The organism is Winogradskyella sp. (genome assembly GCF_028282165.1).
GTDB lineage: Bacteria > Bacteroidota > Bacteroidia > Flavobacteriales > Flavobacteriaceae > Winogradskyella.
The window spans coordinates 1-57,671 of record NZ_JANQIM010000047.1 but is presented as its reverse complement, the minus strand read 5'-3'; the positions used below and the strand labels follow the sequence as shown (position 1 = coordinate 57,671).

The 57,671-nt window shown below is 35.2% G+C and carries 55 protein-coding genes and 1 other RNA gene (1 of these 56 running past the window's edge); 26 read left to right on the top strand and 30 right to left on the bottom strand.

The genetic code is table 11. The features are described 5' to 3' along the window. The 6 genes from Q0972_RS17490 to Q0972_RS17465 all read left to right on the top strand — a co-directional run. Positions 1-1,436, top strand: partial view of an FG-GAP-like repeat-containing protein gene (locus Q0972_RS17490; RefSeq protein WP_299368546.1) — the 3' portion only. It extends 277 nt beyond the left edge of the window; 1,436 of the gene's 1,713 nt are visible here — the last part of the coding sequence; its start codon lies beyond the left edge, outside the window; the stop codon is at positions 1,434-1,436. A gap of 60 nt (positions 1,437-1,496) precedes the next feature. After that, a complete protein-coding gene (locus tag Q0972_RS17485) occupies positions 1,497-2,498 on the top strand; it encodes a glycosyltransferase (protein ID WP_299368543.1) in 1,002 nt (333 codons plus the stop codon). Between the two features lie 6 nt (positions 2,499-2,504). Further along, on the top strand, positions 2,505-3,461 hold the full coding sequence (locus Q0972_RS17480; RefSeq protein ID WP_299368540.1) for a hypothetical protein: 957 nt from the start codon (positions 2,505-2,507) through the stop codon (positions 3,459-3,461). A gap of 2 nt (positions 3,462-3,463) precedes the next feature. Continuing rightward, positions 3,464-4,051: a dephospho-CoA kinase gene (coaE, locus tag Q0972_RS17475; protein ID WP_299368537.1), complete on the top strand. Its 588-nt coding sequence runs from the start codon at positions 3,464-3,466 to the stop codon at positions 4,049-4,051. A gap of 73 nt (positions 4,052-4,124) precedes the next feature. After that, positions 4,125-5,693: a HAMP domain-containing sensor histidine kinase gene (locus Q0972_RS17470; protein ID WP_299368534.1), complete on the top strand. Its 1,569-nt coding sequence runs from the start codon at positions 4,125-4,127 to the stop codon at positions 5,691-5,693. Positions 5,694-5,702: 9 nt separating this feature from the next. Then, on the top strand, positions 5,703-6,413 hold the full coding sequence (locus tag Q0972_RS17465) for a response regulator transcription factor (RefSeq protein WP_111682981.1): 711 nt from the start codon (positions 5,703-5,705) through the stop codon (positions 6,411-6,413). 34 nt (positions 6,414-6,447) lie between these two features. On the opposite strand, the gene miaA is transcribed toward Q0972_RS17465, so the two are convergent. The 8 genes from miaA to Q0972_RS17425 all read right to left on the bottom strand — a co-directional run bounded on the left by miaA (position 6,448) and on the right by Q0972_RS17425 (position 14,206). Next, complete coding sequence (miaA, locus tag Q0972_RS17460) at positions 6,448-7,350, bottom strand: tRNA (adenosine(37)-N6)-dimethylallyltransferase MiaA (protein WP_299368529.1); 903 nt, start codon at positions 7,348-7,350, stop codon at positions 6,448-6,450. Beyond that, positions 7,343-8,233 carry an ion transporter gene (locus tag Q0972_RS17455; RefSeq protein WP_299368526.1) on the bottom strand — a complete coding sequence of 297 codons (891 nt, stop codon included), beginning with the start codon at positions 8,231-8,233 and terminating at the stop codon, positions 7,343-7,345. Before Q0972_RS17455 ends, miaA begins: the two co-directional genes overlap by 8 nt. 23 nt (positions 8,234-8,256) lie before the next feature. Next, complete coding sequence (locus Q0972_RS17450) at positions 8,257-9,624, bottom strand: exonuclease domain-containing protein (protein WP_299368551.1); 1,368 nt, start codon at positions 9,622-9,624, stop codon at positions 8,257-8,259. A 39-nt stretch (positions 9,625-9,663) separates the two neighbouring features. Continuing rightward, positions 9,664-10,323, bottom strand: a complete 660-nt coding sequence (locus Q0972_RS17445; protein WP_299368523.1) for a YggS family pyridoxal phosphate-dependent enzyme — start codon at positions 10,321-10,323, stop codon at positions 9,664-9,666. 97 nt (positions 10,324-10,420) lie between these two features. After that, the gene (locus Q0972_RS17440; protein ID WP_299368520.1) at positions 10,421-11,659 is read right to left on the bottom strand and encodes a DUF1015 domain-containing protein; all 1,239 of its coding nucleotides are present in this window, start codon (positions 11,657-11,659) and stop codon (positions 10,421-10,423) included. Between the two features lies 1 nt (position 11,660). After that, positions 11,661-12,308 (bottom strand): M23 family metallopeptidase, encoded by a 648-nt coding sequence (locus Q0972_RS17435; RefSeq protein ID WP_299368517.1) that lies wholly within the window; start codon positions 12,306-12,308, stop codon positions 11,661-11,663. Positions 12,309-12,311: 3 nt separating this feature from the next. Beyond that, positions 12,312-13,199, bottom strand: a complete 888-nt coding sequence (locus Q0972_RS17430) for a 3-hydroxyacyl-CoA dehydrogenase family protein (RefSeq protein WP_299368514.1) — start codon at positions 13,197-13,199, stop codon at positions 12,312-12,314. Positions 13,200-13,246: 47 nt separating this feature from the next. After that, a complete protein-coding gene (locus Q0972_RS17425; protein WP_299368512.1) occupies positions 13,247-14,206 on the bottom strand; it encodes a Gfo/Idh/MocA family oxidoreductase in 960 nt (319 codons plus the stop codon). Between the two features lie 143 nt (positions 14,207-14,349). Here Q0972_RS17425 and Q0972_RS17420 point away from each other — a divergent pair, with 143 nt between their 5' ends. After that, positions 14,350-14,991, top strand: coding sequence for a protein-L-isoaspartate(D-aspartate) O-methyltransferase (locus Q0972_RS17420; RefSeq protein ID WP_299368509.1), 642 nt, complete (start codon positions 14,350-14,352; stop codon positions 14,989-14,991). Here the strand turns inward: Q0972_RS17420 and Q0972_RS17415 are convergent. Beyond that, the gene (locus tag Q0972_RS17415) at positions 14,988-16,823 is read right to left on the bottom strand and encodes a Xaa-Pro dipeptidyl-peptidase (RefSeq protein ID WP_299368506.1); all 1,836 of its coding nucleotides are present in this window, start codon (positions 16,821-16,823) and stop codon (positions 14,988-14,990) included. The genes Q0972_RS17420 and Q0972_RS17415 overlap by 4 nt on opposite strands. Positions 16,824-17,134: 311 nt before the next feature. Here Q0972_RS17415 and Q0972_RS17410 point away from each other — a divergent pair, with 311 nt between their 5' ends. Further along, a complete protein-coding gene (locus Q0972_RS17410) occupies positions 17,135-17,938 on the top strand; it encodes a hypothetical protein (RefSeq protein ID WP_299368503.1) in 804 nt (267 codons plus the stop codon). A gap of 85 nt (positions 17,939-18,023) precedes the next feature. Here the strand turns inward: Q0972_RS17410 and Q0972_RS17405 are convergent, their stop codons facing one another. The 7 genes from Q0972_RS17405 to smpB all read right to left on the bottom strand — a co-directional run bounded on the left by Q0972_RS17405 (position 18,024) and on the right by smpB (position 24,620). Next, complete coding sequence (locus Q0972_RS17405) at positions 18,024-18,731, bottom strand: DUF2927 domain-containing protein (RefSeq protein ID WP_299368499.1); 708 nt, start codon at positions 18,729-18,731, stop codon at positions 18,024-18,026. Between the two features lie 107 nt (positions 18,732-18,838). Next, complete coding sequence (locus Q0972_RS17400; RefSeq protein WP_299368496.1) at positions 18,839-19,180, bottom strand: helix-turn-helix domain-containing protein; 342 nt, start codon at positions 19,178-19,180, stop codon at positions 18,839-18,841. 212 nt (positions 19,181-19,392) lie between these two features. After that, positions 19,393-20,304, bottom strand: coding sequence for a haloalkane dehalogenase (locus tag Q0972_RS17395; protein WP_299368493.1), 912 nt, complete (start codon positions 20,302-20,304; stop codon positions 19,393-19,395). 64 nt (positions 20,305-20,368) lie between these two features. Next, positions 20,369-20,935: a Crp/Fnr family transcriptional regulator gene (locus Q0972_RS17390; RefSeq protein WP_299368490.1), complete on the bottom strand. Its 567-nt coding sequence runs from the start codon at positions 20,933-20,935 to the stop codon at positions 20,369-20,371. A 26-nt stretch (positions 20,936-20,961) separates the two neighbouring features. Then, positions 20,962-21,498 carry a hypothetical protein gene (locus tag Q0972_RS17385; RefSeq protein ID WP_299368487.1) on the bottom strand — a complete coding sequence of 179 codons (537 nt, stop codon included), beginning with the start codon at positions 21,496-21,498 and terminating at the stop codon, positions 20,962-20,964. A gap of 85 nt (positions 21,499-21,583) precedes the next feature. Then, positions 21,584-24,049: a DUF5686 and carboxypeptidase regulatory-like domain-containing protein gene (locus Q0972_RS17380; protein WP_299368484.1), complete on the bottom strand. Its 2,466-nt coding sequence runs from the start codon at positions 24,047-24,049 to the stop codon at positions 21,584-21,586. 112 nt (positions 24,050-24,161) lie between these two features. Beyond that, positions 24,162-24,620: an SsrA-binding protein SmpB gene (gene smpB, locus Q0972_RS17375; RefSeq protein WP_299368481.1), complete on the bottom strand. Its 459-nt coding sequence runs from the start codon at positions 24,618-24,620 to the stop codon at positions 24,162-24,164. 106 nt (positions 24,621-24,726) lie between these two features. On the opposite strand from smpB, the gene Q0972_RS17370 reads away from it, so the two are divergent. Then, positions 24,727-25,485 carry a DUF6503 family protein gene (locus Q0972_RS17370; protein ID WP_299368478.1) on the top strand — a complete coding sequence of 253 codons (759 nt, stop codon included), beginning with the start codon at positions 24,727-24,729 and terminating at the stop codon, positions 25,483-25,485. Here Q0972_RS17370 and Q0972_RS17365 read toward each other — a convergent pair. The 3 genes from Q0972_RS17365 to deoC all read right to left on the bottom strand — a co-directional run bounded on the left by Q0972_RS17365 (position 25,468) and on the right by deoC (position 27,823). After that, the gene (locus Q0972_RS17365; RefSeq protein ID WP_299368475.1) at positions 25,468-26,358 is read right to left on the bottom strand and encodes a histidine phosphatase family protein; all 891 of its coding nucleotides are present in this window, start codon (positions 26,356-26,358) and stop codon (positions 25,468-25,470) included. The genes Q0972_RS17370 and Q0972_RS17365 overlap by 18 nt on opposite strands. A 75-nt stretch (positions 26,359-26,433) precedes the next feature. Continuing rightward, a complete protein-coding gene (gene deoD, locus Q0972_RS17360; RefSeq protein WP_299368472.1) occupies positions 26,434-27,132 on the bottom strand; it encodes a purine-nucleoside phosphorylase in 699 nt (232 codons plus the stop codon). Positions 27,133-27,160: 28 nt separating this feature from the next. After that, positions 27,161-27,823 (bottom strand): deoxyribose-phosphate aldolase, encoded by a 663-nt coding sequence (gene deoC / locus Q0972_RS17355; RefSeq protein WP_299368469.1) that lies wholly within the window; start codon positions 27,821-27,823, stop codon positions 27,161-27,163. 342 nt (positions 27,824-28,165) lie between these two features. Between deoC and Q0972_RS17350 the strand changes: the two genes are divergently transcribed. Then, entirely contained in the window at positions 28,166-28,810 is a 645-nt protein-coding gene (locus tag Q0972_RS17350) for an OmpW family outer membrane protein (protein ID WP_299368466.1), read from the top strand. Between the two features lie 320 nt (positions 28,811-29,130). On the opposite strand, the gene clpB is transcribed toward Q0972_RS17350, so the two are convergent. Beyond that, positions 29,131-31,737, bottom strand: coding sequence for an ATP-dependent chaperone ClpB (clpB, locus tag Q0972_RS17345; protein WP_299368463.1), 2,607 nt, complete (start codon positions 31,735-31,737; stop codon positions 29,131-29,133). A gap of 221 nt (positions 31,738-31,958) precedes the next feature. On the opposite strand from clpB, the gene Q0972_RS17340 reads away from it, so the two are divergent. From Q0972_RS17340 to Q0972_RS17305, 8 genes are all read left to right on the top strand, one after another. Then, positions 31,959-32,432, top strand: coding sequence for an isoprenylcysteine carboxylmethyltransferase family protein (locus Q0972_RS17340; RefSeq protein ID WP_299368460.1), 474 nt, complete (start codon positions 31,959-31,961; stop codon positions 32,430-32,432). 137 nt (positions 32,433-32,569) lie between these two features. Beyond that, positions 32,570-32,959, top strand: a complete 390-nt coding sequence (gene ytxJ / locus Q0972_RS17335; protein WP_299368457.1) for a bacillithiol system redox-active protein YtxJ — start codon at positions 32,570-32,572, stop codon at positions 32,957-32,959. A gap of 10 nt (positions 32,960-32,969) precedes the next feature. Then, positions 32,970-33,536: a Crp/Fnr family transcriptional regulator gene (locus Q0972_RS17330; protein WP_299368454.1), complete on the top strand. Its 567-nt coding sequence runs from the start codon at positions 32,970-32,972 to the stop codon at positions 33,534-33,536. Positions 33,537-33,604: 68 nt separating this feature from the next. Continuing rightward, a complete protein-coding gene (locus tag Q0972_RS17325) occupies positions 33,605-33,865 on the top strand; it encodes a hypothetical protein (RefSeq protein WP_299368451.1) in 261 nt (86 codons plus the stop codon). After that, positions 33,855-34,682, top strand: a complete 828-nt coding sequence (locus Q0972_RS17320) for an ABC transporter six-transmembrane domain-containing protein (protein WP_299368449.1) — start codon at positions 33,855-33,857, stop codon at positions 34,680-34,682. The genes Q0972_RS17325 and Q0972_RS17320 overlap by 11 nt, the downstream gene beginning before the upstream one ends. Positions 34,683-34,744: 62 nt before the next feature. Then, positions 34,745-35,266, top strand: a complete 522-nt coding sequence (locus Q0972_RS17315; protein WP_299368446.1) for a DUF2147 domain-containing protein — start codon at positions 34,745-34,747, stop codon at positions 35,264-35,266. Continuing rightward, positions 35,263-35,985: a VOC family protein gene (locus Q0972_RS17310; protein WP_299368443.1), complete on the top strand. Its 723-nt coding sequence runs from the start codon at positions 35,263-35,265 to the stop codon at positions 35,983-35,985. The genes Q0972_RS17315 and Q0972_RS17310 overlap by 4 nt, the downstream gene beginning before the upstream one ends. A 412-nt stretch (positions 35,986-36,397) precedes the next feature. Next, positions 36,398-38,608, top strand: a complete 2,211-nt coding sequence (locus Q0972_RS17305; RefSeq protein WP_299368440.1) for a hypothetical protein — start codon at positions 36,398-36,400, stop codon at positions 38,606-38,608. A 135-nt stretch (positions 38,609-38,743) separates the two neighbouring features. On the opposite strand, the gene Q0972_RS17300 is transcribed toward Q0972_RS17305, so the two are convergent. The 3 genes from Q0972_RS17300 to fahA form a co-directional block, all read right to left on the bottom strand. Further along, positions 38,744-40,024, bottom strand: coding sequence for a DUF1566 domain-containing protein (locus Q0972_RS17300; protein WP_299368437.1), 1,281 nt, complete (start codon positions 40,022-40,024; stop codon positions 38,744-38,746). A 338-nt stretch (positions 40,025-40,362) separates the two neighbouring features. Continuing rightward, the gene (locus Q0972_RS17295) at positions 40,363-41,544 is read right to left on the bottom strand and encodes a hypothetical protein (protein ID WP_299368435.1); all 1,182 of its coding nucleotides are present in this window, start codon (positions 41,542-41,544) and stop codon (positions 40,363-40,365) included. A 242-nt stretch (positions 41,545-41,786) separates the two neighbouring features. Next, the gene (gene fahA / locus Q0972_RS17290) at positions 41,787-43,079 is read right to left on the bottom strand and encodes a fumarylacetoacetase (protein ID WP_299368433.1); all 1,293 of its coding nucleotides are present in this window, start codon (positions 43,077-43,079) and stop codon (positions 41,787-41,789) included. A 112-nt stretch (positions 43,080-43,191) separates the two neighbouring features. Between fahA and glyA the strand changes: the two genes are divergently transcribed. Then, entirely contained in the window at positions 43,192-44,466 is a 1,275-nt protein-coding gene (gene glyA, locus Q0972_RS17285) for a serine hydroxymethyltransferase (protein WP_299368430.1), read from the top strand. A gap of 76 nt (positions 44,467-44,542) precedes the next feature. Here glyA and Q0972_RS17280 read toward each other — a convergent pair whose 3' ends face one another. The 4 genes from Q0972_RS17280 to Q0972_RS17265 all read right to left on the bottom strand — a co-directional run bounded on the left by Q0972_RS17280 (position 44,543) and on the right by Q0972_RS17265 (position 48,651). Beyond that, positions 44,543-46,114: a right-handed parallel beta-helix repeat-containing protein gene (locus Q0972_RS17280; protein WP_299368427.1), complete on the bottom strand. Its 1,572-nt coding sequence runs from the start codon at positions 46,112-46,114 to the stop codon at positions 44,543-44,545. A 202-nt stretch (positions 46,115-46,316) separates the two neighbouring features. Beyond that, positions 46,317-47,081: a hypothetical protein gene (locus tag Q0972_RS17275; RefSeq protein WP_299368424.1), complete on the bottom strand. Its 765-nt coding sequence runs from the start codon at positions 47,079-47,081 to the stop codon at positions 46,317-46,319. Positions 47,082-47,226: 145 nt separating this feature from the next. After that, positions 47,227-47,616, bottom strand: coding sequence for a thioesterase family protein (locus Q0972_RS17270; RefSeq protein WP_299368421.1), 390 nt, complete (start codon positions 47,614-47,616; stop codon positions 47,227-47,229). A 6-nt stretch (positions 47,617-47,622) separates the two neighbouring features. Next, positions 47,623-48,651, bottom strand: a complete 1,029-nt coding sequence (locus tag Q0972_RS17265) for a glutaminyl-peptide cyclotransferase (RefSeq protein WP_299368419.1) — start codon at positions 48,649-48,651, stop codon at positions 47,623-47,625. A gap of 99 nt (positions 48,652-48,750) precedes the next feature. Here Q0972_RS17265 and ffs point away from each other — a divergent pair. The 4 genes from ffs to fsa all read left to right on the top strand — a co-directional run bounded on the left by ffs (position 48,751) and on the right by fsa (position 51,019). Continuing rightward, positions 48,751-48,849, top strand: an RNA gene (gene ffs / locus Q0972_RS17260) — signal recognition particle sRNA small type. A gap of 121 nt (positions 48,850-48,970) precedes the next feature. Beyond that, positions 48,971-49,774, top strand: coding sequence for an SDR family oxidoreductase (locus Q0972_RS17255; RefSeq protein ID WP_299368416.1), 804 nt, complete (start codon positions 48,971-48,973; stop codon positions 49,772-49,774). A gap of 46 nt (positions 49,775-49,820) precedes the next feature. Next, positions 49,821-50,225: a hypothetical protein gene (locus Q0972_RS17250; RefSeq protein ID WP_299368413.1), complete on the top strand. Its 405-nt coding sequence runs from the start codon at positions 49,821-49,823 to the stop codon at positions 50,223-50,225. A 140-nt stretch (positions 50,226-50,365) separates the two neighbouring features. Next, positions 50,366-51,019, top strand: a complete 654-nt coding sequence (gene fsa, locus Q0972_RS17245) for a fructose-6-phosphate aldolase (RefSeq protein ID WP_299368410.1) — start codon at positions 50,366-50,368, stop codon at positions 51,017-51,019. Between the two features lie 28 nt (positions 51,020-51,047). Here fsa and Q0972_RS17240 read toward each other — a convergent pair whose 3' ends face one another. Beyond that, complete coding sequence (locus Q0972_RS17240; RefSeq protein ID WP_299368407.1) at positions 51,048-52,439, bottom strand: hypothetical protein; 1,392 nt, start codon at positions 52,437-52,439, stop codon at positions 51,048-51,050. Between the two features lie 207 nt (positions 52,440-52,646). On the opposite strand from Q0972_RS17240, the gene Q0972_RS17235 reads away from it, so the two are divergent. Beyond that, positions 52,647-54,272 carry an ABC-F family ATP-binding cassette domain-containing protein gene (locus Q0972_RS17235; protein ID WP_299368405.1) on the top strand — a complete coding sequence of 542 codons (1,626 nt, stop codon included), beginning with the start codon at positions 52,647-52,649 and terminating at the stop codon, positions 54,270-54,272. A 476-nt stretch (positions 54,273-54,748) separates the two neighbouring features. On the opposite strand, the gene Q0972_RS17230 is transcribed toward Q0972_RS17235, so the two are convergent. Next, positions 54,749-54,985, bottom strand: a complete 237-nt coding sequence (locus tag Q0972_RS17230; RefSeq protein WP_299368402.1) for a DUF2007 domain-containing protein — start codon at positions 54,983-54,985, stop codon at positions 54,749-54,751. A 257-nt stretch (positions 54,986-55,242) separates the two neighbouring features. Here Q0972_RS17230 and Q0972_RS17225 point away from each other — a divergent pair, with 257 nt between their 5' ends. Then, positions 55,243-56,025 carry a prohibitin family protein gene (locus Q0972_RS17225; RefSeq protein ID WP_299368399.1) on the top strand — a complete coding sequence of 261 codons (783 nt, stop codon included), beginning with the start codon at positions 55,243-55,245 and terminating at the stop codon, positions 56,023-56,025. Positions 56,026-56,093: 68 nt separating this feature from the next. On the opposite strand, the gene Q0972_RS17220 is transcribed toward Q0972_RS17225, so the two are convergent. After that, positions 56,094-56,828, bottom strand: a complete 735-nt coding sequence (locus Q0972_RS17220) for a hypothetical protein (protein WP_299368396.1) — start codon at positions 56,826-56,828, stop codon at positions 56,094-56,096. Between the two features lie 254 nt (positions 56,829-57,082). On the opposite strand from Q0972_RS17220, the gene Q0972_RS17215 reads away from it, so the two are divergent. Beyond that, positions 57,083-57,671: peroxidase family protein (locus Q0972_RS17215; protein WP_367182414.1), on the top strand; the 589-nt coding region annotated here is incomplete at its 3' end.

The following is a 57,671-nucleotide window of genomic DNA, read 5'->3' as shown; positions in this document are numbered from 1 at the left end:
AAAACAAGCAAATCAATTGGGTAGATATAGACAATGATGGTGATAACGATTTGTTTGTGACGAGCGATAATAGCAGTGTTAAACTATATGAGAATTTGGGTAATATGATTATGCAAGATATTACCGCAACATCAGGTATGCTAACTGATGCATTTCCAACCTATGGTGCATCGTGGGGCGATTACAATAATGATGGTTTTTTAGATGTATTTCTGAGTATTTGGGACTTAGATGTGCCCAATATTCTATATAAAAACAATGGAGACAATACATTTACACTGGTAAATTCGGAAGCGGGATTATTAAGTACAGGGTTTTTATCGTTCTGCTCTGCTTTCTTCGATTACAATAATGATGGTTTTCAAGATATTTATGTATCTAACGATAGATCGTATAACCCAAATTTATTATACAAAAATAACGGAGACGGTACGTTTACGGAAGTAGGTGAAATCTCAGGGACAGATGTCACTATTGATGCTATGTCAGTTACAATTGATGACTATAACGCTGACGGTTGGTTGGATATTTATATAACTAACGATATTCCAGGCAATGTGCTCCTAAAGAATAATGGGGATGGAACTTTTACCAATATGGCACAGCAAACCCAAACAACTTTTAATAGTGTAGGTTGGGGAGCAGTTTTTTTAGATGCTGACAATGACAAGGACTTAGACCTGTACGTTAGTGGTGAACATGATGGTTCAGTTTTGGGTTATTTATCATCTGCATTTTATGAGAATAATAATGATGGGACATTTAGTATTGATAATAGTAGTATTCCCAACGATTTTGCGGTGAGCTATTCGAACGCAATTGGGGATACCGATAATGATGGCTATCCTGAGATTGTCGTAAATAACATTAATCATGATAATATTTTTCTTTGGAAGAACAATTCACTCCAAAGTAATAATTGGCTGAAAATAAAGCTTGAAGGTACCCAGAGTAACAAAAATGGAATAGGTTCACTTATCGAGATCTCAATAAGTGGACAAAAGCAATACCGTTATACCCTATGCGGTGAAGGTTACCTTTCTCAAAATTCTGCTACGGAAATTTTTGGTTTGGGAAGTAATACCACCATCGACTATGTTAAGGTAAAATGGTTAAGTGGAATTGAAGATATAGTTTATGGCGCAGATATTAATAGAGTGCTTCATATAGTTGAAGGCTCTACATTATCATTGGCAGAAAGTGATCTGGATACTATTGTAATCTTTCCCAATCCTGTAACCAATGTCTTAAATATATATGGTGAAACAGATATTTCTAAAATTGAAATCTATAATGCATTAGGCAATAGAGTGTTATCAATTAAAGGTAATAACGGAATAAAACCACTAGATTTATCCTCGTTAAACTCTGGATTGTATATTATTAAAATCTTTTCGTTCGATTCTAGTATCACTTCAAAATTTATAAAACAATAGTTTAAAAAGGCAAGTGTTGGTGAGCTATCTGTAAGTGCTTTTGTTTTAACTTTGCAACTTATGAAACTACTAGCTTTTTCGTTTATTATTCCTGTATACAATAGACCTGAAGAAATCAGGGAGCTTTTAGATAGCTTTACAAAGCTTAAAGGAGATTTTCAATATGAAATTGTTATTGTAGAGGATGGGTCTAAAGACACCTCTGAGGCAATCGTAAACCGTTTTAAGCAACAATTAAACATATCTTATTTTTTTAAGGAAAACTCAGGGCCAGGTGATTCCAGAAACTTCGGAATGAGAAAAGCAAAAGGAAATTATTTTATCATATTAGATTCCGACGTCATTCTACCTTCAAACTATTTAATGGAAGTAAATACTTTTTTAACTACCACATATTACGATTGTTTTGGAGGACCTGATGCTGCACATGAGTCATTTTCTAATCTACAAAAGGCCATAAATTTTGCAATGACTTCTTTTATAACAACTGGAGGTATAAGGGGAGGAAAACAACAGTTAGAAGACTTTCAGCCAAGAAGTTTTAATATGGGTTTATCTAAAAGAGCCTTTATAGACTCGGGTGGATTTGGAAAGATACATCCAGGCGAAGACCCAGATTTGTCTTTGCGTTTAAATCAATTGGGTTATAAAACAACTTTAATCAACGATGCGTATGTATATCATAAGCGTCGAATATCTTGGTCTAAGTTTTATAATCAGGTGCATAAATTTGGTTTGGTAAGACCAATTCTTAATCAATGGCATCCTAATTCAAAAAGTCTTGTGTATTGGTTTCCAGCATTATTTGTATTGGGCTTATTAGTTTCAATTTTACTTTTTATCTTTAACATTAAACTGCTTATCTATTTATATCTTTTTTATTTTGTAGTAGCATTTATTTTGGCATTAATTACAACTAGGAATATAGTTGTCGCATTTCAGTCGATTTTGGCAGTTGTCATCCAATTTTTTGGTTATGGATATGGTTTTGTTAAATCTACGTTTAGGCTACTGGTTTTGAGAAAAGAGCCAAAAGAAGCTTTTCCACATTTGTTTTTTTAGATGCGTATGAATTCTAAGAATAAATCAAACATATTTGGTACTCTAAAGAAGCAAAACGTTAAGCGCTTTAGTATTTTTATAGCTATAGCATTTATATTTTTAATTTTTTCGAAGCTTTCAAGTGATTATAAGCAGCCTTTAAAGCTTAAGGTCAGTTTGGATAATATTGAAGAAGAAATAATTCTTCAGCAAGATTCTTCAAATGTTATTGATGTCCTTGTGGAGGCTAAGGGTTTTGTCTTGCTACCGTATATTTTTAATAATTATAAGACGATTGTTATAGATTCAAAAACAAACATGACAACGAAGCCCGCTCACTATGTATTCGATGTACAGAAACACAAATATCTTATTCAAGGACAGTTAGGCTCATCTTACACACTTCTGTCAATTAGCCCGGATACTCTAATATTACCATATTCTAAAAGGGCTTCAAAGCATATCCCTATCGTTTTAAATACAGATATTGAGTATAAAACAGGTTTTGATATTAAGGGCGAATTTAGGTTAAATGTCGATAGCGTTAAAATAGTTGGGCCAGAAGACAAAATCGAAAATGTAAATTCTATCGCGACAAAGGAACTAAAATTGGCTAAAGTTAGTGGGGCCATTGATAAAGATATTGAAATAGATAAAATTAAAGATATCGAGGTATTTCCTAAAATTATCAACGTAAAAGCAGATGTTAAACGTTTTACGGAAGGAACGATAGAAATACCAGTTACAATAACGAATAAACCAGAAGGTATTACAATAAATTACTTTCCAAAAACTGTTACTGTTATGTATTATGTGGATTTGGACAGTTATAGTTCAATTTCAGCTAATGATTTTAAAGTTGAATGCAGTTTTAATGGAGTTGATAAAGAACAGACGTATTTTATACCAAAAATCACAAAAAGCCCTAACTTTATTAAGCGTGTAAATATTAAACAAAAGCGTATTGATTTTATAAAATTATAGAAATGATAGTAGTTGGCCTTACTGGAGGAATTGGTAGTGGTAAAACCACTATAGCTAAGTATTTTGAGTCTTTTGGTATCCCTATTTATATTGCCGACAAAGAAGCAAAGGCCTTAATGAACCGTTCTAAGGTAATTAAAAGAAAGCTAGTTGAACTTTTTGGACCATCTGCCTACAAAAAAAACGAGTTGAATAGGGAATATTTGGCATCAAAGATTTTTAGTGATAAATCCCTTTTATCTAAGATGAACGCCATTGTACACCCCAAAGTGGCATCTCACTTTAAACGTTGGTTAAAAAAACAGAAAGCACCCTATGTTATAAAAGAGGCCGCAATTATTTTTGAAAACAACTTGGAGTACCAATACGATTACATCATTACAGTAACTGCAGATAAGGATTTAAGAATAGAACGCGTTATGAGACGTGATGATGTATCGGCCGAAAAAGTTAAATCAATTATACGAAACCAACTTTCTGATAAAGAAAAAGTTGAAAAGTCAGATTTCATTATTGAAAACAATGATTTAGAAACGTCAAAAAAACAAGCACAAGAAATCCATCAAAATATTCTCAAAAAAATAAGCTAAACTAAGCGATTCCGTTTGTTAATGTAAGGTTAAACATAATTTATGCTAAATGTTAAAATGTTAAATTTGACTGATGGGTAAAAGACTATTCATCTTATTGGTTGTTTTAATGAGTTTGTCGCTCATTGGTATAATCTTTGTTCAATCATTTTTTATTAACAATAGCTTAGAAAATGAGGAAAAGAATTTTACCCTAAGTGTTACAAGAGCTCTAAGTTTTGTGTCTAGAGATATCCAAGACTATGAGATAAGAAAGTTTTACGGTTTAATTCAGCCTTATGTTGCTGATAATAAAGAGCCCGATTCTACGGCAATTAGACAACTCTATATTACTAGGGAAGACGACGTAAATGATAAGACCATTATTCATCGTAACACTATTTTAGAAGAGCGCTTCAAAGTGCCTTCATTGTTCTTTGAAATTGATGCAGACAGTATAGATGTTAGTAATTTTACAAGTGAACGAACTACAGATTATTATAATAGATCTACAATAGATGGTAATTTGGGTATTAAACCCACAAAAAGCTTGGTAGAGTTTTCTAACTTGTCAGAAATTGATAAGCAAGCATATGAAGATACGTTCAAAACCTTGTTGAGGGAAGTCCCTATTTACAAAAGAGTTACGGCATTACAGGTAGAAACCTTATTACGTCGAGAATTGAAAAGTGAAGGGATTGACCTCGATTTTGAGTTTGCAATATATGACGACGATTTGGCTACAAAAGTACAGACTCAAAACTTTAACAAGAGCAATGCGTATTTTGGAATTCCTATTTTTCTAGACAATAATAGTGAAAGCAATTACAGACTTTGGGTTGACTTCCCCAATAGGAAAAAGTTTTTATTGTCATCAATACTTTGGATGATATTATTGTCCATATTGTTTACGGGTGTCATTATAGTTGCATATTCAAGCGCTATATATCAGCTGATAAAACAACGTCAAATATCGCAGATAAAGACAGACTTCATCAATAATATGACTCATGAGTTTAAAACGCCAATAGCAACTATAAACTTAGCATTAGATGCCATAAAAAACCCCAAGATCATTGCTGATGAAGAAAAAGTAAAGCGCTATTTAGGTATGATTAAGGATGAGAATAAGCGCATGCATGCTCAAGTAGAAAACGTACTGAGAATTTCTAAGTTAGAAAAGAATGAACTCAATATAAGTAAGGAACGATTAAAATTACACGACCTAATTGGCAATGCAATTGCCCACGTGAAGCTCATTGTTGAAGATCGAAGAGGTTATGTTAAAACACATCTAGATGCTGCTAAATCATCTGTATTGGCAAACGAAACACATTTTACAAATGTGATAGTCAATATTTTGGATAATGCTATTAAGTACTCGGATGATGCACCAAAAATTGATGTATATACCGAAAATATTGGTAATAATATCATTTTGAAAATTGCAGATCAAGGCAACGGTATGTCTAAGCAAGTTGCTAAACGTGTGTTTGAAAAGTTTTATAGAGAGCACACAGGTAATGTGCATAATGTTAAAGGGCATGGGTTGGGACTGGCTTATGTAAAGCGAATAGTGGATGATCATCAAGGTCATGTGTCAGTAGAAAGTGAAAAAGGAAAAGGCAGTACTTTTGTTATAAAGCTGCCATTAATATCATAAAAACGAATTATGGAAGAACAAAACAAGAAAATTCTTTTGGTAGAAGACGATCCAAATTTTGGAACTGTTTTAAAAGATTATTTAATGATGAACGATTACGACGTTGTCCATGCCAAAAACGGAATGGAAGGTTTTGAAAAGTTCAAGAAAGACGATTATGATCTATGTATTTTAGACGTAATGATGCCTTATAAAGACGGATTTACACTCGCAAAAGAAATTCGTGAAAAAAATACAGATGTGCCTATTATCTTCTTAACAGCCAAGGCTATGAAAGAGGATGTACTAAAAGGGTATAAAGTCGGCGCAGACGATTACCTTAATAAACCTTTTGATAGTGAAGTCTTACTTATGAAGATCAAAGCTATAATGCAACGAAAAGCAACCGACTCTGTTGCTGATAGTAAACAGTTTGAGTTTAAGATTGGACGTTTCGACTTAAATTCGAAGCTTCGTTTCTTAAAATTTGATGGAGGTGAACCAACTAAACTCTCACCAAAAGAAAATGAATTGTTACGTCTGCTCGCATTACATGAAAATGATTTAATGCCTAGAGAGTTGGCATTGACTAAGATATGGAGAGATGATAATTACTTTACATCTAGAAGTATGGATGTATACATTGCAAAACTTCGTAAATACCTAAAACCAGATCCAAAAGTAGAAATCTTAAATATTCATGGAGAAGGATTTAGGTTAGTCATCAATAAAGACAGTTAATCCTCAAGAGATATCCGGCCAAGTGCCGGTTTTTTTATAACTGCTCTTTAACGTAACTCGTTATATTTTCTATGTTGGTTTTATAGTTAAACCATTTAATGGTCTTGTCTTTCCTAAACCAAGTAAGTTGGCGTTTTGCAAAACGTCTTGTATTTTTCTTTATTTCTGAAATGGCAAAGTCTAAGGTACAATGTCCTTCAAAGTAGTGAAAGAGCTCTTTGTAGCCAACTGTGTTAAGTGCATTAAGATGTCTTAAAGAAAATAGACGTTCTGCCTCTTCAACAAGACCTTCATCAATCATAATATCAACTCGTTCGTTGATTCTGTTATAGATTATCGCTCGCTCAGCATCCAATCCTACAGTAATGGTATTAAAAGAACGCTTTTTCTCAGGATTGGTCAAAAAAGAGGAATATGGTTTGTTGGCGCCCATACAGATTTCAAGAGCTCTAACAACACGTTGTGGATTATCGATAGCAATGGTTTGATAAGCTACTGGATCTAAATTTTTTAACCTCTTTTGTAAGGATTCTAGTCCATGTGCTTTAAACTCTCTATTAAGTTCTGTTCTAATTGTTTTATCAACTTCAGGAAAATCGTCTAAGCCTTTTGTAACGGCTTTAACGTACAAGCCCGAGCCACCGACCATAATGGCAAAAGGATTGTTCTTGTGAATATTTTCAATAATGTTGATGGCATCTCGTTCAAAATCACCTACAGTATAATTGTCTTTAATGGATTTGTGTTGTATAAAATGGTGCTTAACCGCATTTAATTCTTGTGCCGATGGTACTGCAGTTCCTATTTGCATTTCTTTATAAAATTGCCTTGAATCCGCAGAGAGAATTTCAGTATTAAAGTATTGAGCTAATTTTATACTTAATGCTGTTTTTCCGATAGCCGTTGGTCCTACTATGGAAATTAGAGTTTTAGTCATGATGTAATTCGTGTCCGCACTTATGGCAAAAAAGCGCCTCGTCGAGATGGTTGCCACAAAGACAGTTAGAACAAGATTGTGTATTTGTCTGTACGTTACGTTTATTAAACTTGGTCATTTCAGAAGAAACGATTCCTGTAGGAACTGCAATAATGGCATAACCCATAATCATTATAAAAGATGCAATAAATTGCCCTAGCGGCGTTGCTGGTGCAATGTCGCCATAACCGACCGTTGTTAAAGTGACTATGGCCCAATAGACACTTTTAGGAATACTTGAAAAGCCACTGCCTTCTTCGCTCTCTACCAAATACATAATAGTACCTAATATAATACAGATAATAACAACAAATAATAAGAAGACACCTATTTTGGCACGACTGGTTTTTAAGGCTCTCACAAAATTTGTGGACGCTCCTATATAACGCGTCAGTTTCAATATTCTGAAAACACGCATAAGTCTTAAAGCTCGTAGCGCAACAAGTGACTGGGAGCCAACAATAAAGAATGACAAATACATTGGGATTGTTGATAGAAAATCTATAATGCCATAAAAGCTAAAAATGTATTTACTTGGTTTTTTTACAGAAACAATTCTTGCGATATATTCTATTGAGAATAATATGGTAACTACCCATTCTGAGATATAAAAGAAATTATCATTTAAAAGTCTAACGAAATCTGACAAAAGCCCTTGAGGATTGATACGAAAATCCTCTGGTGTACAACCAGAACTACAAACACTCTCTAGCATCACTAATATGATACTGATAATAATAACTATCAATAAACTTACATCGAATATCTTTCCTAATGGTGTGTCGGCTTCATAAATGATTTCATGTAGTTTTGAGCGCCAGGTATGTTTTGTAGTGGGTTCCATTATTTAAAAGTACGAAAGAAAAGTTAGTTGCCTAAATTTACAATTTTTAGGCGTTTATTTCTTCGCATATAACTTTGAATAATGTGTTGCGTATCCCTGTTGTTCTGCATTGGCGTAATAAGTGATTCTAGAATTTCTCGATTGTTAATCTGATAGTTTAAGTCAAAAAAACCAATACCTCTAAATATGCCATCTTCTATAAAGATGACGCTTTTTTCATCGATATCTCTTCCTCTATCTATAAGAAGCATATTCTTGTTGTCGTAGGTGTTTTTTTCAATAACGGCTATGGCACGTTTATTATAGATTTCGGGTGCTTCTTCATTGATACAAGCTCCATTACAATCTTCGATTCCGTAATTAAAACAGCTACTCTCGGATTTCTGTAGGCCACATAATTTGTTGCAAAGTTGATAGGTTTCTACCATTTTATTCATAAACGAAATACCACTTTTTCTATTTGTAAATGTAGTGATGGGTTTTTCGTCTTTTTTTAATTGGCTTATTCGTAGATTTATGTAGCCATTATCGTCTATAAAACTGTACAAACCTTGTGAGAACTGGTTGCGTTTTAATGCTCTATTTAAAATGGGTTTGTTGGTTTTAATCTCTTCACTCTCCTTTAAAAGTGCTACAAGCTCACTGCCGGTTTTTTCATAAGTAACGGCAGCTACATGAACCTGTATTTTTTTTGATTTAGAATTCTTGTTGGTAAAATGTTGCGTGATACGTTTTCTTATATTGTTGCTTTTACCTATATATATAATATTTCCATTGGCATCATGAATGTAGTATACGCCTATATCGCTTGGTAATTCTTCAATAATATCCTTAAGGTTTGGTGCTAGTTTAGATTTTTTTTCAATTTTTATGGCCTGCTTGATAATTTTTTTATCTGAATCCTTATTAAGCAGCATTTTGAATAGCTTTACAGTAGCCAAAGCATCACCATTGGCACGATGCCTATCACTAACAGGAATACCAAGAGCTCGAGTTAATTTACCTAAACTGTAGGATTCCATATCGGGCATTAATTGTTGCGATAACTCTACGGTGCAGAGTGTCTTACGCTTAAAATCAAAACCTAAGCGTTTAAACTCGGTCTTTAAAATGCGATAGTCAAACTCAGCATTGTGGGCAACTATAATAGCATCTTCGGTAATTTCTACAATGCGTTTGGCTAGTTCATAAAACTTTGGAGCATTCTTTAACATATTGGAATTAATCCCTGTAAGATTAACAACAAACGGTTGAATTTCGCGTTCGGGATTAACTAAAGAAATAAACTGGTCGGTAATTTTGTGTCCATCAAAACGGTAAATTGCAATTTCGGTAATGCCTTCTTCATTATACTTACCTCCAGTAGTCTCTATGTCTAATATTGCGTAAATCAGTTAAAAGTTAAAAGTTAAAATATGAATTACTACCACTCACTGATAATGTCTTGCGCCAAAGATATTGCTACCTACACGTATCATCGTACTTCCACATTCTATGGCCAATTTATAATCACCACTCATGCCCATACTTATAGTTACAAGCTGGTTGTAATCGGTTTGTAATTTATCAAATGTTGTCTTTAGAAATTTAAATTCTCGTTCTACTTGCGTCATATTGGCTGTAAAAGTAGACATTCCCATTAAGCCTTTTATACTAACGTTATTTAATTCTAAAAATTCTTTAGAACTCAAAAGTGTAGAGGCATCCTCTGCAGACATTCCAAATTTACTGTCTTCTTCGGCAATTTTTATTTGAAGTAAGCAATTAATAATTCTATCGTGCTTTAGGGCTTGCTTGTTTATTTCTTTTAATAATTTTAAGCTATCTACACCATGGATTAGGCTCACGAATTCGGCCATATATTTTACTTTGTTTCGTTGTACATGGCCAATCATATGCCAGTGAATATCTTTTGGCATTTGTTGGTGCTTTTCAACCATTTCCTGGATTTTGTTTTCTCCAAAAATACGGTGGCCAGCATTATAGGCTTCCATTAAGTCACTTACAGGTTTTGTTTTGGATACGGCCACTAAAGTGATATGTTCTGGTATAGAGGATTTTATGTCTAAGAGATTTTGTTTTATGCTCATTTATTTCTTTTCCTTATTTGATGAGGTTTTGGAAATGCTTAGATACTGAAATACTGAAACAAGTTCAGCACAGGAAAGTTTAGAATAGCACAAGGCGTCAATATTCATAAATTGTAATTCCACTTCTTAACTTGGGTAATATGTAAGTGCTTTTTGGTGGCATTTTTAGACCTTCATCTGCAATTTCTTTCATTTGTTGCACCGTTGCAGGACACATTCCAAAACCTACTTTAAACTCACCACTATCCACACTGCTCTTAATAGTAATCATTTCGTGTTTGCCATGTACATACTCAATTCTATTGTCATTTCTCAAATCGTCAATACCTAATATAGGCTTCAAGATGGTTTTATAGAGTAGTTGTGCATCTAACTTATCTAGTGCTGTATTAAATTCATAATTGGTTTTCCTTAAATAGAGCGAATAAAACTCACCGTCTAGGTACATACTAAAATGATGAGGTTTAGACGGATGGTAGGGTACTGTACCACGATTTTCTATTCTAAAATTAGTATCGAGTTTAATAAGAAACGCTTCCTTTGTTAAACCATTTAAATCTTTTATGAGTCGGCTAAATTCCTGAATTACCAAGTCGGATTCAGGAATAAGATAAGACATAAAGAAGTTATAAGATTCAGTTCCGTCGTGATTGGCATTCTTTTCTTTTTCTTCTTTGTAGAGTAGAAATGATGAAGCCGATCTATGGTGACCGTCTGCAATATAAATGGTCTCCATTTTATTAAACTCTTCCTGAATGGTTGCGATAGTGTCCTCGTTATCGATTTTCCATAGATAATGTGTGTCTCTGTAGGTCATTGTAAACTCAAATTCGGCATGCGCTTTTTGAGCGTCTATGATAATGTCTGAGATAATATTATTATCAGGATAGGTTAGTAATACAGGTTCAGCATTAAAACCTACAGTGTGTAAGTAGTTTTTAAAAGTTTGCTCTCGTTTGGCTATGGTCTCTTCGTGTTTTTTAATAATATCGTTTTCATAGTCTTCAGCACTTGTAGCAGCAATAATTCCGTTAAATACTTGTTTGTGTCTGTTTACAATTTTGTACACATAAAGTGACGCTTTTTTATCAGTAATAAAAATACCATCCTCCTTAAATTCTAGATAGCGATTTCTTACCAATTTGTAACGTTCATTACCTGTAACTTCCTGAGAGTATTTATAACCAGGATTTACAATATGAAGAAAACTATATGGGTTATAGTCCATACGAGATTCGCGCTCATCGATTGTGTAACTCTGATAAGGACGAGCTGCCACCAAGCCAACTATTGCTCGCGTGGGTTTAACTGCTTTAAATGGAATGATCTTTGCCAATTTAATCTCTGTTTTTTCTAATAAAATCTGTTGGGTCTAAATACCCATTGGTGTCATCAGAATTGCTTCTGCCAATTTCCATATCTAAGGAATCTCTGATTTCAAAATGTAAATGGGTGTGATATAATTTATTACAAGTGATAATTGTTCCGATTTGTTCACCTTTTTTTATAAACTGATGAGGTTTTACAAGCAATTTGTTGCAATGTGCATATATAGATTCATATAAGTTTCCATCCAATAAATGCACAATTTTTATGACATTTCCCCACTTGCTCAAATACTCTTTTGCTTCACTTATGTAGCCATTTCCAATAGCGTAAACAGGTTTGTCCAAAAGTATTTCTTCTATGCTAACCCCGTTTGAGTTATCTCCTAGATTGTTTTTAGCTCCAAACCTCTGCATATTAAAATTCCTCATACCCATGACATTTAATTTTGTAACAGGGAAATCGAAATCTTTTGCAATGTATTGAGGATTGTTTGCGAATAATGATTTATAATCTACTTCTTTATCAGATTCTTTTTTTGATTCTACTTCGGTGTGCTCTTCTTCATAGGAATTAAAACCTTCTGTAGATATTTTTCTGTTTTCTTTACAGGAAAAAATTATGAGTGATAAAACTAGATATCTAAAAATCCTATTCATCCATTAAGAAAATTGCTTCGAAACCTTTTCAGCTTTTTTACTTTCAGAGTAATCATAAAAACCTTCTCCAGATTTTACACCTAGCTTACCTGCTCTTACCATATTTACTAAGAGTGGGCACGGTGCATATTTTGGATTCTTAAAACCATCGTACATCACATTTAATATAGATAAACATATATCCAACCCAATAAAATCAGCCAATTGCAGTGGCCCCATAGGATGTGCCATTCCTAATTTCATAACGGTATCAATTTCTTGTACGCCTGCTACACCATTGTAAAGTGTTTCTATAGATTCGTTAATCATTGGCATAAGAATACGATTGGCTACAAAACCAGGATAGTCGTTAACTTCGGTAGGAATCTTGCCCAATGTTCTAGACAACTCCATAATAGTATTGGTCACTTCGTCGCTTGTATTATAGCCTCTAATGATTTCTACCAATTTCATGATTGGCACAGGATTCATAAAATGCATTCCTATCACCATTTCTGGTCTAGATGTAACAGCTGCAATTTGCGTAATGGAAATAGAAGAGGTGTTCGTTGCCAAAATAGTATCCTCTCCACAAGCTTCATCCAACTGCTTAAAGATATTTAGCTTTAAATCTACGTTTTCAGTAGCAGCTTCAACCACCAAGCCTGCATATTCAACACCTTCCGTAATATTTGTAAACAAAGTAATATTGTCTAAAGTCGCTTGCTTATCGGCTTCGGTGATTTTTTCTTTGGCAACCATACGATCTAAATTTCTCGATATGGTTTCAACCCCCTTTTTAAGAGAAGCTTCGTTAATATCTATGAGTTGTACTTTAAATCCAGATTGTGCAAAGGTGTGGGCAATACCATTGCCCATAGTTCCTGCTCCGATTACGGCTACGTTTTTCATCTAAAAAATTTAATTTATGGTATTATGAGATTCCCAAACTTTGGGAACTAAAACTGATTAATAATCATTGTTGCTACACGCAATGCTTCTGTGCCATCATGTAAGGTCACTATAGGTTTTGTGTTGTTATTAATAGCATCTGCAAAAGTTTCAAGCTCATCGAGTATCGCATTGTTGTTATCTATTTCTGGGTTGTCAAAATATATTTGTTTTTTAACGCCCTCTGCATTTTGTAAAATCATATCAAAATCTCCCGGGTTTTCTGGAGCATCTTTCATTTTCACGACTTCGCATTTCTTTTCTAGGAAATCAACAGAGATATAGGCATCTTTTTGGAAAAAACGTGTTTTTCGCATGTTCTTAAGTGAGATACGGCTTGCCGTTAAGTTGGCAACACATCCATTTTTAAACTCAATCCGTGCATTGGCAATATCTGGTGTTTCACTAACAACGGCTACGCCACTTGCGGAAATGTGTTTTACGGGCGATTTAACAACGCTCAAAATGATATCAATGTCATGGATCATTAAATCTAAAACCACTGGTACATCTGTACCACGTGGATTAAATTCCGCCAAACGATGGGTCTCAATAAACATAGGATTATCGATCTTATCCCTTACAGCAATAAATGCAGGATTAAAGCGCTCTACATGGCCAACTTGCCCTTTAACGCCATGTTCTGCAACTAATGTCCTAATCGTTTCTGCTTCTTCTACTGTTTTTGTAATTGGCTTTTCAATAAAAATATGCTTCCCTTTATTTATTGCCTTTTTGGCACAGTCGTAATGCGAAAGGGTAGGTGTTACAATATCTACAACATCAACGGCTTCTATTAAGTCATCAATGGAATCAAAGTAGATATACCCAAATTCTTCAGCAACACGTTTTGCATTTTCTGTATCGGCATCATAAAACCCAACAAGCTCATATTTATCAGATTGGTTGAGTAACCTCAAATGAATTTTCCCGAGGTGGCCAGCACCAAGAACACCAGCTTTTAGCATGTTTTTCAGTTTTTAACAAAAATAGGCGTTTTGCATCAAAAATTTAAAAAAGAAGATATAAAAAACTGCGAATTCAATAATTGAATTTTGAGATAGGAATTTGCTTTTCTTTGGGTTAATTTTGTGTGAAACTAAACTAAGATTTGAAAGATACATTTAAGCATAAAGGAATGCGTCAACAATTGGTTGACTCCATTAGAAAACATGGGATTAAAGATGAAACTGTACTCAACGCCATTAACAAAGTTCCAAGACATCTTTTTATGGATTCTGGTTTTATAGATCATGCTTATGTAGATAAGGCATTTCCAATTGCCGCAGATCAAACCATTTCTCAACCTTATACTGTAGCGTTTCAAACAGAATTATTGCAAGTGAAATCTGGTCATAAGGTTCTTGAAATTGGAACTGGAAGTGGCTACCAATGTGCAGTTTTAATTGAGTTGGGTACTAAAGTATATAGTATAGAACGACAACAGCAACTCTTTAAAAAAACATCTAAATTCTTACCTAAAATAGGATACAGAGCCAAGAAATTAATCTTTGGCGATGGTTACAAGGGCTTGCCAGAAGAAGCACCATTCGATAGTATCATAGTTACTGCGGGTGCACCTTTTGTTCCTAAGCCTTTGTTAAGTCAACTCAAAGTAGGCGGGCGATTAGTAATTCCGGTTGGTGATGATGTGCAAACGATGACCCTTTTTATTAGAAAAGGGCCAAAGGAATTTGAAAAGCACGAGTTTGGTAAATTTCGATTTGTGCCTTTGTTGGAGGACAAAAACTAATTTACAAACTTTTTGTAGGCCTCTTCGCCACCAACTACAGGCAAAGTTAAAGTGGTTTTATCTAGTTGGACAGTTAACTGTGTTCCAGGCTCTGGATGGATAGTGAATTCTTGGTCGCTAGAAAAAATCATCAAGCCAATCTGCTGACCAGCTTTAATGATTTGATCATCGGGTTGCAATTCAAAATTCACAGTGTAATAACGACCAGGTACTAAATCTTCCTCATTAGTTAAGGACTTATGGTTTTTAGGATCTGCCCAGCCACGAGTTATGATATTATCTGTAATTTTTTTGGCACTATCGTTCCAAGGCAATGAGACTAACCAAACCGATAGATTTGCTGCTGGTTTATTGCAGGATAAAGTGATTTTTACTTTAGGAACACCAGAGATGTGGAGATCACTTTTTAGTTTTGGTGTTACATATAGTAATCTGTGTTTGGAGCTTTTGGCTTTAGCAAGGTCTTTTCCGGAAAAAGAGACATCGTCGCTAAACGTTTCACCAATCTCTACAATATTATCCTCTAAGGTCAACCCTCCGGAAGTTATACCACCAGGAGTAAGTTTCAAAGCCACATCTTGAGCACTAGGATTAGGATAATCTAAATAAGCAGTTGGTTGCTGTTGGTCATCATATTCTCTAACGATATATGCTTTATTTTTTTCTTTATCAACACCATTATCAATACCATGAAGGTATTTAGTAAACCATTTGTTCATAATCGCTACAGGAGGTGGGCCGCCATGTCCATTTTGATGGTAATAGATTTGATGTGGTAAGCCTTTTTCCTTAGCAGCTTTATAAATGCGATAGCTATGTTCTGGCATTACATTCCAATCATTAAATCCATGAGCCATTAGTAAGGCAGCTTTCATATTATCCATTTGGTTAAGGTAATCACGTCCTGCCCACCAATCATTATAATCTCCAGTCTGTCTATCCATATGATCCATCATTTCTGTATCACGTACTAATTTGTTATTGTATGCACGTTTATCTTCATCACCACTATGTATAAAATCATAAAGCACATCTATATCTTCGCCAAGATACCCACCAGGTGAACGTACCAGACCATAAGAACGGTAATAATGGTAATACGATGTATTTGGGGCAATAGGTATAATAATCTCCAATCCTTCTACACCAGTGGTAGCTGCTGCTAAAGGCAGTGTACCATTGTATGATGTTCCTGTCATACCTACTTTTCCTGTGGACCAATATGCTTTTACTTCTTCATTCCCATTACGTTCAGTATAGCCTTTAGCGCGTCCACACAGCCACTCGATAACAGCTTTAGGTGCTAAGGATTCATTGGAGCCACCTACTGTTGGTGCTCCATCGGACAAGCCTGTTCCTGGTGAGGAAGAATGTACTACAATATAACCTCTTGGGACCCATTTTTTGATATGAGAGTTTGAAATGATTGGTCGTTGTCCACGACGCTTTACCTCAGGATGCACACGTGCTTTGGATGTACCACCAAGTTCGCGTTTTACATCCCACATAATACCTTGTACATCTTCTGCAACTCCAGCAAAGTATGGACTCGTGACATAAATAACAGGAAGCTTTAAGTCTTCGGTTTCGGTTTGTTTTGGTCGTGTTACCGAAACATGCATTCTATCTAGTTCTCCATCACCATCTGTGTCAAATTCAGTTTCTACCCAAAGGTCGTGGCGTAACCATTGTCCAGGATTGTTAAAAGCTTCAACGATTTGTGCTTCTCCATCCTTAAAAACAGGAACAGCTTTTTCTTTTGCATTTTGGGCGCAGCTAAACAAAGTGAAAGTTAATGCTGCAATTAAGAACGAACAGGATTTAGATGTCATGAACATGATATTTTAATTTTTATAAAAATAAGGACAATAGATAAGTCCTCAAATACTTTAAGATAAGTTTCAGATATTAACTCGAACAGGCAACTTAATTATTTGGTGATAAAGCTATGTTTAAAAAAAATTATCTTGAAATTCCTGTGTTAGGAAGCTAATGGATATCCAATCATCGATACTATTTACTACTTGGCGATTTGTTACTTGGAGGTAACCACTTTTTCTGTGACTTAATGTTATTAGAGCTAGTAAATGAAATTGTTATAAATTAAATTTGAGAAGTTATTAACTGTATAAAATTATTAAATATGAAAAAAATTAGTTATTTATTTGCTTTTTTGTTAATTGCAGTGTCTTGTAGCAAAGAAGAAGTTGTTGACGAAAATGCAGCATTCAGCTCGGATGCAAACCCTGTATTTACAGGTGAAGTCGTAACCGATACGGGTTTGTTCGATAAGGTCTTTAAAATTTACGGAAATACACACCGTGCATTTGATCAAGCGGATAGCGATGGTAAATTTTATGAATTGGGCTTTGTTGTTACCGAGAATTCTCAAAACCCAGGTGAAGTCTATTTGAGAACAGGAATGGACACTTGGGAAAGAATGAATGAAGGTAGAGCAAGTAATATCGCTGGTTTCTGGGATACTTTATCTAAAAATAATTCTAAAGACGCTAGAATTATCCAAGCTGGGACAAACCCAAACAAAGTTTATTTATTCTTTGGTAACAATGGACGTAATTACAAAGCCTTTAGAGTAGATAGGGGTGAAGTATTAAAAGAACACAACCAGCCAGTTAGAACATTACCTGGCGGTTTTAAAGCTGGTAGTCTTTTCTTTCACAATACTGATAGAGCAGATTTCCCTGCTAATTGGTTAGGTGTTAAAGGTAAAAGAATATGGAATTTTGGATCTAGCCTAAGTAATACACCTTCTTTAATTCCTATAAGAGCTGGTGGATTTGGCGGTGCTGATTTAAATAAGAATATAAGACGTATTCAAGGTGATAATTCAGCTTTCGTAAGACGTATTGATATTGAAAGAATAAATGGTACAGTATTTACAGTTCAGAAAGAGCGAAATAATGGTATCAATTTCTATAAAGACTAAATAATAAACGGATTCAGTTTGTTAAACAAGAGTTGTTTAATAGCAGTAAAAAAACGGGAAGTCAATTGCTTCTCGTTTTTTTTTATTAAAAAACTAGCAAAGCTTCATCAGGGCACATACCCGGTAAGAGATTGGAAGACAACATTTGGCCGATAAACTCTAAATCTGTTGGACTGTAATTTTGGTTTTGTATAAACTGATTGAAGATACTTGAGTCATCCAATACTGTATCGTTAATTAGACCTAAGGACTGTGCCAATTCTTCGCGCAGCACATGTTGCAAATCTTCAAATTGTGTGAAGTTAACATTGTCTATACAAACGGAGGCCGCTACTATACGAAAATTGTTGTCCCAAAATATAGAGGTAAACCCACGTGATCCTTCTGCAAATCCTTCTGCCTGTGGTTCTATTTCGGCAACATATTCTTCTTTAGTACCAAAGAAAACGATCAAATCTGCCTCATTTTGTGAATTTACCTCAATAAGCTGTTGAGAGTTACCGGTACTATTCAATTCTGAAATAATACTATTTAATTCTTCGAGTAAAATAGAATCTACATTTCCTTCAATAAAAAAGTTTACATCGCCAACCCACTTTCTAAGACGCTCCGATCCATCACCAAATTCTTCATTGAAAGCCACATCATAAAATAGAAGTTGTGTTTCACTCAAATTTGAAATATCCACAGTTGCACAATTACTTCTACCCACTGGCTCATTGGAGCATCCTAAGCAACTAAATACAATAACTATAGCTGTAGATAGTAAGGATAAGTGATTTTTGATCTCCATAACAATGATGCTTTAAGTAGTTCCTAAAAATAAAAAGATTTGGTATGTTGAGCCTACTTATTTACTAAATTGTTTATCTGATTTTAAAAAGAAGAGACTCAGAAATCTTAATGCTCTATAAAGCTTTTATCTGGGTAGTTTTTGAGCGTCCAGAAATGTATACTTTCAATAATAGGATATAACGATTTTCCCTTTGGTGAGAGCTGATAAATGGTTTTAGATTCTTTTACAACCGTTTTTTTCAATACCATTTTTTCGTCAATTAGTTCATTTAGATTTTTAGTGAGAACCTTACTTGAAATGGAAGGCACATATGTCCTAATTTTTCCGAAGGTCAATGGTTCATCATATAGAAGACACAACAAAGATAATTTCCACTTTCCACCGAATTTAAAATCAAAAAATATTGTTGTGACTTGATCTGGGTTTTCTACAAAGGCTCTTGGCATTAAAACAACTTTTTACATAAAAATAGATTTAAGTGCTATCAATTCCAAAACATGCTGTTATTTTCTGGTTACCAATTGGTAACCTTAATAAGTAACGACCTTTCTACCATACTGTAATAAAGCTCTTGTTCTTAGACTAGATTAATTTTCTAGCCTATTAGCACGAGACCCTCTAAGAACAGGATCCGACACCAGGTGTAATATCCTCATATTTATTTATTCTTTATCTTATCAAAGTATTCTAATGCTTTTTTTGCAATGAGTGCTCCACCAGCTTCTTGCACAAAATGGCCGCCATTGGGAATTTCTAAAGGTTCGGGGCAACCTTTTATCAGTGTCTGCATATGCTTCATTACAGGAGGGCCAAGTAAAGGATCTTTCATGCCTACGGCCATAAAAGTTGTTCCTTCCCATTCATTTTTCCAAAATTCGGCAGCTCTTAATGAGGTTGCCACCCCCTCTAAATGCGGTTCTTCAGCAACTAATTGCGGGAATTTCCTAACACCAGCTTTGTATGTTTTATCGGGAAAAGGAGCCTCATATGCAGCAGCATCTTTATCAGAAATTCCTGGGGCATATGTTTTGAATAATTTTACTAAATCTACATTTTCAGGTTTTGTGATTTCTCCTTTCCATTTTGCAAATACAGGTCCTGCGGGTTTACCATTAATCAATGCCGTATTCATTATTATTAACCGTTTAAATCTATCCGGGATTTCCATTGGCAACGTTAAGCCCAAGAGGCCTCCCCAGTCTTGAACTACGAGGGTAATATTGTAAAGATTCAATCGCTCGATAAGTTTAAGTAGGTAATTACGATGAAAATGAAAAGTATAGGTTTCCTCTAGGATGGGCTTATCCGATTTTCCAAAACCTATTAAATCTGGTGCGATAGCTCTATTCCCATTTTTTGTGAAAACAGGAATCATTTTTCGGTATAAAAAGCTCCAGCTTGGTTCGCCGTGAAGAAGTAAAAATGTATCATCCGAATTCTTATCACCTTCATCTATATAATGAATTCTTAATCCTTCATATCCTTCTAAATCATCGATGTAATTTGGTTTGAAATCGTAATCTGGTAAATTCTCAAATCTATGGTCTGGTGTTCTTAAGGCTTCTATCATGACAACATGTTTTAATTATGGTGCAAAGCTAGCTTGCCAAAAGATTCAATTGGCAGACAAATGTCTAAAAAGAGATATTTTTTCTAATACGACTTAAATGGCGTTGGGTAACACCTAAATATGATGCCAAATAATGCAGTGGTATATCGTGTAAGTATTCAGGATTATTGATCAATAGATCTTGATAGCGCGTTTCGGCATTTTCGCGTTGCAATAAAAATAAGCGCCTCTCTATGTTAACAAATTCCATCTCGGCAATTTGCTTGAAAAAACGTCTCCAGTTTGGGTAATGTAATTCTAGATAATGGACATGTTCTTTAGAGATTAATAATAATTCCATTTCGGTTAACGCCTGTATATTTTCCTCAGATGGCTTTTCAGTAATCCATGAAGTATATGCAGTAACTAATGCATTTTTAAAAGTAAAACAGTATGTAACCTCTTCACCCTCTGATGAGTAATAAAAAGATCTGAGAATACCTGATTTTACGTAGGCAATCTGGTTACTAATTTGTCCCTCTTGACTAAGAAATTCACCTTTCTCCAAAATAGATGGTACGGCTAGATCTAAAAATGCTTCTATTTCTTTATTTGAAAGAATTTTGAAGGAATTAAGATATTCTTTTATCATGGGTCTTATAACCTACGGAAGTATTATTAGTCTTTTTTGGAATTTAAATACCTGCCCGGAATAGGATGCTCTTCAGATTCTTGCATCCAAAAGATATTGATAATCCACCAACGCTCACCATCATTTAACAGTTGGATGCTATTAATACCTCGCATAAAGGGTTCTTGGTCATTTTTATTTTGGAGGGATTTATAAGATACATAAGTACTGAAAACTTGAGAAATATTTCCAAAGGTATGTACTTCCCTGTTATGTTCTACTTCATGAAAACCGTTTTCTAGCAACCATTTGCCAGAGCTATAGATATAATCCTCAGGTGTCATATAACGTGCAGTATATTTACCGTCTTGGGTTTTTCCACTAGGAATAAGCTTCGCATCTTTGTGAAATAGGTATTTAAACAATTCCCAATCGCGCTCTACACCAGCATCACCAGAAATAACATCATAAAGGGTTTTAATTGTACTATCTAATGTTGCGACATGTTTGGCGTAGTCTTTGGTGTTTTCTTGGGCATTTAGACAAACTGAAATTAAAGCAAGTACTAAAAGAATATTTTTCATGATATTTAGTTTATAAGTGGATTCCTGCCTTGCACCTCCGCTAAAGCTATTGAGGGCTCGGACGCAGGAATGCAGAACAATAAAGTTAAAAGAATTTTAGCCCAAACAAAATCGTATCTCCTATAAAACCGCCACTCTGGTAGGAGCGTATATAGTCAAACCTTAAGAAACGGAATTTGCCCCAACCAATATTGTCAACACCAACAGTAAATTCGTGATAAGGTTTGCTATCTGGTGTAGCCAAATTATGTGCGCCTACAATGAGGTTAAAGTTGAGTTTGTTTAACAAGGGGATTTTACCCAAAATAAAACCATTAAAATCGTGCTCGGCATGCATCTCCAAATAGCTGTCGTTGGTGCTTAAATCGTAATACCCCAAATTGTTAAATACATCACTGTAGTTACCGCGTCTGCTTATATTAATTTGATTACCGTTAAAATGTTGGAAATCCATGAAAGCAATATTATCGGCATTAAAGAACTTACCCGTTCTTATGTTATATCTAAAACGACCCTTATCCGCAATATTAAAAGCTTGGTATATTCGAGCTTTTATTTGATCAAAATTATAATCGGAATTGGTGGCCCCAAATCCTTTTTCGTAGCTTAATACCAAAGTTGGATAGGCATCATTATCAATGTTGAATTTACTGTCTGGATAGCTCAAATACTTTTGCCCAAAATTAATTCGCCCTGTGACATTGAACTTTATGATGTTATGATTTTCAAATGGCGCGTCGGTACTTGTAGGATCTAGCGGATTATTACTCAGATATTCTACATCTGCCCTTGGGTAAAAGGTTTGGTCAGTGGTATTGAAAAGCGCATTTCTTTGCTCATAAGCTATATTAGAAAATAACCGAAATCCATTAAATAATTCTTCGGAATAATTCAATTGAATAAAACGACGTTCATAGAGTTTCATATAGTTTTCCTCAGCGAATAGCGTCGCAAGCGTATTCCCAAATGGCGTAATTGGATCTGCAGGATTGAATTGCTGAACTTCTTCGCCTCCAGATAAGGTTAAAAAGCGGCGGTTAGTATTGTTGAATTTGTACGTTAGCGATCCAGTAACACGAATGCGTTCATCCGAAAATCCATATTGAAAACCTGCATTTGCCGAAAAGTAGCGTCTAAAATCGTCGTAACGTTTTGTGTAGAATAAATTCACTTTTCCTGTGTAGCCTTGTACAGTGTTGAATTGAATCCCTCCTAAAGGAATATCAAACCCTAGACTATAATCTTTATGCGAGTTTTTGTAAGTATAGCCGAGGATATCTCCCAGTTTGAATTTATTTTCTACGCGATCTACGGAATCCAAATAGGTTTTAGATTCCCTCACAATTTGAATACTATCTTTTTTAATGTAGTCAGTACGTTCTTCTACGGTTAATGGAACAGGTCTTATCCCTTTCCAGAATAGAGTGTCTTTTTTATTGGCTTCATTTTCAAAAGCGACGAGTTCTGGCCCAAAATCGTCTCGAGTTAGACCAGAGTTAAATTCATAATTACTGTAAACCGCCGTAAAACGACCATCACCTTTAATACCAAGAAGACCATATTTAAAATCGATACTTTGCGAAATCAAAGCCCATAATTTATCTTTTTCAGAATATGAAAAGCTTTGCTTAAGGGATATCAAATCTACGGCTGGGATTCTTGATTGTGTTCCTGTGATATCCAATTCAATCGCATAAATGGTCCATTGCTCTTCGACGATATAAATGGTTCCTGAAAACACAGGGTCATTCTTACGTTTTGGTGTTACTGTAATTTTATTGATGAGGTTGCCGCGATCATCATAAAATATCCCTTCTAATCGATATCGGTAATAGCCAAAGGCATTATTGGCAATTGGTGATACTATTTCGTTTCCAAATTCAATGGTATTGTTATAAAAATTATAATCGACGTCTTGCGCATTATTAAAACTGAAACCATTGTCGTTACCGCTAACTTTAGAAGCGGTAATCTTTTCCTTTAGCAAGCCTGGTCTTAGGTATTGAATTTTTGAAATAGTTTCTGATAAATAAATAATACCGCTTCTTGTGGAATCTAGACCACCTCCTAAATCGCCGATGTCCTGACCGAGAATTTTTTCAGGAGCATCCTTTATTCGTATGAGACCTCTCGAATAAAAATCAGCTTTAAACGAATTAACTTTTTCAAGGTTCTCTTTTCGTTTGTCAATAGCTTTTCGGATTATAGCATTTGCAGGGTTTTCTTCAGTACTAACAACCACTTCATTTAATGAGACGGATTCTTCCTCTAGAGTAATGTCCATTTTATAAGGAAATTGGTCGATATCAACTTCCTTTTTAACTGTTTTATAGCCTAAATAAGAATATACAATGGTGTAGGTTTTAGGTTCTGAAATATTGAGTTCATAATAGCCATCGTCATTGGTCGTAGTACCTTTAAAAGTGTTTTCAATAATTACATTGACAAATGGAAGGGGATTGTTTTTGTTATCTGTAATGGTCCCAGTGATTTGAGCGGTAAGTACAGTGTTACATAGAATAAATAATACACTCAGTAAAGTTTTGTTCATGTATTGAAGTTGATGGTTATATATTTAGACGCTTTAATTCAACGAATGGTTGCCCCTATTGTTTCAAACATAGATTAAAATTACCTTTAGATAGGTTATAGCATTCTTAAATTTATCGAAAACTTTTCTTAATACGATCTAAATTACGTTTATTATCTCGATCTTTTATGGTTTCGCGCTTATCGTAGAGTTTTTTTCCTTTCGCCAGGGCTATTTCTAATTTTGCCAGACCTTTGTCATTAATAAACAACCGAAGCGGTATAATGGCGTTACCTTTTACATTTACTTCTTTTTCAAGTTTTTTAAGCTCACGTTTATTGAGCAATAATTTGCGCTCTGCTTTTGGTTTATGGTTGTAGTAATTGCCAAAGACATACTCTTCAATGGTCATATTGATTACAAAAAGCTCACCCATGTCATTGAACTCGCAAAAGCTTTCTGCAATAGAGGCCTTGCTCGCTCTGATAGATTTAATTTCAGTGCCAGTAAGCACAATTCCAGCCATATATTTATCTAATATCTCGTACTGAAATCTCGCTTTTTTGTTAAGTATGTTAACCGTTTTTTGCATGGGTGGCAAAGGTAATTGTTAAAGTTAAAAGTTGAAAGTATTACGTTAAAAGTTGAAATATGTAAACAAATCTTTAGTTTTACGACTTTCAATTGCAAATATAAATATGAAGCATATATACGTAATATTGTTAGTTTTTTTAGTTTTTGGTTGTAAACAAGAGACTAAGACTGAAAAGCTTTCTGCACAAGATATTGTAAATAAATCTATTGAAACCTCAGGAGGTAAGACCTTTGAAAATTCAGTTATTAGGTTCGATTTTAGAGACAAGTATTATGTAGCAAGAAGAAATAAGGGCAACTTTTCTTTAATTAGAATCTTTTCTAATGATAAGGATTCGGTTTTTGATTTGTTAACAAATAATAGTTTTGAACGTTTTGTTAATGGTAATAGAACAATACTCGAAGATTCTATAGCTAACAACTATTATGCTTCCGTAAATTCAGTGCACTATTTTTCTGTTTTGCCTTATGGATTAAATGACCAAGCCGTCAATAAAACCTTGGTAGGGGAAGAGCAAATAAAAAATAAAGATTATTATAAAGTTCAGGTAACTTTTAATGAAGAAGGTGGTGGCGAAGATTTTGAAGATGTTTTTATTTATTGGATTGATAAAGAAACATTTAAGCTAGACTACTTGGCGTATTCATATAATGAAGATGACGGAAAGGGGATGCGTTTTAGAGTAGCTTATAATGAACGTTATGTAGACGGATTACGCTTTGTTGATTACTATAACTATAAACCTGAAGACGACAATTTAAAGCTTCGTGATATGGGTAAAGCATTCGATAATAATCAATTAAAACTGCTATCAAAAATTGAACTCCGAAATGTTGAGGTTGAATTAATCGACTTTCAGTAGCGTAGATGTCTTAGAATCATTTGTTAGTGTTACGATATAGAGATTAGCGTTGTTGTCTTCCGTTATTTCATTATATTTTCTTTCTTTCAGCAAAGCATTAGCAAATAGTGGAGTTGTATTACTATGTCCCACAATTAATACGGTTTTACCCTTTGTAGTTTCCATAAATTCTTTGGAGTACATGTTATTTGGGTCATAATACGTAATTTCTACATCATGAGCTTTTGCAGTAGGTAGAGCAGTTTCCTTAGTTCTGTGATAGTTTGTAGAATAGACCATATCGAACTTTACATCTTTAAAGGTGCTAGCCCAATTTTCAGCTCTTTTTTTGCCAGCTTCTGTTAAATGTGGATCTTCATTGGAGTTGTCCGATCGGTCTTTTTCAGCATGTCTAATAAGATAATAGGTCGAAGGTTGCGATTCCGCAATAAATTTCTCCTCAAACGGCCCCTCCCAAATCACTTCTTCTATCATCCATTTACCATCGTCCTTTGATAATAATACATAATCCAACCCCCAAGCTGCCGTAACTTTGGCAGCCGCAATATGATTACTAATTTCTAGAACCTTAACGCTACGCATTTTTGTTTCGGTACGGGTTCGTCCTTTGTCCTTAAGGGTCTGAGCTAACTTAAGTGCATTCTCATAGCTTAAATGCTGATAGTATTTAAAATCTCCCGTTTCCTTGTCTCTTAAATAACCAAACTTATAGAGTCTTGGCTTTATGGCTGCTTTTAATTTTGTGGTATCACCTTGATAAAACCCATCAATGTAGTTATTTAGAGTTGCTTCTATTTGAGCTTTATCAGATAAATCTTGAGAAAATATAGTGAATGATAAAAAAAGCGATAGAGCGGCGAATAAAGTTTTCATTTTTAGAGTGATTGGTTATACACTCAAAAATAGACTAGAAAAAATGGTTTGGTTTTAAAAGTATGTTAAATAAGATTAAGCTAATTCTAAGGCTATTTCAATCATACTTTTAAAGGTGGTTTCGCGATCTTTACTTGTGGTACGCTCGCCGGTGACCAAAGAATCCGATATCGTAAGAATAGCTAACGCATTTACGTTGTGCTTAGCGGCTACGGTGTAAAGCCCTGCAGCTTCCATCTCTACGCAAAGTACGCCAAACTTAGACCATTTTTTGTAAGACTCAATATCGTCTTCATAGAATTCGTCCGATGATAAAACGTTGCCTGCTTTTATAGGTATATTTTTGGCTTTTGCAGCTTCTATGGCTTTAAGGAATAATCCAAAATCTGCTGTTGGTGCATAGTCGGCACCACCAAAACGTAACTCATTAACGCCTGATGTAGAAGAGGCGGCCATGGCCAAAACTACATCTCTAATTTGCACATCTTTTTGATATGAACCTGCACTTCCGACTCTAATCAAGTTTTTAACACCGTATTCTTTAATAAGCTCGTTTGCGTAGATAGAAATACTTGGTATGCCCATACCATTTCCCATAGCAGAAACACGTTTCCCTTTGTAGGTGCCTGTATAACCATACATAGCCCTAACTTCGTTAAAGCAAAAATAATCATCAAAAAAAGTTTCGGCTATCCATTTGGCCCGTAATGGGTCTCCTGGTAATAAAATAGTTTCTGCGATTTCGCCTTTTTTGGCGCCAATGTGTACACTCATGCTGTAAAGTTACGCAAAGTGTTTTAAACTAATATGCAGAATGGGAGGTTTGGTCGGTCATCATTGCAACTCCCGAAGACGCGCCAATTCTGTGTACGCCAACTTCAATATATTTTAAAGCGGTTTCGGCATCTCTAATGCCACCAGATGCTTTTATCTTTAATTGGTCTTTTACACTTTTTTTCATGATTTTTACTGCGGTCAGTGTAGCACCGCTTTTAGAGAATCCTGTTGAGGTTTTTACAAAATCTGCTCTTGCATCTATACATATTTCACAGGCTTTCACAATCTCATTCTTAGAAAGTTCACTGATCTCCAAAATCACTTTTAATGGTGTGAGTCCAATTGCACGTTTCACATCGCTAATATCCTTGAGTACAGCAACATGGTTTTTGCTTTTTAGGCGACCAATATTCATTACCATATCGATTTCTGAAGCACCTTGTTCAATAGCTTTTTTAGCCTCAAAAATTTTAGCTTCGGTCGACATAGCGCCCAAGGGAAAGCCAACAACGGTACAAACCTTAACGTCAGAACGTCCAAGAGCTTGCTTGGCAATTGGGACATAACTGCTGTTAACACAAACAGAATAGAAATTATATTTTAGTGCTTCTTCGCAAAGATTAAGTATGTCGGCTTCAGTCGTTGTTGGACTTAACAGTGTATGGTCTATGTATCTATTTAACTCCATTTATTATAAGTAGGGTTTTGACAAAAAAATAACTATAGTAATTCCCTTACAGTTTGAGGGAAAACTAGACAAGATTAATTGTGTCTTAAATTGTGTTGGAATTAAATAGCTCGATAAAATTAATGATTTATCCGTTAAAGTGTGTGTTAAAATTCAAAATTTATTGTGCATTTCATCGAAAAATATGTTTACGTCAATGCAAATACCTGTAATACAGAAACTTATTTTTAGTGTATTTTTTTAGTCGTAAGTGTAGACTATTTAAGTTTTTGATTCATGATATTTATCAGTATTTGAGGCATTTTAAGACTTTATTTTTGTGGGAAATTTAAAAATAACAACATGAAAAATTTATTATTATTTGCCTTATTATTGGGTTTTACATTTAACCTTAATGCACAAGATACTGAGCCCGACGATGATTTTAAAAAATGGCAAGTGAGATTAAGATTGATTAATATCATCCCAAATGAATCTGCGGATATTGAAACCATAAACGGTGATGTTGATATCAGTACGGCAATTGTGCCTGAATTGGATTTTACGTATTTCTTTACTAAACACTGGGCTGCAGAGTTAATTCTTGGTACCGCTAATCATGATGTTGATGCTGTAAATACAGATGTTGATAATATAGATTTAGGTGATGTGTGGTTACTTCCTCCAACTTTAACGTTACAATATCACTTTTATTCAGGTGATCTTAAACCGTATTTAGGTGCTGGTATTAATTATACTATTTTTTACGGTGTCGATGAAGGACCTACTGCCGATAATATTGAGTACGATAATAGTTTTGGTTTCGCATTTCAGAGTGGTTTTGACTACATGCTTAACGATAAGTGGTTTGTAAATCTCGATGCTAAATACATCTTCATCAACACTGAAGCAACTATAGATGCTACATCTGAACTTGGTGCTATCGTAAGAGCTGACGTAGATATTAATCCTTTTGTTATTGGACTTGGTATAGGTATGAAATTCTAACTAACTCAATTAATATAAACAGAAATAGCCTCATTTAATGAGGCTTTTTCGTTGGTGTTCTTTATATAGATTTCAATTTTAGAAGCACAACTTTCGTATGTTTACATTATTTATTGCCAATGGCACCACAATACTTTGTAATAAGATGCGTTTTATTTAAGAGTAAAAATTTTGAATACTATATTGCCAAGACATCAAAATCTATTGCAAAAGGAAAGCAACACGTCCAAAATCCGATAGCTTTTCGAATTTATTTCGGTGTTGCTTAAACCAACCAATCACTATATAGACTGTTTACAAGCGTTATTGTTACAGTCTGTTTATAACTCTTCTACAACTAGGTCGCCTTGATTTCTAAAGACTAGTTTATCATCGAACTCATCGAGTAAAATAATACTATCGGTTGTAACACGACCGGCTAATATTTCTTTACTCAACTGATTCAATACTTCTTTCTGAATAACACGTTTCACAGGTCTTGCGCCATACTCAGGGTTGTATCCTTTTTCTGCCAAATACGCTTTGGCTTCTGGTGTGGCATCAAAAGTAATGCCTTGCTTGGCAATCATTTTAGTGACACTTTTTAATTGAAGGCTAACAATGTCTACAATATTCTCCTTAGAAAGTGGTGTAAACATAATCGTGTCATCGATTCTATTCAAAAATTCTGGCCTAATGCTTTGCTTCAACAAGCCAAGTACATCCAATTTGGCACCTTCAATTGCTGTTTGAATGTCTTTAGTCGCTTCAAAACGCTCTTGAATAATCTGACTTCCTAGGTTAGAGGTCATGATAATAATGGTATTCTTAAAGTCTGCAATACGTCCTTTATTATCCGTTAAGCGACCTTCGTCTAATACTTGCAATAGGATATTAAACGTATCTGGATGTGCTTTTTCGATTTCGTCTAGTAAAACTACTGAGTAAGGTTTACGTCTTACAGCTTCTGTCAATTGGCCTCCTTCATCGTAACCTACATAGCCCGGAGGTGCACCTACCAATCTGCTTACGGCATGGCGTTCCTGGTATTCGCTCATATCAATACGTGTCATGGCGTTTTCATCGTCAAAAAGGTATTCTGCCAAGGCTTTTGCCAATTCTGTTTTACCAACACCTGTGGTACCTAAGAATAAAAAGGTTCCTATAGGCTTTTGAGGATTTTGTAAGCCTGCTCTCGATCGTCTTACTGCATCACTAACCGCTTCAATAGCTTCTTCTTGTCCGACGACACGTTTGTGCAGTTCGTCTTCAAGATTTAGTAATTTTTCGCGTTCGCTTTGAATCATCTTGGTTACAGGAATGCCTGTCCATTTGGCAACAACGTCAGCAATATCTTCATAGGTCACTTCTTCTTTTATCAAAGCTGTGTCTTGTTGTTCTACCAATTGTTTTTGATAGTTTTCGAGTTGTGCAGTAGCTTCTTTTATTTTCCCATAACGGATTTCTGCCACTTTGCCATAATCGCCTTCACGTTCAGCGCGCTCGGCTTCTAACTTAAAGTTTTCAATATCTTGCTTTATATTCTGAACGTTTTCTACGATTTCCTTTTCGCTCTTCCACTTGGCATTCAACTCATTACGCTCTTCCTTAAGATTTGCTAAATCAGCTTTTAAGGACTTTAATTTGGCTTCGTCTTTTTCGCGTTTAATGGCTTCGTGCTCAATCTCCAATTGCATTATTTTTCTATCCAGTACGTCTAGCTCTTCTGGTTTAGAATTGATTTCCATGCGTAATTTTGAAGCAGCTTCGTCCATAAGGTCAATCGCCTTATCTGGAAGAAATCTATTGGTAATATATCGGTTTGAAAGCTCAACAGCACCAATAATAGCTTCGTCCTTAATGCGTACTTTGTGATGGGTTTCGTATTTTTCTTTAATACCACGAAGAATAGAAATAGCACTTTCGGTATCTGGCTCTTCGACCATCACTTTTTGAAAACGACGCTCAAGTGCTTTATCTTTTTCAAAATATTTTTGGTATTCATCTAAAGTGGTGGCACCAATAGCTCTCAATTCGCCTCGAGCTAAAGCTGGTTTTAGAATGTTGGCAGCATCCATAGCACCTTGGCCTCCACCAGCCCCGACTAGGGTATGGATTTCGTCAATAAAGAGTACAATGTCGCCATCGCTCGTGGTTACTTCCTTAATTACGGCTTTTAAACGCTCCTCAAATTCACCCTTAAATTTGGCTCCTGCAATTAGTGCTCCCATATCTAAAGCAAAAATTTGCTTATCCTTTAAGTTTTCTGGCACATCACCATCAATGATGCGGTGTGCCAAACCTTCGGCAATCGCAGTTTTACCTGTACCTGGTTCACCCACTAAGATTGGGTTATTTTTGGTACGACGTGATAAAATTTGAAGGATTCTGCGAATCTCTTCGTCTCGACCGATCACAGGATCTAGTTTAGCATCGCGTGCCAACTGATTTAAGTTCTTGGCGTATTTATTTAGGGAATTATAGGTGTCTTCCTGACTTTGGGACGTCACCCTATCTCCTTTGCGTAAATCATCTATACTGGCAATTAGCGCCTTTTCGGTAACACCTTGATCCTTTAGAATTTGTGCTATTTTACTCTTCGATTTAAAAATTGCTAGGATAAGGTGTTCAATAGATACAAAATCATCATTCATTTTCTTAGCAATGATAGAAGCTTCGTTTAATGCTTTGCCTGCTTCGCGAGAAAGCATCAGGTCTCCACCAGACACTTTAGAGAAACGCTCTAATTCTTTATCTAAAATCTGATGTAACATAGATACATTGACATTCAGTTTTTTTAATAAGAATGGCAATACATTTTCATCAACATCGAAAAGGGCTTTAAAAATATGCTCATTTTCTATTTGCTGATGTCCAAAGCCTTGGGCAAGTTGTTGTGCTTGCTGTATGGCTTCTTGTGATTTAATGGTATAATTATTAAAATTCATACTAGTTATTTTCTTTTTTTATTGTCATTGAGAGGACTTAGGACGAAGCGATCTATTAAGAGATTCTTCGCTAACACTCTGAATGACAATAGCATTGTTTTATTGTTGTGTTTAACTATCTTTAGTCAATAATCTTACCATTGCAGGTCGGTAAGAAAAAAACGACAAAATGTCTGATACAGTGTGCTCTAGAGTGACGTTTTGTCCTTTTTAACCAAGTTATGCTATTACTTTATATTAAGAATCTTGTATTTTTTATTCTGCAACCTGGTCTAGTGGTTGGTCTTATTCCTTATCTCTTGTTAAGAGGCAGGTTAAAGTCAATTTTAAAAGATGATTTTAGCATTTTGAGTTATTTGGGAATAGTATTGATCATCTTTGGACTGTCCATAGCGTTGTATTGCGTTTATAGATTTATTATTGACGGTAAAGGGACTTTATCACCTGCCCATAAAACAAAAGCCCTTGTGGTTAAGGGTTTGTATAAATATAGTAGAAATCCGATGTATGTGGGAATGTCACTTGTATTAATTGGCGAAGTTCTTTTTACAGGTTCATTGCGCCTTTTGGTTTATACGGTTACAGTAGGTATTGCATTTCATTTATTTGTAATTTTTGTAGAAGAACCTAGACTAACTAGGGATTTTAAAGCAGACTATTTAAAATATATGAATAAAGTAAATCGTTGGGTTTAGTTATATAATGATTGTCACATCGAGTGATTTTTCGGAACGAAAAATAGTATCGAGATGCTAATAACGAGTTCTAGATATATCCTGATAGCTATCGGGACAGTCAGGACACTCGAACTGACATTGAAACAAATTGGAATATGTTTAAAAAAATATTTGGTACAAATAAAGCTTCAAAAGGCAAAAAAGAAGAAAAAATACTTCCGTGGATGGCACTTAATTCTGTAGAGCAACTTAACACTATGCAAGAGGCATCCAAAACCAAGACACAGCTTATTTTTAAGCACTCAACACGTTGCGGTATCAGTAGAATGGTAATAAATCAGTTTATAGAGTTGTACGATGAAACAACGAATGCAGATTTATATTACCTCGATTTATTGAGTTACAGGGAAGTGTCTAACGAAACGGGTTACAAGTTTCAGGTGATGCACCAATCACCACAACTCTTAGTAATAAGAAACGGTGTAGTTGTTGCCCATGCGTCTCATGGCGCTATCAATGATTTGGATTTAAGTAGGTTTGTATAAGCTTTAATTGATGATGCAAGACCTTTTGTACCATATATCTCAACATGCATACATTACTCCAGATTTGCAAAAGTCTATTTCTGGTACTTTCCAGTTGGTAGAGACCAAAAAAGGAGATATAATTCTACAAGAAGGACAGCGTGCCAAATATCTTTATTTTGTCGAAAAGGGCATGTTGCACAACTTTTATTTTCACGATGGTCGCCAGGTAAGTTCTTGGTTTTATTCAGAGGGTCAATTCATCACAGCTTGGTCTAGTTTTTATTTACAAAGACCTAGTTTCGAAACTATTGAATGTCTCGAAGATTGCATACTTTACCGCATCAGCTTTTCTGATTTTCAAAAGCTCATTGCTGATTTTCCTGCTTTTGGAAATTTTGCACGTTTATTGGCCGAAGATATATTAGCGGTTTTAGATGAATTTACTAAAAGCTGGTCTTTCCTTTCGGCAAAAGAAAAGTATCAATTATTGCTCACCCAGTTCCCACAAATTGAATTACGCGTAAAACTTGGTCTTATCGCTTCTTTTTTAGGAATTTCTCAAGAAACCCTAAGTCGAATACGGGCAGAGAAATAGTTTTTTTGATATAGCTCAAAAAAATACAACTTTTACATTAGTACATTGCGTACCTAAATTTAATATTTATGAGGTACTGGAAATCTATTATTGCTTTGATCATTATGCCGTTTGCTTTATACTATAACTGGAGCTCGTTTTATTTTGCTATTGTGTTTTTAATATGGAGTATTCAAGGTATTAGAGCTAAGACAGCCATTTTTTTAGACCATGTCCCCAAAGATGAAAGTCCATTTTTGTTTTGGTTGATTTCCGTGGTCTGGTTAGTACTATCGTTGTTAAGCTTTGTTTATTCAGAGCAAGTCATAAATTGGTACTATGGATATTAAAAAGGTATTAAAAAGGTATAAATTTCGGTTCTCGTTGACCTTACTTCTAATTCTTACGGAAGCTTTTATTGGTATTTTGGTGCCGCTGTTTATTGGTTATGCTGTTGACGGAGCCATACATAAGGATTTTACATCCATATACCATCTTGGAGGTTTGGGTGTCCTATTGATCGTTATTGGTGGTGTACGACGCCTCATGGACTCTCGTTTTTATGCCAAGTTGTATATTGATTTAAGCGCTAAACTGATGGTAGACAATTCTAAAGAAGTGTCTAAAAAAACGGCACGTCTAAATATGCTTAATGAAATTACCGAATTTATGGAAAACCAAATTCCTGAGCTAATTCAGCATACTATAGGATTATTTGGAGTTACGTTTATAATTCTCTCACTTAATGCCCATATATTTTTGCTGGCCTTGACAGTGAGTTTATTTGTGTTGATTGTGTATTGGTTGAGTTCTAAAAAAATAACAACTTATAATTCCGATTACAATAATGAGTTGGAAACGCAAGTGAACATCTTAAATCTACCATCACAAAATGAATTGCAAAATCACGTTACACGACTCACAAAAATCAACATAAAGCTTTCTGATTTAGAAACTATAAACTTTTCTTTGAGTTGGATGGCGATGATTGTTTTCTTACTGCTATCTATAGTCATTTCAATTTCAGAGGGGATTACAGAATATGGCGCCTTGTTTGCTTTGATTATGTATGTCTATCAATATATTGAAAGTGTTGTGAGTTTGCCATTATTCTATCAACAATGGTTGCGGTTAAAGGAAATATATAAGCGAATAAGTACTTTTTGATTTAAGTCAAAAACTAAAAGGTTTTGTTCGTTTAATTTTGAAGTATAATTAAATAACGTGTAATGAAAAAGTATCGATTATTGAGTGGAGCACTTGCAATTATGTCTTTAGTCTCATGCAAAAGTGATGCGCAAAAGCAGAAGGATGAGTTGATTGAAAGTCACATTGTATCAATGCGACAGGAAATGGACTCCATAAGGGTTGGCGCTTCTAAAGTTGAGGATAAATTAGATCAAAATAACCAGCAGGCTGACCAAATTATTGGAGTATGGGAAGTGAAAAATGAATATCATATGGGTATCTATGAAATCGAAAAATACAAAGGCACCTACGTTGGGAAAATTCATTATTATAACGACGGCACTAAAGAATACAGGGGAAACAATGCCAAATCCGATTACTTTTTGACTGATGTTATTTATGAAGACGGAGTTTATAAAAATGGGAAGCTCTTTATGCCAGATGGTTCTTACTATCAAGTTCTGATCAGCTTGAAGAACAATGATGAATTAGAAATACAAATGACCGTCGATGGAGAGCCTTATACCGAAATTTGGAAACGTCAAAAAACAACTGAGAAATGAAACCCAATACTATAATTTTTGCAGATTTATCTACGTATACCCCGAAACCTACGATCGCATTTTATGAAAACGTATTTGGTTGGGTCTATTATAAGGATTACGATTATTATGTGGCCTATAAAGGCGATAAGGATATTGTAGGCCTCTACGAAACACCAGACAAGTTTAAGCAAATGCGAATGCCTCATTTTTGGATGACCTACATTGAGGTGAATGATATAAAAAGTACCGTTTCCAAGGCTCGTGAATTGGGCGCTATTGTAGAAATGGAACAAACTTTAGAATGTTTTGGTAAGGTAGCTTTAATCCGAGATCCGCAAGGCGCTGGATTCACCATCTATGAAGGGGATAGTCTAAAATCTACACGAACAGAGAATGAAGCCAATACTTTAATTTGGAACGAACTCCATATATCTGATACTAAAAATATTATTCCGTTTTACGAAGGTATTTTTGATTGGTCTTTTGTGAAAACCAGTAACGACCATTTTGAAATCTATACCCAAAACAATAAACATATTGCAGATGCGGTACAGATTCCCAATGATTATAAAGGCAAATATGAATATTGGGTATGTACATTTGGTGTTAAGGATTTAAATACAACCAAGCACAGAATTCTAGAAAACGGTGGTAGTATGATTATTGATGAAGGGGAACGTATTCTAATGACCGACAATTCTAGTCAGGCCTTTTTTTATATTCAAGAAGTGGAATGATATAATACATTATAACACATTCCAACTAAAAGTACAGTCTCAAGCTTATAGATTTTAGATTAAGGTTTATTATTATTGACAAGTTTTAGGTTGATACCAATGGCAAAGAGAAAATCTCTTCCTTCAAAATAATATAGTTGTTGTACGTATAAAAATAATGAATGTAAAGAGAGGCTTAAGAAAACGAGATTGAATAGCTTTTTCATAATTGTTCGATTAGTTATTTGTAAAGTATCCAGAAGTCAAAAAAGTGTTATCGAAGCAAGGCGAGTTATGATGTGTCAGCGTTTGTGAATGGGCATCATAATAAAGCTCTAATAGTGCAAAAAACTTTAAAATTGATTAGCTTTAAGAATTGATTTTATAGTTTTAAATCGTAACCCATCAGGTTGTTACCTAAAATATTAGTGAGATGAAACGCATAATTATAGCCTATTTATATGTTTTTGGTTCTTTGTTTCTTTTTGGCCAAACAGATGAGATGCTGCCTCTCATATACCCACAACTTAAAACAGTCGGCACCAAAAAGATAAACTATAAAGTACTGGCCAAGGCTAAATATGTTAAGGACATCGATTTAAAAGCCTATTTCTTGTTAAAATATAAAGGCTGTGTAGAAGGAAACTGTGAAGATGGTGTTGGTGGCTACCTATTTATTACAGAGGATAAAGCCAAAGAGCCAGACGAAGCCGTAACAAAGAGCTTAAAAGAACGCAGAAGTTTGTATTTCGATAAAAAGTTTAAGGCTCAAGATCGTAAGAAAAAATTTAATAAGGACAAATATCTCATTCCATATGAAGACAAACTTCAAGAGCACAAAAAAAGAGTCATTACCTATGTTCTTTTGAAAGGTACGTTCTCAGACAATGGAGAGAAATTCAAGGGTAAGGCCTACGAATTTAAGGTAAATTACTTAAGGGATGGATACGACTTTATACCCGAAGTCAACGTAGACTTTACAAAAAATAATGAGCAAAATGCGATGTATGAAGGTGAAATGATACTTCGTTACAATAAAGAGTATACTAAATATGGTATAGGAAAAGATTTATTATTAGAAAAAGATCCGACTATAAAAAAAGTCACAGGTCTTTATGGTGGCTATCCCAGATTGATGTCCATGATTTATGAAGAAGGCCAACCTATACAATCGTTTACTGGCATTCCATCAGGGAATTTCTTTTCATCAAATAACAATAAGGATATTAAATTAAAAGGAAACTATGTTTTTGGTCATATTAAGTTCAGTGATGGTAGTTCATATATCGGTGGATTGCTAAACGATACCTATAATGGTACAGGCATACTTAAAAACCCAGATGGTACTGTCGTACAAGGTCTTTGGGTACAAGGAAAATTAGAAAAAGCACAGACCATCAATTTTCCTGATGTGTTTTTTGCTGAGGATCTAACGCAAGTACCTTACAAAACTATTTCTTTAGAAGAAACCTATAATCCCAAAGATTATTTTTACTTCGGAGATTTAAGTGATGGGAAACCTTCAGGTCTTGGGATGTACATTGCCACTACTCAACTTCAATGCTATATCGGTGACATTGATAAACGTATTCCTGGTAATAACTACTTTTATTATAGATCCGTTGAAAATGACTTTAGGTCTGGCGTACAACTCAACACAGATACTTGGTATGGGTTGGTCTACACATCTTCTGCACGTTGGGACGTGGCAAAAGAGCACTTTAAAATAGGGGAGATGCGAGCACTTCCAGACGATAGATCTTACGCCGTAATGTTTTGGCAAGACCCAGATAATGCAGATGCGGAACCCAATATAGGTTATGGTGATTCCTGCATTAAGATTCTTCCCAATACTGAGAAGGAACAAATGGGTTATTTTCAATATCCCAACGGTTGGTATCAAGATGTGGACGGTAAACATGCTTTTCTAACCAACTATAATCGTACTAGTGAATATATTTTCTACTACGGTATAGACAGTAAGTATAATGAATTTGCTGATGAGAGCGTCCTAAAGCTTATGACAAGTAACGATACCTTTTGTTCGCCAGTTTTTACGATTAAAAAGAAGCAAGCTATTATTAAAAGGCAACTCGATTTGGCCAAAGCCGAAAAAAAATATTTAAAGGAACTTGAAGCATCAATTGCAAAAGCTGAAGCCGCTCAAAAAGCCTTTAATGACTGTTTAAAACCGCAAATTGTGATGAGCGGTAATCCTGCACAAACTCATACGGTATGCAATGGACATAGAACTTTTGGTGTAAGCAAATCCATATCGCAGATTAGCTCTGGTGATGTCATTCAATACAATGGTGCGATGTACCAAGTCAGTGGAAAAGCTTTCAATGGCTTGAAGGTATTGTGTGATTTGGAAATTAAAGGAAGTTCATTCTATGTGTTTGAAAAACTGAAAAATGCTGGCGATGCTCTCAGGAACTATTGCGACTGTGACGGTTATAAATATGTTACCCGATCGAGCCAAGTACCTACAGGACGAACGAGTGTGGTTTATGAAAATTCTGTGGTGACCATGGTAAAGCAACATACCGAAACGAGGAGCTATTCCTTTCGTGTAAAAACAGATTGCAAATCGGAGTGTGGTGGCGCAACCTGTTGGCCTAGTGCATATGCTAGAGGCTTTTGAGTTTGTTATTAAAGCTGCTTCTAAATTACGTAGTTCTACGTATGGATTTCTAAGAATTTAAAACCTAACTTCTTTTATTAGAATAAAAAACCTCTCATTTTGAGAGGCTTTTTTTATCAAGTTATCGCTTATCAATCAATTCACATTCCTAACCAAACGGATAAAGTTACTGATACGGATAGCGTCACCTTGTGGACCATGTCCTTCGGGATAATCATCTGGATTCCCAGTTTTTGGATCGCTTCTTTGAGCACCAGCACCATGTACATCTAACCAGTCACCATTAATAAAGCCCATGGCTCGCCCAAAGCAGAGATAAATGGCATAGGTACCACTAGCTTGTGATGTGGTGCTAAACGTTGTACTCGTCCAATACATTGGGTAATCGTCTTGTCCAGCTTCATTGGTAATCTGTGTGGAATTAAATATTCCATCTATAGCAGCCGAATTGGTCGTTGCAGGCGATCGTGAATAATCGATAATACTTTGCAGTTCCTTGGCATCCGGTAGTCTCCAATCTGAATAGCCTCCAAACTCATGATCTTCCGCATAGGCGAGAGCATCTTCCCATAACATGTCAGTTCCCTCATCATCTTGCTTCCACATGAGTCCAGTAGCATTATCGGTAATGGTACCATCTCCATTATTAGAAAAGGTGTTGCTCCCATAAGAAGTATTCCCTCTTACATAAAGTACATAAAACCTATTAGATTCACCTGGACTTATAGGATTAAAGTCGGTAGGATACCCCTTTATTCTGCCATCTGCGAAGTTAAAACCAAACATGGTCCTATCACCGTTCATGGTTGTACTTGTGTAGATGGTAGATGAGGCGAATTGCGCATCAATAATTCGTTCACCAGCATTTAGGTCACCATAGGCAAATTCAAACACGTCAGTATCGATATAGGGTACGGCATTTCCTTGTTCGGTAGCTAATACCTCAGGTTCAGCACCATAGAACATAGCCAAAGAGTACAATTCTTTTATCGTTGGTAATCTCCAATCATCATAGCCTGCAAAAGTGCTGGTGACTGCACCACTTTCGGCATCTGTTTGCGATATTTTGTCGTTGTTGTCGATAACACCATCATCATTGAGGTCAGGACTTTGCGTCCACATTAAGCCTGTGACCATATCGGTGACCGTGCCATCACCATTGTCTTCATAGTTCGCTCTCGTACCCAAATAGTTGGCGTTTTGACCAAAAAAATCAGAACCAGAGGAGGGTGAGGAAATGATGCCTGTATTATTATAAGACAGAGTTTGCTCTGTACTCACAATGGGGTAACCCGATATCTCAGGGAGGTTTTCTGTAGTGGTATTAGTAGTGGCATTAGATTCATCGTCTGTTGAGCAAGAGTTTAGAACCAATACTACAAATAACATGGCGAAATAATTTCTTCTATTCATCATTTTGTTCATTTTTTATATTGATATTAGTTGTATATAGATTTAGATGAAGAAGGGAAAAAAAACTTGCGCAGAACGAAATTTTTTATGTTTCCATGTTTAAAACCCAATGAAAATATTGGTCTTATTTAGAAACATTAAATCGATAACAAAAAAGGTTTTACAAGCTACTTGATATTAACGTAGGAACCATTCAATGTTATAAAAGATAGATATTTACCATTAGACATATATAGGTTGATTAACCATAAAGTCCAAACTTTGTTGGTTATTGAACTATAGGTAAAAAAAACCTCTCACGGTCATTGAGCTTGTCGAAATGTGAGAGGTTTTTTTATTTATTAACTATTCAACCTATAGCGGCTAATGATGTTCTTTAGTTGTAACTTTAAATCTTCACCAGAGTCGTAGACCATTTGCTCATCGGATGGGAAGGCAATTTGATCTTGTCCCAATAGCGCTCTGTCATTTCTGTTTAACGCTCTTCGGTCGCCTCTAAATCGTCCAAAGACATTCTCAAAAGTAAAGCCACTATCAATCGGAAAAGCATCAATCACCTGATTTTGCTTAAGATCTTTATATACCACTTCAGCTACCACTTGTGCGGATTTGGTCTGTAGCACTTCAAAAAAACGTGCTCTCACATTTACAATTCTATCGACCTTAATGTCATTGCCCAAGCTGTCCTTGGCCACATTTCCGTTTTCGTCCAACACGTATTCCCAACCATCAACAATGTCGCGTTCTCTCAACAACTGCCTCTCGTTAATACGTTCTGGTGATATATTAATACGCTTTAGTTGTAGCTCCATCGCAAAATCGTAATCGATATTTGTATCAGCATTGGCGTGATAAGTAGTCCAAAACTGATTTAGTCCGTAAGTATTGAAATCCAAAAGCTCAGCCTCCAATCGTTGCGGTATAATTTGATGGGTTTGGTTCTTTATAGACACATGGACATAATCCATACCCGTAGCATGGGCTTCTTGCATTAAGGCTCTGACGTCTTCAAAATTTGGATTGATATTGTCCACATAATCAAACAGCCTATAGGCTTCACGAGCATTGAATTTATCTTCGGTGTCCAATAAATCCAAGGCCTTGTCCATTAAAAAATCAGAGGTTTTATACCTGTATTCTACCAATTCGCTACTATAATCATTAAAGGAAAAGTGTATGGTTCTACCTTCAATTCTCAATGGCATCACACGTTTTATAGCATTTTGTCTAGCTTCCAGATCTGTGTAGGCTTCGTAAATGGTTCTGTATAACTCAGGATTGCCATCTTCTTTTAGATGCGCAATTTGTGCCAAATCTTCCGCTAAGACTTTATCGTAAGCATCCTTTAGCATTACTACATAAGCTTGCTTACGCTTTTTGTCTTTGTTGTTCTCTAGCTTTCGTAGGGCATCAGCTATGGCTTCATCATAGTTACCATGACTAATGGCTTGTTCGATTTGTTTTTTGGCACTACAAGATACGAGTACCGAAACAAGGACTGTTAAAAGTAAAAATCGTTTCATAATCTTGTATTATTTAAGGTTATACGAAGTATAAACCAAGTACTATGCCAAGTTTTTTATAATGCTGATTATTAATTGTTTGCAATGTTGAGAAGCAGTAATTAGTAATCAGGACGCAGTAGGCAGTAAGAAGTAAGAAGTAGGCAGTAATCAGTAATCAGTACTTGGGAAATAGGCAGAATGACAAAAGCTCGAAATTGATAACAACTTTGAGCTTCTTTCTTATATCTTAGTACTTCAAATTATTTCTTCTTTTTCGAATTAAACACCGGAAGCAACTGTGTTTTTACTTGTCCAAAACCGATACGAACATCATCATTTTCACAGTAACCTCGCATAACTACGGTATCATAATCATTAATGAACTTACGCTCAGTACCATCTTTCATTTTAATGGGTTTTGTGCCTTTCCAGGTCAATTCTAACATAGAACCGTAGGAATCTTCAGTTGGGCCAGAAATGGTACCGCTACCCATCATATCACCAGCATTTACTGGACAACCATTAACCGTATGATGCGCTAATTGCTGTGCCATATTCCAGTACATATATTTAAAGTTGGTTTTACAAACAGTAGTTTCTTTTCCACCTTTAGGGATAATGCCCGCTTCTAAATGAATATCGAAGCTGTGTTTGCCTTTAGTTTGTAAATAGGCGAGAGGTTTAGGATCTTGTTTTGGACTTTCTACTCTAAACGGTTCGAGCGCATCAAGCGTCACAATCCAGGGTGACGTGGCAGAGGCAAAATTCTTTCCTAAGAATGGACCGAGAGGTACATATTCCCATTTTTGTATATCTCTTGCAGACCAATCGTTAAATACCACTAATCCGAAAATGTATTCTTCAGCTTCTTCCACTGGAATGGGTTCTCCCAAATCGTTAGCAGCCGTTGTAATAAAGGCCATTTCCAATTCAAAATCGACCAGTTTACTTGGGCCAAATACAGGTTGGTTGGTGCCTTCAGGTAATGTTTGTCCTTGTGGTCTGTGAATAGGGATATGTGTCGTTACAATCGAGGAACTACGGCCGTGATAACCTACAGGAATGTGCAACCAATTTGGCATAAGGGCATTATCGGGATCCCTAAACATAGAACCCACATTTGTGGCGTGTTCTTTACTGGAGTAGAAATCCGTATAATCACCAACGTGAATTGGCATTTGCATTTCAATTTCATCTAATCGAAAACAAATGATCTCTTTATGTTTGGTATTGTTCTTAAGCGTTTCATTATTAGAATCAAAAATTTCCGCCACACGGTTACGGACAGCTCGCCACGTTTTACGTCCATCAGCAATAAAATCATTTAATGAATCCTGAAGAAAAATATCATCCGTTAAAGGAATACCATCAAAATAACCCAATTGATGTAATGCCCCAAGGTCTATGGCCGTATCACCTATTCGTGTTCCTATGGTAATGATGTCTTCTCTGGTGAGAAAAACACCGAAAGGAATATTCTGAATAGGAAAATCCGAGTATTTATTGACGTATAACCATGATGTTCTATTTGGGTTATTGGCTGATAATGGCATAGTTTTATTGTTGATTAAATGTTCATTAATTTCTATTCAAACCTACATAATTTTTAATATTAAAACTAATGTTTTAGTATTTTTGATGCTCATTTAACTATAGAGATAATTTATGCAACGCGACGAACAAATCTTTGAACTTATAGATGCTGAAAGAGAACGCCAATTGGAAGGTATAGAATTAATCGCTTCAGAAAATTTTGCTAGTGACCAAGTTATGGAAGCTACAGGCTCTGTCCTTACAAACAAGTATGCGGAGGGTTATCCTGGGAAGCGTTATTATGGTGGTTGTGAAGTTGTAGACGAAGTTGAACGTGTTGCCATAGATAGAGCAAAAGCCTTGTTTGGTGCCGCTTATGCCAATGTTCAGCCACATTCAGGTAGCCAAGCCAATACTGCTGTATTTCATGCTTGCCTTAAGCCAGGTGATACTATTTTAGGATTCGATTTATCACATGGTGGACACCTTACTCATGGTTCTTCGGTTAATTTTTCAGGGAAATTATATCGTCCTACATTTTATGGTGTAAAAAAAGATACAGGTTATATTGATTATGACATGTTATCTGATGTTGCCGAAAAAGAACGCCCTAAATTGATCATTGCTGGTGCATCTGCCTATTCTCGTGATATGGACTTTGCTAAGTTTAGGGAAGTTGCCGATAATGTTGGTGCTATTTTACTAGCGGATATTTCGCATCCAGCTGGATTAATAGCAAAGGGTATTCTCAATGATCCGATGCCGCACTGTCATGTTGTAACTACTACCACGCACAAAACGTTGAGAGGACCTAGAGGCGGCATGATACTAATGGGTGAGAATATAGATAATCCGTTTGGCATTACCTTAAAAAGTGGAAAGCTTCGCAAGATGTCTGGATTATTAGATTCTGGTGTTTTTCCTGGTAATCAAGGTGGTCCTTTAGAACACGTCATTGCTGCCAAGGCCATTGCCTTTGGTGAAGCTTTAACGGACGAATTTATGCATTACATGCTAAGAGTTAAGCACAATGCCGATGCTATGGCAAAAGCTTTTGTCGCCAAGGATTATCACTTAATCTCTGGTGGAACGGACAACCATATGATGCTGATCGATTTACGTAACAAAAATATCACAGGGAAAGACGCTGAGAATGCCTTAGTTAAGGCTGATATTACGGTCAATAAAAACATGGTGCCATTTGATACAGAGTCGCCTTTTGTAACGTCTGGAATTAGAATTGGTACACCAGCGATTACCACAAGAGGTCTTAAAGAAAACGACATGAGTTATATTGTAGATTTAATTGACGAGGTCATCAACAATCATGATAATGAAACCGTTTTAGAAGGTGTTGCTGAAAAAGTAAATGAATTAATGGGCGGCAGACCTTTGTTCAATGCTTAAGCATTGACGATAATATTCATAATAATACCTACAGATCGTTTTTTAGAGAAACAGTAATAATATTTCAATTAGTTACCTAATCCTCTAAAGTAATACTTTCATAAGCACCGGCATCTGGTTCTATGTTATCCCTTGGATTACTGAGTAAATCAAAACCTGAAGGGATTAAAGGTAGAGCTATACCATTTGCGCCAGAATCTTCTCCGATTCGCATAAGATTTTCAAAAGGGTCTTCAAACCTGGGATCTGTATTGAATACGTTATTCTCATAGAATACAGTATCATTAAACATATAATTTCCTGTACCACTTAGAGTTTCATTATCGAAACGAAGCAAACAATTGGTAAATTTATAGTTGAAAGTATTTCCTTCATTTTCTAATAAAAATTCGGGATTATCATTGCCATAAATAATACAATTAGTGAAGTTGGCTTCGGTTAAGTCATTAGTGAAAATGGTATTGTTTTCATCGACAATAAAATCATTTAGTAAAAGGGATGGGAAATCCCTAAAACTATTGTTCCAATAATTAGCAATGGTACAATGCGTAAAATTGTATTTTCCACCAAAAGTACCTGCAAAAGAGGATTGTCCTGTTCTATTAATGACTAGATTTTCTGCTAAAATGGATGTGGCCCTACCTAATATTCCGAAAGCACTAGAATTGTAAATCTGTGAATTGGTTATGGTCAATTTATCATTTGTAGCATCTTGATTACCTTCTGAAAGTATGCCAATGGTTGCATTTTTTATAGTTGCATAGTTGATCGTATTATTTTCGCTGCCACTAAATAACCAGATTGTTCCCCATTGACCAGGAACCTCTGAGAAAGCAGGTTCTAAGCGATCACCTTCCAGGATGACTTCGTTCTCTAAGACATCTTGATCTGTACTTAATGCGCCATTGATGTTCAGTGAACCGCCTTGAGTGACTATAATTCCGGAGTCAGCATGAAAATGCACTCTAGCACCAGGTTCCATTGTCAAGGTTTGTCCAGCGCCAACACCAGCATAGCCGTAAATAACATAGGGTTTTTCGTTAGTAAAGGTAAGCTCATCATTTTCGAGGAAACGTCCTTGTAATGTTGTTTCATCAGGTGTGCCGTCCCCATCCACATCAAAAGTTAAGGTTTCAATAATATTGGTGTCCTCATCTCTGTCTGCAAATATGAAAATAGCATCTTTAACTAAAGTCACCAAATCCACATCTTGTTGATTGTTGCCCGAATCAAACAGGATACGGTCTGTATATAAAAACTGTGTATCTGAGTTTGAAAGTGTTTCTATGTCTATGGTTGTTTCAATAAATATGAATAAGCTATCATTAGCCAGAAGTTCAATATTTTCGAAAAACTTTCCTTCTTGTGCTCCTTCTAGTCCAGTGGTACCATCAACATTCATTCTATAAAATGAGCTTGTTCCATTTTCTAGCTGAATGGTAGGGATGACGATGTCATCATCACTTCGGTTGTAAACCTTAAGGTTATAGGTACTAGAACCGATATTTGTAAACACAGTATCTAGGTAAATGGTATCTCTTTCAAATTGTAGGTTTCCTGTACTCGGTGAGAATTCAAAATCCTCACGGCAAGAACTCCAAAACACGATGATTCCTAAACAAATAAAGAACGCTAGTAATCGCTTCATAAAAGATAAATATATTTTGGCTCTAAAATATAACTTTTGAAGTTATGAATTATTATGTATTTGTATTAATTAAAGGATTATGTCACACTGAGCGCAGTCGAAGTGTAATGTGAAACATATTTGTTTCTACATTGTACCTCTGCTTGCAGGTTTCACCTAAGTAGTTAAAGTTATGGCAACAAGCTGGCGTAAGAATGACAGGCTAATCTTTTGTTGTCTTCTCTTCACCATATTCTTCGAGCAGGATTAAGAACAATTGGCTATTTACAACCAATTGTTCTAACAGCATCATCTTTTTTTCATCTTTCAATAATTCTGAACTTATGCCCTTGGCTTCACAAAAATCAAAAAACAGTTTTGTTTTATCTTCTGGAATATTTAAATCTTCCGTAACCAAACGTTTGTTAAAGAATGTGCTTTTACTAAATAAAGAATCTATTTGTGTATAGGTTAGGGATTTGTAAGTTGGGGCTTTAGGTCGTTTTCGCTTAAAAAGCTTTGCGACTTGCCCAATAAGATAGATGAAGTCTACGCCATAAGTTGCACCAGGAGGTTGATAAAGGTGCGGATTGCGTTTAATGTCTTCTTTAATTAAATTTTGAAGGTCTTCATTAAAGGTTTCTTCTTCAAAAACAGGTTGTTCGGGTTCTGCTTTAATATTAACTTCATCCAATTCACTTACAATTTCCTCTATTTCAAAAACATTAATAGAATTAAAATGGGTTTGATCTAAAACCACTTCTTTAGGACGGTAAAATAAGGACTGAAATGAAATGGTGTCGTTCACTTTTGCAGGAATACTGAAATTACCGTCTTTATCAGTGACTGTAAGTCTGTTTTGGGTTTTGTTTAAGACTTTAATATCCTTTACTACCGATTTAGAATTATACACTTTACCTTCAAGCGTTTGTCCAAAAACAAGACTGTTAATAGATAACAGACCTATAATAAAGAATAAGTGTTTCATGGTGATTGATCAGTGGCCTAAAGAACGTAGATTAAAATGAAACAGCTTTGCCTATTAAAAAAACTTTAACCTAAATTATTGTTAACTCATCAACGCTTTGCTTCGTCGAGCTAGTCTAAAGCAACTAGTCTAGGTTTTGTATGGCTTATTCAAATAATGCTATGATTTCTGGCGTAATTCTGGTAGGTCGTTTGCTTGCTGCACTTATCAAACACCATTTGGTTTCGGATGCTACAATAAGTTTGTCATTGAAGGTATTATAGATCTCAACTTGTCGAAATGAGAATAACCCTTCGGATTTGGACACATAGGTCTTGAGTTTTAAGACATCACCCAAAACAGCTTGATTTTTATAATCGATATGATGGCTCACCAATACCCAAAAGTACTTATCTAAAATGGTTTTAGTCGTATTTTGAAGCCAATGTGCTTCAGCCATATCTTGTACCCATTGTACATAGCGTACATTGTTGACGTGGTTGAGTTGGTCCAGGTCTTCGTTTGATACGGTAATAGTTTTCTCGAAAGTTTGCAAGGTCTACTACTGCTTTTTTATGGTTACTTCAAAAAGCTTATCCCAATTCTTACCAGTGACGAAAATGGTTTTGCGTTCTGGATGATAGGCAATACCGTTGAGTACATCTAATCGATCGTGTTGTTTTACATGTTTTAGTAAAGGTTTAAAGTCAATAACACCTTCTACACCTCCTGTTTTAGGATCTATAATAACAACACCGTTGCGTTGATAGATGTTAGCGAAAATTTTGCCGTTTATCCATTCCAATTCATTTAAGCTAGGGATCTTACCTTTTTCGGTATATACTTCGATATGGCCTTTTTCCGTAAGATTTTCAGGATTTAGTAGCCAAATCCTTTCAGTGCCGTCAGACTTATATAAGGTGTTTCCATCATTGCAAATTCCCCAGCCTTCTTTACTCTTTCCGTAGTTAAATGTACTCAGTTTTTCAAAAGAATTAATATCATATATAAAACCTCGTTTGGCTTTCCAGGTCAATTGGTATAATTTATCATCTAAAATGGTTAACCCTTCACCAAAAAAATTATCATTGAGATTAATATTTTTTAAAATTTCACCTGTTTCAAAATTCACTTTTCTTAATTTCGATTCTTTATACTGACCAGTACTCTCATATAATTCACCATTATAAAACTCTAAACCTTGGGTGTAAGATGTAATATCGTGAGGATAGGTGTTTACAATGTCATAAGTGTAGATAGAAGGGATTTTGTTGTTGTAAATTGTTATAGATTTGGTAAGTGTTTCCGTTTTGTCATCATAAGTTACAGTAGCTGTGAGGGTTTTTACGCCTAGTGTAGTGTTATTAAGAACTGCATTTTTTTCTATAGGTTGCCCATCTATTTGATAACTTACCTTAGTGATATTTAGTTTTTTAGGATTGATTATAGATAGGTCTAAGGTATCCCCCAACAAAAGAGATTTTACTTTAGTGTCAATGGCTAAGCCTGTTTGTTCGGAGGTATTTGTATTGCCACAATTGATTAGACTTAACCCTAAAAAGCAGAATATTAAATATTTATACAAGTGCATGGATTTCTAAAGATTTTTGGCAAGTTATTAAATATAATTCAGTTTAAAAATGATTGCTTAAATGGTTGTAAAAGTTTTAAAAGGTTGTATCTTTGCAGCCGGCAAGTCCTACACAACCAGCTCCTGCTTAATCCTCCAGGACGGGAACGTAGCAAAGGTACGCGGTCGTAGCGGTGTGATGTAGGTAGCTTGCCTTTTTTTATGACCTATCCTAAATTCTTTCCAAAGAAAAAGACTTCTTACTCAAACAATTTTTTGGAAAGATTAATTTTAGTTATTTTGGAATTTAGAGTTTGAAGTTTGTTATTTATTGTGCATCATGTCTAAAGTTGTTTTAATTACAGGAGGATCATCTGGAATCGGAAAATCCATTGGAGAATTTCTCCAAGCCAAAGGTTTCAAGGTCTATGGAACAAGTCGTAATCCTAAAAACTATCCTGATAGTGAGTTTCCTATTTTAGCTTTAGATGTAACTAAGCCAGAAACCATTTCTAACTGTGTTGCAGAACTACTAGAGAAAGCATCTAGAATAGATATTTTAATCAATAATGCCGGGGCTGGTATTACTGGACCGATAGAAGAAATTCCCGATGCAGAGATAAAACGTAACTTTGAAACCAATTTTTTTGGACCGATCAACGTCATTAAGGCTGTATTGCCGACGATGCGGCAACAAAATTCAGGTTTAATAATAAATATTACCTCAATTGCAGGTTATATGGGATTACCATATAGAGGTGTGTACAGTGCTAGTAAGGGAGCTCTTGAATTAATCACCGAAGCCTTTAGAATGGAATTAAAGGATTTTAATATTGAAATGACCAACGTGGCACCAGGTGATTTTGCAACAAATATTGCTGCAGGTCGTTACCATGCACCAGTTTTAGAAGGTTCTCCCTATGAAGAAAAGTACGGAAATTCGTTAAAGATGATGGATGCGCATGTTGATGACGGAAACGACCCTAAAGAAATGGCGGAGTCAGTTTATAGAATTATACGTACTAAGTCCCCAAAGATTCATTATAAAGTCGGTGCATTTATGCAAAAATTCTCGATTGTTTTAAAGCGGATTCTTCCAGATAAGGTTTATGAAAAATTGTTGATGAACCATTATAAGCTGTAGTTGTTTTTGGTACATTATTTGAGGTATATATTCTAAATCCGCGATTATGAGGTCTCTAAGAATTTTACCTTTTTTATTCTGTTTTTTTCTATTTGGATGCGAGGATTTTTTTGATTGTTTAATTGCTCGCGAGCCCTCAATTCCTGATAAAGAATTTCCCATTGCGTCAACAGAGTCGTTTTATTATGTTGATCTTACTGTAGAAATTGAAAATGAGCCAAGAGATGATGACTATGATTACTATTTTCATGTTCGAGGCTTACCAGAGGGTTTAGATTATTTTGTAAGCTATAGAACAATAAGTATTGAAGGGACACCTTTAGAAACTGGTATTAATAGAATAACGATTGATCTAGATGTTGAGGGCCCCTTCAGAAATGGTTTTGATGATGACTCCAGAGAGTTATGCAATTATAGTACCTCTAAGACTTTCCTTCTAATAGTAGAATAAACCATTCCTCATCTTTTAGTAAGTTGTTAATATATTTTAGGGATTTCTTTAAAGTCCTCCTGTTGATTAGTTGTACATTCGCGACAATTAAAACACAAGTAAATAGATTCTCTGTAGAGGGAAAATAAAACAAGCTTACTATGGAATTTTTTATAGACACAGCCAATTTAGATCAGATTAAAGAAGCCCAAGATATGGGTATTTTAGATGGTGTAACGACTAACCCATCACTCATGGCAAAAGAGGGTATTACAGGAGTAGATAATATTATGAAGCACTATGTAGATATATGTAACATTGTTGATGGTGATGTTTCGGCAGAAGTTATCTCTACTGATTTTGAAGGTATGGTTAGGGAAGGAGAAGTGTTGGCAGAGTTGCACGACCAAATCGTGATTAAATTACCAATGATAAAAGATGGTGTAAAAGCTTGTAAGTATTTTTCCGATAAGGGAATAAAAACAAACGTAACCTTGGTATTTTCGCCAGGCCAAGCATTATTGGCTGCTAAAGCAGGCGCAACTTATGTGTCACCATTTATTGGTCGTTTAGATGATGTTTCAACAGACGGGCTAAACTTAATTGCAGAAATACGTCATATTTATGACAATTATGCCTTTGATACGAAGATTTTGGCAGCTTCGGTAAGACACACCATGCATGTTATTGATTGTGCAAAATTAGGCGCAGATGTTATGACTGGACCTCTAAAGTCTATTATAGGATTACTAAACCATCCTCTAACGGATATAGGATTAGAAAAATTCTTGGCTGATTATAACAAAGGGAATTAAATTAAAACCTAAATACTATTTAAGCACCTTATTGTTTAGCGATAAGGTGTTTTTTTTGTAAAAGACTACCTAGCATTTCGGTAAAGTCCGATTTAAAAATATTAACGTTAGGATGCAATATCATAGCGTTTTCGTTAACTATGATGGCCTTATTTAAATAGTTCACCGCCAATACTTTTCTTGCTTCTTTAGGATATTTAAACTTATATTCATTATCCTTAGGGAAATCGTAATTGTTTATGATGCCTTTCCAGGATTTGTCATCGTTGCTATTAAGGTTTATTGACACAAAATCTACACCTGGAAATTCGTATTTCAAACTCTTTACTTTGTAATGACTGTTTCTGTACTGCATCTTTGAGTTAGAAGACCAGAAGTAAATAATGGTCGGTCTTTCTATGATTGCATTTAAATTTTGCTCTGAGTTGTCATAATTAATGATCGGCAAATTAGGAATAGGATTCCCTTGTCTTAGTAATTTTAAAGAAAACACCAACTCTTTCATACTTTCCTTATCTTCTTCATTGGTGCTTTTAGATAGAAAATAATTGAGCATTTCATTAGCATCTGACTCGGTATGGTTATGGCTTACATAATCTCTGGTCTTATATTTTAGAAGACTGTTCTTTAAGCTTTCATCAGATATAATGCTATCAATTAAATCTAATTTTGACTTATTGTAGTGCATGGTATGCCTATCAAATTTACTGTGATAGGGGTTGCTATCATAATAAACATGAGCAGCAAGGTTATCGATGTAAAAAAACAAGAAGCGATTGTAAGAATACAAATGACTTAAATTAACAGCGTTTTTATCTATAATACTTCTGTGCGCATAAAAGTCTTCGGGCAGGTCTTTAATATGTATAAGTTTGTTATTGCCAAAATAGGCGAAAGGATAAATTTCTTTATCAGCAAAAGAGTTATAGTTAATATTGGCTTCTATGATGGACTTAAAAAGTTCGGACTCTTGTTTGTCTTTTATAAAATCGTGAAACTTATCCAATTCTCTAGATCGCCGTTCTTCAATAAATTCATTGAACTGTTCAGGCTCCATTTTGGCATACCTCATTAGTTTTTTTTCTTCACGTTCATTAGACAGATAAGTCTCAATAAGATAATTGTTCTTTCTGGCGCCAACACCAGTAAACACCAGGGACTCATCGAAGTCGTAAGTGTTTAGTCTAAACATAACACTATCGTTTGGTTCCAAGAGAACCAATTGGTATTCACCACCGTGAGTAAAAGAGTATAAGCCAGGCTGTAAGTCTTTTATCTTGTATATAAATCTATTGTTTACATCTAAGGTCAAAGAATCCACAACTAAGCCTTCAGTATTGTAGAGTACAACGCTTTCATTTTTCGGATTTATAATTTCTCCGCCAATGTAAGCATGGTCACCTTCGCTGCCTGTATTCACTTTGCATCCAAAAGTTATGGATAAGAGGGCAAAAGAACATATGATGTATCTAATCAACATGCGCAATTCAACAATAGTTAGTAAGCAAAAATATAAGTTGCATTTTTGAAGTCTTGTTAATACCTAGTTAAATCTTGTTATCCTGCCTATTTATTTCGCCCAATCGCTTTAATTTTCTACTTTTGCCGAAAAAATAAAACCTATAAAATGTTATCAGTTTCTAATCTTTCGGTTCAATTCGGTAAACGTGTGCTTTTTGATGAGGTGAATACCACATTTAATAATGGTAATTGTTATGGAATTATTGGCGCAAATGGTGCCGGAAAATCTACTTTTTTAAAGATTTTATCCGGTAAAATGGACCCTACCTCAGGTCATGTACATTTAGAACCTGGTAAGCGCATGTCTGTACTAGAACAGAACCATAATAAAAACGATGAGGATACGGTTTTAGAAACCGTATTAAAGGGAAATAGACCATTATACGAGTTAAAATCTCAAATCGATGCCCTCTATGCTGATTATACGGACGAGAATGCGGAAAAAATAGGAGAACTTCAAGTACAGTTTGAAGAAATGAATGGATGGAATGCAGATAGTGATGCCGCAGCCATGCTTTCTAATTTAGGTATCAAGGAAGATTTACACTACACTTTGATGGGAGATTTAGATGGTAAACAAAAGGTTAGAGTGTTATTAGCACAGGCTCTATTTGGAAATCCTGATGTTTTAATTATGGACGAGCCTACTAACGACCTAGACTACGAGACCATTTCTTGGTTAGAGAATTTCTTAGCAAATTATGACAATTGTGTTATTGTAGTGTCTCACGATAGACACTTTTTAGATGCCGTTTGTACCCATATTTCGGATATCGATTTTGGAAAAATAAATCATTATTCTGGTAACTATACCTTTTGGTACGAGTCTTCTCAGTTAGCCGCTAAACAACGTGCACAGCAAAACAAAAAAGCCGAAGAAAAGAAGAAAGAATTAGAAGAATTTATACGTCGTTTCTCTGCTAATGTTGCAAAATCAAAACAAGCAACCAGTAGAAAAAAGATGATAGATAAATTGAACATTGCAGATATAAAACCAAGTAGTCGTCGTTATCCAGCTATTATTTTTGAGCGCGAGCGTGAAGCAGGCGATCAGATTTTAAATATTGAGGGGCTTTCGGCAAGTTTGGATGGCGAAGTTCTTTTTAAAGGTGTCGATATCAATTTGGCAAAAGGCGACAAGGTAGTGTTGTATTCTAAAGATTCGAGAGCGACTACCGCCTTCTATCAGATCATTAACGGAAAAGAGAAGGCAGATGCAGGAAAGTATGCTTGGGGCGTAACAACTACACAATCTTACTTGCCATTAGATAATAGCGAATATTTCGAAAACAAACTAACGCTGGTAGATTGGTTGCGTCAATGGGCCACAACCGAAGAAGAACGCGAAGAAGTTTACATAAGAGGGTTTCTTGGGAAAATGATATTTAGTGGAGAAGAAGCCTTGAAAACTGCAGATGTCTTATCTGGAGGTGAAAAAGTACGTTGTATGTTGAGCCGTATGATGATGATGAGAGCCAATGTGGTAATGGTAGATGAACCAACTAACCATTTGGATTTAGAAAGTATCACTGCTTTCAATAATGCCTTAAAAAACTTTAAAGGAACTGTGTTGTTAACCACGCACGACCACGAGTTTGCACAAACTGTAGGTAACCGCATTATTGAGCTCACTCCAAACGGCGTTATTGACCGCTACATGACTTTTGATGAATATATGAATGATAAAAAGATCAAGGAACAGCGTGAAAAGATGTATGCTGTGACGGCTTAATTATTTTTATAATCATTTCATAGGATTCATCGGTGATACTGTGATAGTCACCTGGTTTACTGTGGATATAATGTTGCTCGCTTTCAAAGTTACCTAATCTAATATACTCGTAAACGCTATTGTTGCTATTAAGCTTGACATAAGAACAACTGTCCATCCATTTTATTCTCATTAGTGTTTCAATGCCTAACGACTTTGTTAATTCATAATTTTTACCCTTCTCAATAAACCTGACTATGGTGTCAGTTCCATTTGTAAACGAACCATATTTAATTTTTGAACATTCAAAACCGTTTGACTTAAAATTGATGTTTTCTTTTTCTAAAATCGACCTATAAGTTGTCATCTCTTTCGGGTAAAATAATTATAGCTAAAAATCAGCAAAGGTATGATTAAACCCAACAAAAGTGATGATAGTTTGAAGCCTACAAAACCTATTTCAATATTTGATAAATTATTTATTTTGAACTCTTATACTATGCCTCCATTTCAGCCTTAATCTGTTCTACAATGGCACTAGCTTTATCCAATTCATCATTATGTACAAAGACCTCTTGGTAACCTTGATTCATGGAGCCATATCCAGCTAAGCGTTGGGACTCGCCCTCATCTTTAATGATGGGAACAATGCCTATGTGTTCTAGCGCATTCTTTAGACGTGTTACTATAATAAAATTACCGTAATAAACTTTTGTATATTCTGAAGTGCTCATATGTTATGTATTTAAAGCTTTAATTTACAAAATTATAATTGGATAATTTGTTCGAATACCTAGAAAATATGGGATGTGAAAACTTTCGCGCTGTTAAAGTTTTCTAAACATACGTTTTTCGATTTAAAAAATAAATAATTGATATACAGAATATTAAATACCATTTTAAGTTCTCGCTTATAATATCCATAAGAATTGTTAATGCAAATAATATCCAAGTAAGAATTATCTTTATAAAACGACAAAAATTTATTGCTATGAGGACAAAACTATTATTATTACTATTATCGGTTGTATTAACTACAAGTTGTGCTGTTGTGAGACCAGGTGAAGCAGGAATTAGACAAAAACTTGGAAAATTAGACACAGAAGTCACTACGCAAGGCACCATTTTCTTTAATCCATTTACTACAAGAGTCATAAAAGAATCGATTCAAACCAATAATCTTGAACTTTTATTAAATCTGCCCAGTAAGGAAGGCTTGAGTGTAGAGTCTGAGATATCCATACTTTATAGATTAGAAGTAGATAAAGTGTCATATATATTAGAAAATATTGGACCAAATTATACCGCCGTTATTACTAGTGTTTTTAGATCTGCATCAGCAGATGTGTGTTCTAAGTTTTTTGCTAAGGATATGCACTCTGGTCGACGTTCCGATATTGAAGAGGCCATTCAGGTGAAAATGGCAGAGAATTTAAACAGTCAAGGTATTGTGATAGAAGCGGTGCTCATGAAGAGTATTCAGTTGCCTAGAGGTCTATCCTCGTCTATTGAGCAAAAATTACAAGCAGAACAAGATGCCATGCGTATGGAATTCATCTTACAGCAAGAACGATTAGAGGCAGAAAGAAAAATAATCGAAGCTGAAGGTGTGCGTGACGCTCAAAAAATCTTGTCCGTAGGGTTAACTCCAGCAATTATACAAATACGAAGCATAGAAGCCTTTATGGAATTGGCAAAGTCTGCCAACAGTAAAGTCATTATCACAGATGGTAAAACACCTTACCTGATCAATGCAGAAGAATCGAATGATTGATATTGGGAATGAAATTGATAAAATGATTACACTAAAAAAGGTCATACGTATTGTATGGCCTTTTCTGATTAAGTGTTATAATATTTGCTGTCCCAAATAGCAGCACTAAAGTTTTTTCCAGATAAATAACCGTAGTACATCACTGCAGCAACAACAGATTTAAATACAAAAAGGAACACGATTCCGGCATTGGCTGCTGTAGCCTTATTAGAAAAAACACCCTCTCGGATTGCAGCTGTTAGCACAATACTTAAAATAAACATACAAAAAACAAAGTTTTCAAAATCTCTCACTGGCCACATCAGAAGCTTCCTGTATGGACTGAGGTCATTTCCCCATTTATGAATCAAATAATAATAACCATTACCAATTGGTGCAAAAAGAAGCGGATCGTCATAATGCTCAAGTTTAAAAAGTTTAGCTGGCGCTATAATTTTAAATCCTTTGAGATTGGTATTGTGCTCTTTTTCGAGCTGTTTTATTTTAGATATGGCTTCATAGGGTAATTCACCTTTAAAAAGCTTTGTGTCTAAAAAGCGTAATCTGTAGTTAACACATGTCTTTTTAATTTGGCTTATATGATAAATCCGATCAGTCTCTAATAAGTCGAAAATAAAATTATTATGATCGGAATTGTTATTGCTAGATAAAGTTTTTAGAATTAGCTCATCTTTTTTATCATCATCATTAAGGATAGCTTTTACTTCATCTATAATCTTTTCTTCTGAATAGCCTTTACGTTTCAACGCATTCAGCTTGTTCTCAATGTTAGTCTTTTTCAATAGCATTTTTTCTTTTTTCATAAAATTAAGCTTACTCAGTTTTAGATACAAAAATTTAACAAAAGTGTTTAAGCTTTTAAGTTAAAATTAATTGATATCATGCTAAAAATTAAACAGTTCAACAACATTACCATTATTTGTAATTATTCTAAATAAATTAACAATAGATAAAATCTATAGAAAAATAAACATATAGTATGTCTGTATTTTAGTCTCTGGTCATTAATTTTATACTTTTAAACAAGTAAAAATCAACTCTCCAAAAACTAAAAAATATGGACAATAAAGGAAATTACAACATTAATAGTAGTGATGCTAGCAAATGCCCGTTTTTAAGTGGAACTCAGAAGAAATCGGCAGGTGGTGGAACCCAAAATCGCGATTGGTGGCCAAATGAATTGAAGTTAAATATTTTGAGGCAACATGCACCAAAGAATGACCCAATGGGTGAAGACTTTGATTATGCAGAAGCATTCAATAGTATTGATTATGATGCGCTTAAAAAAGACCTCACGCATTTAATGACCGATTCTCAAGACTGGTGGCCAGCAGATTATGGGCATTATGGTGGATTGATGATTCGTATGGCTTGGCATAGTGCCGGAACTTACAGAGTGGGTGACGGACGCGGAGGTGCTGGTACAGGAACACATCGTTTTGCACCACTTAATAGTTGGCCAGATAATGGTAACTTAGATAAAGCACGTTTACTGTTGTGGCCTGTAAAGAAAAAGTATGGCAATAAGATTTCTTGGGCCGATTTAATGATTCTTGCAGGAAATGTAGCATTAGAGTCGATGGGATTCCCAACATTTGGTTTTGCAGGTGGTCGTGAGGATGTTTATGAGCCAGAGCAAGATATTT

Coding starts and splice junctions, on each gene's coding strand:
- Q0972_RS17310 (WP_299368443.1), top strand. CDS start 35,263: ATGAAACCCAATACTATAATTTTTGCAGATTTATCTACGTATACCCCG.
- Q0972_RS17280 (WP_299368427.1), bottom strand. CDS start 46,114: ATGAAGCGATTACTAGCGTTCTTTATTTGTTTAGGAATCATCGTGTTT.
- miaA (WP_299368529.1), bottom strand. CDS start 7,350: ATGACTAAAACTCTAATTTCCATAGTAGGACCAACGGCTATCGGAAAA.
- Q0972_RS17325 (WP_299368451.1), top strand. CDS start 33,605: ATGAGGTACTGGAAATCTATTATTGCTTTGATCATTATGCCGTTTGCT.
- Q0972_RS17425 (WP_299368512.1), bottom strand. CDS start 14,206: ATGCTAAAAGCTGGTGTTCTTGGTGCTGGCCACCTCGGGAAAATTCAT.
- Q0972_RS17390 (WP_299368490.1), bottom strand. CDS start 20,935: ATGATAAAAGAATATCTTAATTCCTTCAAAATTCTTTCAAATAAAGAA.
- Q0972_RS17340 (WP_299368460.1), top strand. CDS start 31,959: ATGCTATTACTTTATATTAAGAATCTTGTATTTTTTATTCTGCAACCT.
- Q0972_RS17400 (WP_299368496.1), bottom strand. CDS start 19,180: ATGCCAAGAGCCTTTGTAGAAAACCCAGATCAAGTCACAACAATATTT.
- Q0972_RS17385 (WP_299368487.1), bottom strand. CDS start 21,498: ATGAAAAATATTCTTTTAGTACTTGCTTTAATTTCAGTTTGTCTAAAT.
- Q0972_RS17330 (WP_299368454.1), top strand. CDS start 32,970: ATGATGCAAGACCTTTTGTACCATATATCTCAACATGCATACATTACT.
- Q0972_RS17295 (WP_299368435.1), bottom strand. CDS start 41,544: ATGAAACGATTTTTACTTTTAACAGTCCTTGTTTCGGTACTCGTATCT.
- Q0972_RS17465 (WP_111682981.1), top strand. CDS start 5,703: ATGGAAGAACAAAACAAGAAAATTCTTTTGGTAGAAGACGATCCAAAT.
- Q0972_RS17230 (WP_299368402.1), bottom strand. CDS start 54,985: ATGAGCACTTCAGAATATACAAAAGTTTATTACGGTAATTTTATTATA.
- Q0972_RS17365 (WP_299368475.1), bottom strand. CDS start 26,358: ATGAAAACTTTATTCGCCGCTCTATCGCTTTTTTTATCATTCACTATA.
- Q0972_RS17225 (WP_299368399.1), top strand. CDS start 55,243: ATGAGGACAAAACTATTATTATTACTATTATCGGTTGTATTAACTACA.
- fahA (WP_299368433.1), bottom strand. CDS start 43,079: ATGCCATTATCAGCCAATAACCCAAATAGAACATCATGGTTATACGTC.
- Q0972_RS17265 (WP_299368419.1), bottom strand. CDS start 48,651: ATGCACTTGTATAAATATTTAATATTCTGCTTTTTAGGGTTAAGTCTA.
- Q0972_RS17250 (WP_299368413.1), top strand. CDS start 49,821: ATGAGGTCTCTAAGAATTTTACCTTTTTTATTCTGTTTTTTTCTATTT.
- Q0972_RS17410 (WP_299368503.1), top strand. CDS start 17,135: ATGAAAAAAATTAGTTATTTATTTGCTTTTTTGTTAATTGCAGTGTCT.
- Q0972_RS17300 (WP_299368437.1), bottom strand. CDS start 40,024: ATGATGAATAGAAGAAATTATTTCGCCATGTTATTTGTAGTATTGGTT.
- Q0972_RS17415 (WP_299368506.1), bottom strand. CDS start 16,823: ATGACATCTAAATCCTGTTCGTTCTTAATTGCAGCATTAACTTTCACT.
- clpB (WP_299368463.1), bottom strand. CDS start 31,737: ATGAATTTTAATAATTATACCATTAAATCACAAGAAGCCATACAGCAA.
- Q0972_RS17485 (WP_299368543.1), top strand. CDS start 1,497: ATGAAACTACTAGCTTTTTCGTTTATTATTCCTGTATACAATAGACCT.
- Q0972_RS17235 (WP_299368405.1), top strand. CDS start 52,647: ATGTTATCAGTTTCTAATCTTTCGGTTCAATTCGGTAAACGTGTGCTT.
- deoC (WP_299368469.1), bottom strand. CDS start 27,823: ATGGAGTTAAATAGATACATAGACCATACACTGTTAAGTCCAACAACG.
- Q0972_RS17435 (WP_299368517.1), bottom strand. CDS start 12,308: ATGAATAGGATTTTTAGATATCTAGTTTTATCACTCATAATTTTTTCC.
- Q0972_RS17255 (WP_299368416.1), top strand. CDS start 48,971: ATGTCTAAAGTTGTTTTAATTACAGGAGGATCATCTGGAATCGGAAAA.
- Q0972_RS17395 (WP_299368493.1), bottom strand. CDS start 20,304: ATGATAGAAGCCTTAAGAACACCAGACCATAGATTTGAGAATTTACCA.
- Q0972_RS17380 (WP_299368484.1), bottom strand. CDS start 24,049: ATGAACAAAACTTTACTGAGTGTATTATTTATTCTATGTAACACTGTA.
- Q0972_RS17305 (WP_299368440.1), top strand. CDS start 36,398: ATGAAACGCATAATTATAGCCTATTTATATGTTTTTGGTTCTTTGTTT.
- Q0972_RS17455 (WP_299368526.1), bottom strand. CDS start 8,233: ATGGAACCCACTACAAAACATACCTGGCGCTCAAAACTACATGAAATC.
- Q0972_RS17220 (WP_299368396.1), bottom strand. CDS start 56,828: ATGAAAAAAGAAAAAATGCTATTGAAAAAGACTAACATTGAGAACAAG.
- Q0972_RS17315 (WP_299368446.1), top strand. CDS start 34,745: ATGAAAAAGTATCGATTATTGAGTGGAGCACTTGCAATTATGTCTTTA.
- Q0972_RS17405 (WP_299368499.1), bottom strand. CDS start 18,731: ATGGAGATCAAAAATCACTTATCCTTACTATCTACAGCTATAGTTATT.
- Q0972_RS17275 (WP_299368424.1), bottom strand. CDS start 47,081: ATGAAACACTTATTCTTTATTATAGGTCTGTTATCTATTAACAGTCTT.
- deoD (WP_299368472.1), bottom strand. CDS start 27,132: ATGAGTGTACACATTGGCGCCAAAAAAGGCGAAATCGCAGAAACTATT.
- fsa (WP_299368410.1), top strand. CDS start 50,366: ATGGAATTTTTTATAGACACAGCCAATTTAGATCAGATTAAAGAAGCC.
- Q0972_RS17430 (WP_299368514.1), bottom strand. CDS start 13,199: ATGAAAAACGTAGCCGTAATCGGAGCAGGAACTATGGGCAATGGTATT.
- Q0972_RS17445 (WP_299368523.1), bottom strand. CDS start 10,323: ATGAGCATAAAACAAAATCTCTTAGACATAAAATCCTCTATACCAGAA.
- Q0972_RS17320 (WP_299368449.1), top strand. CDS start 33,855: ATGGATATTAAAAAGGTATTAAAAAGGTATAAATTTCGGTTCTCGTTG.
- smpB (WP_299368481.1), bottom strand. CDS start 24,620: ATGCAAAAAACGGTTAACATACTTAACAAAAAAGCGAGATTTCAGTAC.
- ytxJ (WP_299368457.1), top strand. CDS start 32,570: ATGTTTAAAAAAATATTTGGTACAAATAAAGCTTCAAAAGGCAAAAAA.
- Q0972_RS17350 (WP_299368466.1), top strand. CDS start 28,166: ATGAAAAATTTATTATTATTTGCCTTATTATTGGGTTTTACATTTAAC.
- Q0972_RS17480 (WP_299368540.1), top strand. CDS start 2,505: ATGAATTCTAAGAATAAATCAAACATATTTGGTACTCTAAAGAAGCAA.
- Q0972_RS17370 (WP_299368478.1), top strand. CDS start 24,727: ATGAAGCATATATACGTAATATTGTTAGTTTTTTTAGTTTTTGGTTGT.
- coaE (WP_299368537.1), top strand. CDS start 3,464: ATGATAGTAGTTGGCCTTACTGGAGGAATTGGTAGTGGTAAAACCACT.
- Q0972_RS17470 (WP_299368534.1), top strand. CDS start 4,125: ATGGGTAAAAGACTATTCATCTTATTGGTTGTTTTAATGAGTTTGTCG.
- glyA (WP_299368430.1), top strand. CDS start 43,192: ATGCAACGCGACGAACAAATCTTTGAACTTATAGATGCTGAAAGAGAA.